Source organism: Rhizobium sp. R339 (assembly GCF_002211395.1).
Taxonomy (GTDB): Bacteria; Pseudomonadota; Alphaproteobacteria; order Rhizobiales; family Rhizobiaceae; genus Rhizobium.
In genome coordinates, this window is sequence record NZ_LOKV01000027.1 from 170,982 (window position 1) to 227,680 (window position 56,699).

The 56,699-nt window shown below is 59.6% G+C and carries 54 protein-coding genes and 3 pseudogenes (2 of these 57 cut by a window edge); 37 read left to right on the forward strand and 20 right to left on the reverse strand.

Annotation, left to right across the window (positions count from 1 at the left end):
• The 5 genes from ATY76_RS29565 to ATY76_RS29585 all read left to right on the forward strand — a co-directional run.
• Positions 1-728, forward strand: partial view of an alcohol dehydrogenase catalytic domain-containing protein gene (locus tag ATY76_RS29565; protein ID WP_088678192.1) — the 3' portion only. The gene continues 379 nt to the left of window position 1, outside the view; 728 of the gene's 1,107 nt are visible here — the last part of the coding sequence; its start codon lies off the left edge, out of view; its stop codon occupies positions 726-728.
• Positions 729-738: 10 nt separating this feature from the next.
• Complete coding sequence (locus ATY76_RS29570) at positions 739-1,014, forward strand: DUF3861 domain-containing protein (protein ID WP_088678193.1); 276 nt, start codon at positions 739-741, stop codon at positions 1,012-1,014.
• A 52-nt stretch (positions 1,015-1,066) separates the two neighbouring features.
• A complete protein-coding gene (gene fghA, locus ATY76_RS29575) occupies positions 1,067-1,903 on the forward strand; it encodes an S-formylglutathione hydrolase (RefSeq protein ID WP_088678194.1) in 837 nt (278 codons plus the stop codon).
• A gap of 60 nt (positions 1,904-1,963) precedes the next feature.
• The gene (gene gfa, locus ATY76_RS29580; RefSeq protein ID WP_088678195.1) at positions 1,964-2,536 is read left to right on the forward strand and encodes an S-(hydroxymethyl)glutathione synthase; all 573 of its coding nucleotides are present in this window, start codon (positions 1,964-1,966) and stop codon (positions 2,534-2,536) included.
• A 279-nt stretch (positions 2,537-2,815) separates the two neighbouring features.
• Positions 2,816-3,262: an antibiotic biosynthesis monooxygenase gene (locus tag ATY76_RS29585; protein ID WP_141105058.1), complete on the forward strand. Its 447-nt coding sequence runs from the start codon at positions 2,816-2,818 to the stop codon at positions 3,260-3,262.
• Positions 3,263-3,989: 727 nt separating this feature from the next.
• Here the strand turns inward: ATY76_RS29585 and ATY76_RS29595 are convergent.
• From ATY76_RS29595 to ATY76_RS29610, 4 genes are all read right to left on the reverse strand, one after another.
• Positions 3,990-4,439: a DUF302 domain-containing protein gene (locus tag ATY76_RS29595; protein WP_190233767.1), complete on the reverse strand. Its 450-nt coding sequence runs from the start codon at positions 4,437-4,439 to the stop codon at positions 3,990-3,992.
• A gap of 120 nt (positions 4,440-4,559) precedes the next feature.
• The gene (locus ATY76_RS29600) at positions 4,560-5,762 is read right to left on the reverse strand and encodes an MFS transporter (RefSeq protein WP_088678199.1); all 1,203 of its coding nucleotides are present in this window, start codon (positions 5,760-5,762) and stop codon (positions 4,560-4,562) included.
• A gap of 90 nt (positions 5,763-5,852) precedes the next feature.
• Positions 5,853-6,314, reverse strand: a complete 462-nt coding sequence (locus ATY76_RS29605) for a cupin (protein WP_245310176.1) — start codon at positions 6,312-6,314, stop codon at positions 5,853-5,855.
• Positions 6,315-6,545: 231 nt separating this feature from the next.
• Positions 6,546-7,442, reverse strand: coding sequence for a LysR family transcriptional regulator (locus ATY76_RS29610; RefSeq protein WP_088678343.1), 897 nt, complete (start codon positions 7,440-7,442; stop codon positions 6,546-6,548).
• Positions 7,443-7,623: 181 nt separating this feature from the next.
• Between ATY76_RS29610 and ATY76_RS29615 the strand changes: the two genes are divergently transcribed.
• From ATY76_RS29615 to ATY76_RS29655, 9 genes are all read left to right on the forward strand, one after another.
• The gene (locus ATY76_RS29615) at positions 7,624-8,454 is read left to right on the forward strand and encodes a 3-hydroxybutyrate dehydrogenase (protein ID WP_088678201.1); all 831 of its coding nucleotides are present in this window, start codon (positions 7,624-7,626) and stop codon (positions 8,452-8,454) included.
• Between the two features lie 59 nt (positions 8,455-8,513).
• Complete coding sequence (locus ATY76_RS29620; protein WP_190233768.1) at positions 8,514-9,557, forward strand: patatin-like phospholipase family protein; 1,044 nt, start codon at positions 8,514-8,516, stop codon at positions 9,555-9,557.
• A gap of 216 nt (positions 9,558-9,773) precedes the next feature.
• Entirely contained in the window at positions 9,774-10,043 is a 270-nt protein-coding gene (locus ATY76_RS29625) for a DUF2282 domain-containing protein (RefSeq protein WP_088678203.1), read from the forward strand.
• Positions 10,044-10,085: 42 nt separating this feature from the next.
• Positions 10,086-11,111, forward strand: coding sequence for a DUF692 domain-containing protein (locus ATY76_RS29630; protein ID WP_088678204.1), 1,026 nt, complete (start codon positions 10,086-10,088; stop codon positions 11,109-11,111).
• Positions 11,101-11,883 carry a putative DNA-binding domain-containing protein gene (locus ATY76_RS29635; protein WP_088678205.1) on the forward strand — a complete coding sequence of 261 codons (783 nt, stop codon included), beginning with the start codon at positions 11,101-11,103 and terminating at the stop codon, positions 11,881-11,883. The genes ATY76_RS29630 and ATY76_RS29635 overlap by 11 nt, the downstream gene beginning before the upstream one ends.
• Positions 11,884-11,895: 12 nt before the next feature.
• Positions 11,896-12,369, forward strand: coding sequence for a DoxX family protein (locus ATY76_RS29640; protein WP_088678344.1), 474 nt, complete (start codon positions 11,896-11,898; stop codon positions 12,367-12,369).
• Between the two features lie 3 nt (positions 12,370-12,372).
• On the forward strand, positions 12,373-13,689 hold the full coding sequence (locus ATY76_RS29645) for an NAD(P)/FAD-dependent oxidoreductase (protein ID WP_088678206.1): 1,317 nt from the start codon (positions 12,373-12,375) through the stop codon (positions 13,687-13,689).
• Positions 13,679-15,562 carry an adenylate/guanylate cyclase domain-containing protein gene (locus ATY76_RS29650; protein WP_088678207.1) on the forward strand — a complete coding sequence of 628 codons (1,884 nt, stop codon included), beginning with the start codon at positions 13,679-13,681 and terminating at the stop codon, positions 15,560-15,562. The genes ATY76_RS29645 and ATY76_RS29650 overlap by 11 nt, the downstream gene beginning before the upstream one ends.
• Positions 15,552-15,947, forward strand: coding sequence for a DUF3307 domain-containing protein (locus ATY76_RS29655; protein ID WP_088678208.1), 396 nt, complete (start codon positions 15,552-15,554; stop codon positions 15,945-15,947). Before ATY76_RS29650 ends, ATY76_RS29655 begins: the two co-directional genes overlap by 11 nt.
• 232 nt (positions 15,948-16,179) lie before the next feature.
• Here ATY76_RS29655 and ATY76_RS29660 read toward each other — a convergent pair.
• From ATY76_RS29660 to ATY76_RS34340, 3 genes and pseudogenes are all read right to left on the reverse strand, one after another.
• Positions 16,180-17,920 (reverse strand): annotated as a pseudogene (locus tag ATY76_RS29660) (hypothetical protein); the annotation flags it as partial.
• 14 nt (positions 17,921-17,934) lie between these two features.
• Positions 17,935-19,005, reverse strand: a complete 1,071-nt coding sequence (locus tag ATY76_RS29665) for an IS3 family transposase (RefSeq protein ID WP_348627532.1) — start codon at positions 19,003-19,005, stop codon at positions 17,935-17,937.
• Positions 18,972-19,124 (reverse strand): annotated as a pseudogene (locus ATY76_RS34340) (transposase); the annotation flags it as partial. The pseudogene ATY76_RS34340 and the gene ATY76_RS29665, both read right to left, overlap by 34 nt.
• A gap of 460 nt (positions 19,125-19,584) precedes the next feature.
• On the opposite strand from ATY76_RS34340, the gene ATY76_RS29675 reads away from it, so the two are divergent.
• The 3 genes from ATY76_RS29675 (at position 19,585) to ATY76_RS29685 (ending at position 22,435) form a co-directional block, all read left to right on the forward strand.
• Positions 19,585-20,766 carry a Fic family protein gene (locus ATY76_RS29675; protein ID WP_088678209.1) on the forward strand — a complete coding sequence of 394 codons (1,182 nt, stop codon included), beginning with the start codon at positions 19,585-19,587 and terminating at the stop codon, positions 20,764-20,766.
• 68 nt (positions 20,767-20,834) lie between these two features.
• Complete coding sequence (locus ATY76_RS29680) at positions 20,835-21,743, forward strand: fumarylacetoacetate hydrolase family protein (protein WP_245310138.1); 909 nt, start codon at positions 20,835-20,837, stop codon at positions 21,741-21,743.
• 158 nt (positions 21,744-21,901) lie between these two features.
• Positions 21,902-22,435: a carboxymuconolactone decarboxylase family protein gene (locus tag ATY76_RS29685; protein WP_088678211.1), complete on the forward strand. Its 534-nt coding sequence runs from the start codon at positions 21,902-21,904 to the stop codon at positions 22,433-22,435.
• A 199-nt stretch (positions 22,436-22,634) separates the two neighbouring features.
• Here ATY76_RS29685 and ATY76_RS29690 read toward each other — a convergent pair whose 3' ends face one another.
• On the reverse strand, positions 22,635-23,768 hold the full coding sequence (locus ATY76_RS29690; protein ID WP_245310147.1) for a LacI family DNA-binding transcriptional regulator: 1,134 nt from the start codon (positions 23,766-23,768) through the stop codon (positions 22,635-22,637).
• A gap of 236 nt (positions 23,769-24,004) precedes the next feature.
• Between ATY76_RS29690 and ATY76_RS29695 the strand changes: the two genes are divergently transcribed.
• The 9 genes from ATY76_RS29695 (at position 24,005) to ATY76_RS29735 (ending at position 33,468) form a co-directional block, all read left to right on the forward strand.
• The gene (locus ATY76_RS29695) at positions 24,005-24,850 is read left to right on the forward strand and encodes a branched-chain amino acid ABC transporter permease (protein WP_190233758.1); all 846 of its coding nucleotides are present in this window, start codon (positions 24,005-24,007) and stop codon (positions 24,848-24,850) included.
• Positions 24,787-26,595 (forward strand): branched-chain amino acid ABC transporter ATP-binding protein/permease, encoded by a 1,809-nt coding sequence (locus ATY76_RS29700; RefSeq protein WP_245310149.1) that lies wholly within the window; start codon positions 24,787-24,789, stop codon positions 26,593-26,595. The genes ATY76_RS29695 and ATY76_RS29700 overlap by 64 nt, the downstream gene beginning before the upstream one ends.
• Positions 26,585-27,292 carry an ABC transporter ATP-binding protein gene (locus ATY76_RS29705; RefSeq protein ID WP_088678214.1) on the forward strand — a complete coding sequence of 236 codons (708 nt, stop codon included), beginning with the start codon at positions 26,585-26,587 and terminating at the stop codon, positions 27,290-27,292. The genes ATY76_RS29700 and ATY76_RS29705 overlap by 11 nt, the downstream gene beginning before the upstream one ends.
• Before the next feature lie 22 nt (positions 27,293-27,314).
• Positions 27,315-27,860, forward strand: a complete 546-nt coding sequence (locus ATY76_RS29710) for a cupin domain-containing protein (protein WP_245310151.1) — start codon at positions 27,315-27,317, stop codon at positions 27,858-27,860.
• A 61-nt stretch (positions 27,861-27,921) separates the two neighbouring features.
• Complete coding sequence (gene eno / locus ATY76_RS29715; protein ID WP_088678345.1) at positions 27,922-29,238, forward strand: phosphopyruvate hydratase; 1,317 nt, start codon at positions 27,922-27,924, stop codon at positions 29,236-29,238.
• Positions 29,239-29,336: 98 nt separating this feature from the next.
• Positions 29,337-30,338, forward strand: a complete 1,002-nt coding sequence (locus ATY76_RS29720; protein WP_088678216.1) for a VOC family protein — start codon at positions 29,337-29,339, stop codon at positions 30,336-30,338.
• Between the two features lie 83 nt (positions 30,339-30,421).
• Positions 30,422-31,639, forward strand: a complete 1,218-nt coding sequence (locus tag ATY76_RS29725; RefSeq protein WP_190233760.1) for an amino acid ABC transporter substrate-binding protein — start codon at positions 30,422-30,424, stop codon at positions 31,637-31,639.
• 105 nt (positions 31,640-31,744) lie between these two features.
• Positions 31,745-32,863, forward strand: coding sequence for an alcohol dehydrogenase catalytic domain-containing protein (locus tag ATY76_RS29730; RefSeq protein ID WP_190233761.1), 1,119 nt, complete (start codon positions 31,745-31,747; stop codon positions 32,861-32,863).
• A 53-nt stretch (positions 32,864-32,916) separates the two neighbouring features.
• Positions 32,917-33,468: an NAD(P)H-dependent oxidoreductase gene (locus tag ATY76_RS29735; protein WP_010029870.1), complete on the forward strand. Its 552-nt coding sequence runs from the start codon at positions 32,917-32,919 to the stop codon at positions 33,466-33,468.
• A gap of 106 nt (positions 33,469-33,574) precedes the next feature.
• Here ATY76_RS29735 and ATY76_RS29740 read toward each other — a convergent pair whose 3' ends face one another.
• The 4 genes from ATY76_RS29740 to ATY76_RS29755 form a co-directional block, all read right to left on the reverse strand.
• Complete coding sequence (locus ATY76_RS29740) at positions 33,575-34,570, reverse strand: aminoglycoside phosphotransferase family protein (RefSeq protein ID WP_088678218.1); 996 nt, start codon at positions 34,568-34,570, stop codon at positions 33,575-33,577.
• Positions 34,571-34,591: 21 nt separating this feature from the next.
• The gene (locus ATY76_RS29745; protein WP_088678219.1) at positions 34,592-35,554 is read right to left on the reverse strand and encodes a C-terminal binding protein; all 963 of its coding nucleotides are present in this window, start codon (positions 35,552-35,554) and stop codon (positions 34,592-34,594) included.
• Positions 35,555-35,640: 86 nt separating this feature from the next.
• Complete coding sequence (ppc, locus tag ATY76_RS29750; protein WP_088678220.1) at positions 35,641-38,394, reverse strand: phosphoenolpyruvate carboxylase; 2,754 nt, start codon at positions 38,392-38,394, stop codon at positions 35,641-35,643.
• Between the two features lie 131 nt (positions 38,395-38,525).
• Positions 38,526-39,440 (reverse strand): LysR family transcriptional regulator, encoded by a 915-nt coding sequence (locus ATY76_RS29755; protein ID WP_088678221.1) that lies wholly within the window; start codon positions 39,438-39,440, stop codon positions 38,526-38,528.
• A gap of 107 nt (positions 39,441-39,547) precedes the next feature.
• Here ATY76_RS29755 and ATY76_RS29760 point away from each other — a divergent pair, with 107 nt between their 5' ends.
• The 6 genes from ATY76_RS29760 (at position 39,548) to ATY76_RS29785 (ending at position 46,389) form a co-directional block, all read left to right on the forward strand.
• Positions 39,548-40,732 (forward strand): acyl-CoA dehydrogenase, encoded by a 1,185-nt coding sequence (locus tag ATY76_RS29760; RefSeq protein ID WP_088678222.1) that lies wholly within the window; start codon positions 39,548-39,550, stop codon positions 40,730-40,732.
• Between the two features lie 59 nt (positions 40,733-40,791).
• Complete coding sequence (locus tag ATY76_RS29765) at positions 40,792-41,679, forward strand: 3-hydroxybutyryl-CoA dehydrogenase (RefSeq protein WP_088678223.1); 888 nt, start codon at positions 40,792-40,794, stop codon at positions 41,677-41,679.
• 40 nt (positions 41,680-41,719) lie between these two features.
• On the forward strand, positions 41,720-43,384 hold the full coding sequence (locus ATY76_RS29770; RefSeq protein ID WP_088678224.1) for an electron transfer flavoprotein-ubiquinone oxidoreductase: 1,665 nt from the start codon (positions 41,720-41,722) through the stop codon (positions 43,382-43,384).
• 39 nt (positions 43,385-43,423) lie between these two features.
• Positions 43,424-44,569 carry a CaiB/BaiF CoA-transferase family protein gene (locus ATY76_RS29775; RefSeq protein WP_088678225.1) on the forward strand — a complete coding sequence of 382 codons (1,146 nt, stop codon included), beginning with the start codon at positions 43,424-43,426 and terminating at the stop codon, positions 44,567-44,569.
• Between the two features lie 115 nt (positions 44,570-44,684).
• On the forward strand, positions 44,685-45,434 hold the full coding sequence (locus ATY76_RS29780; RefSeq protein ID WP_088678226.1) for an electron transfer flavoprotein subunit beta/FixA family protein: 750 nt from the start codon (positions 44,685-44,687) through the stop codon (positions 45,432-45,434).
• 25 nt (positions 45,435-45,459) lie between these two features.
• Entirely contained in the window at positions 45,460-46,389 is a 930-nt protein-coding gene (locus ATY76_RS29785) for an electron transfer flavoprotein subunit alpha/FixB family protein (protein ID WP_088678227.1), read from the forward strand.
• 308 nt (positions 46,390-46,697) lie between these two features.
• On the opposite strand, the gene ATY76_RS29790 is transcribed toward ATY76_RS29785, so the two are convergent.
• Positions 46,698-46,964: a DUF982 domain-containing protein gene (locus tag ATY76_RS29790; RefSeq protein WP_088678228.1), complete on the reverse strand. Its 267-nt coding sequence runs from the start codon at positions 46,962-46,964 to the stop codon at positions 46,698-46,700.
• Between the two features lie 641 nt (positions 46,965-47,605).
• Positions 47,606-48,079: a helix-turn-helix transcriptional regulator gene (locus tag ATY76_RS29795; protein WP_088678229.1), complete on the reverse strand. Its 474-nt coding sequence runs from the start codon at positions 48,077-48,079 to the stop codon at positions 47,606-47,608.
• 890 nt (positions 48,080-48,969) lie between these two features.
• On the opposite strand from ATY76_RS29795, the pseudogene ATY76_RS29800 reads away from it, so the two are divergent.
• Positions 48,970-49,239 (forward strand): annotated as a pseudogene (locus tag ATY76_RS29800) (amidohydrolase family protein); the annotation flags it as partial.
• 156 nt (positions 49,240-49,395) lie between these two features.
• Here ATY76_RS29800 and ATY76_RS29805 read toward each other — a convergent pair.
• Together ATY76_RS29805 and ATY76_RS29810 are read right to left on the reverse strand one after the other, a co-directional pair.
• The gene (locus tag ATY76_RS29805) at positions 49,396-49,668 is read right to left on the reverse strand and encodes a transport-associated protein (RefSeq protein ID WP_088678347.1); all 273 of its coding nucleotides are present in this window, start codon (positions 49,666-49,668) and stop codon (positions 49,396-49,398) included.
• Between the two features lie 139 nt (positions 49,669-49,807).
• Positions 49,808-50,035, reverse strand: coding sequence for a hypothetical protein (locus tag ATY76_RS29810; RefSeq protein WP_088678348.1), 228 nt, complete (start codon positions 50,033-50,035; stop codon positions 49,808-49,810).
• A gap of 254 nt (positions 50,036-50,289) precedes the next feature.
• On the opposite strand from ATY76_RS29810, the gene ATY76_RS29815 reads away from it, so the two are divergent.
• Positions 50,290-51,564, forward strand: coding sequence for a divalent metal cation transporter (locus ATY76_RS29815; protein ID WP_088678349.1), 1,275 nt, complete (start codon positions 50,290-50,292; stop codon positions 51,562-51,564).
• A 203-nt stretch (positions 51,565-51,767) separates the two neighbouring features.
• On the opposite strand, the gene ATY76_RS29820 is transcribed toward ATY76_RS29815, so the two are convergent.
• The 4 genes from ATY76_RS29820 to ATY76_RS29835 all read right to left on the reverse strand — a co-directional run bounded on the left by ATY76_RS29820 (position 51,768) and on the right by ATY76_RS29835 (position 54,215).
• A complete protein-coding gene (locus ATY76_RS29820) occupies positions 51,768-52,775 on the reverse strand; it encodes a DUF3618 domain-containing protein (RefSeq protein WP_088678231.1) in 1,008 nt (335 codons plus the stop codon).
• Entirely contained in the window at positions 52,775-53,191 is a 417-nt protein-coding gene (locus ATY76_RS29825; protein WP_088678350.1) for a phage holin family protein, read from the reverse strand. The genes ATY76_RS29820 and ATY76_RS29825 overlap by 1 nt, the downstream gene beginning before the upstream one ends.
• A complete protein-coding gene (locus ATY76_RS29830; protein ID WP_088678351.1) occupies positions 53,184-53,705 on the reverse strand; it encodes a nutrient deprivation-induced protein in 522 nt (173 codons plus the stop codon). Before ATY76_RS29830 ends, ATY76_RS29825 begins: the two co-directional genes overlap by 8 nt.
• Before the next feature lie 225 nt (positions 53,706-53,930).
• Positions 53,931-54,215 (reverse strand): hypothetical protein, encoded by a 285-nt coding sequence (locus ATY76_RS29835; protein WP_245310155.1) that lies wholly within the window; start codon positions 54,213-54,215, stop codon positions 53,931-53,933.
• 215 nt (positions 54,216-54,430) lie between these two features.
• Between ATY76_RS29835 and ATY76_RS29840 the strand changes: the two genes are divergently transcribed.
• The 3 genes in view from ATY76_RS29840 to ATY76_RS29850 are tightly spaced (at most 10 nt apart) and all read left to right on the forward strand, a layout consistent with a single transcriptional unit that may run on beyond the window.
• Positions 54,431-55,972: a UbiA family prenyltransferase gene (locus tag ATY76_RS29840; protein WP_088678233.1), complete on the forward strand. Its 1,542-nt coding sequence runs from the start codon at positions 54,431-54,433 to the stop codon at positions 55,970-55,972.
• A gap of 10 nt (positions 55,973-55,982) precedes the next feature.
• Entirely contained in the window at positions 55,983-56,414 is a 432-nt protein-coding gene (locus tag ATY76_RS29845) for a GtrA family protein (protein WP_088678234.1), read from the forward strand.
• Positions 56,415-56,421: 7 nt separating this feature from the next.
• Positions 56,422-56,699 carry the beginning of an FAD-binding oxidoreductase gene (locus ATY76_RS29850; protein WP_088678235.1) on the forward strand. 1,045 nt of this gene lie beyond the right edge of the window, so 278 of the gene's 1,323 nt are visible here — the first part of the coding sequence; the start codon lies at positions 56,422-56,424; its stop codon lies beyond the right edge, outside the window.

The following is a 56,699-nucleotide window of genomic DNA, read 5'->3' on the forward strand; positions in this document are numbered from 1 at the left end:
AGAGCTTGGAGATGTTCGCGCGCTATCCTTACGGTGGCTTCGGCGAATTCATGCTCGCCCCACAGGCGCAGGTCATCAAGATCCCCGACAACATGAGTTTCGTCCAAGGCTCTCGCCTTGGTTATCTTGGCACCGCCTACGCCGCCCTCAAGAAATGCGGGCCGCTGATGGGCAGGACCCTGATCATCAACGGTGCGACCGGCACTCTGGGGCTGGGGGCCACGCTGTTCGCGCTGGCCATGGGCGTCGCAAAAATCTATGCCGTCGCCAGGGGCGAGACGCTGCTTAAGCGGCTGAAGGCGATCGCTCCCGACCGGATCGTCACTTTTTCGAATGTCAATGGATCGTCGGGAAGCTTCGTCAAAGAGCAGACCAACGGAAGCGGCGCCGACCTCATGCTCGATACGCTCGGCGCAAAGGCCCCTTTGGATTCCTTGCTGGACGCGATGGGCGGCGTCAGACGGGGCGGTCGCATCGTCAACATCGGCGGCACCTCCGGAGCTTTGCCTGTCGACGTCAAATGGTGGATGGACGAGCAGATGGAATTGATCGGCTCGGTCTGGTTCACCGCCGCTGAAGGCATGGAAATCGCTGCGATGGTCGAGGCTGGCATCATCGACATGTCGGTCATGTCGCCAATGGTGTGGCCGTTGGAGAAGATCAATGATGCGATCTCGGGCGTCGGCAAGGACGAGGGCGGGTTCACCTACTACGCCATCGAACTGTAAGGAAGCGCCAATGGCTCATAACTACCGGGTCACGGTGGAGCGGCTGGAGGGCGACGTCCCTTCTGCTGCCGACGAAGCTCTCGTTTTCCAAACCACCAACCACGACGATCTGTTCAAAATCCTCTCGGCAGTGCGCCAAAAGCAGCTGCTGCCTGACGATGAGACGGCAGAGTTCACCGTTGGACTGAAGCTCTTCACAGAGGTTCTCATGAGACACCGAGCGGATACGCCTTTTAAGGAACTGTTCCCGCATATCGGCAGCTTCATGAAGTCCCTGAAACGCTGACGCCGCAGCCGTACCGACTGCGGCGCAATCGGAGGCAATCGAGGATCATGACATGAAGACGATTTCGCTCGAGCGGTCGTATGGCGGCACCCAAGGGGTCTACGCCCATCGCTCCGACACCTGCAGCTGCGACATGACTTTCGCCGTCTATCTGCCGCCGCAAGCGCAGGAGCGTCCATGCCCAGTGGTCTGGTATCTGTCGGGACTGACCTGCTCCCATGCCAATGCCATGGAGAAGGGTGAGTATCGGCGGGTCGCCGCACTCCTGGGGTTGATCGTCATTTGCCCAGACACAAGCCCAAGAGGCGACGGCGTGCCGGACGATCCCGGCAATTGGCAGTTTGGCAGTGGTGCCGGCTTTTATCTCGACGCGACATGCCCGCCGTTCGATGTGAACTACCGTATGTATTCCTATGTCTCGGAGGAGCTTCCCCGTCTTATTGCTTCGGAGTTTCCCGCGGACATGGCCCGCCAGGGCGTGTTCGGACATTCGATGGGTGGCCATGGGGCGATCACGCTTGCCCTGAAGCACCCAGACCGCTTCCGCAGCTGCTCTGCATTCGCGCCGATTGCGCGGCCCACAGTGGCTGGGTGGTCCCGCCCCGCCTTCGAGCGCTATCTCGGCACTGACGAAGGCGCCTGGCGGCAATATGACAGTTGTGCGCTCATAGAAGATGGCTTCCAATTCCCCGAGCTCCTTGTCGACCAGGGAACGGCCGACGGGTTTCTCGAGGACGGACTACGTCCATCTGAACTGCAGAGAGCCTGCGAAAAAGCCGGCATCCGGCTGAACCTGCGAATGCAGGAGGGCTATGGCCACTCCTATTATTTCATTTCGACTTTCATGGAAGACCATTTGAAGTGGCACGCTGAGCGGCTCAACCGCTGATCTGCCGCAATGCCGTCAGAAGGCCGGGGATGGTGCCCGGCAAAATCGAAGGAAGAAGCAATGGCTCATATCGGCATACATCCTTATCTCGATGGAGGATTGAAGAAGGGTGCGGCATCCTTTGCGGGTGGGACACTCGTCTGTGAATGCATCAAGAATCCGGTGAAAGTGAAGATCAAGGGCGATATCGCCCACAATCACGCCTGCGGCTGCACAAAGTGCTGGAAGCCGGAAGGCGCAGCCTTTTCGATCGTTGCGGTCGCTCCGTCTGAAAACGTCGAGGTGATCGAGAATGGCGACAAGCTTGCCGTCGTCGACGCCAATGCGCTGATCCAGCGGCATGCCTGCAAGGAATGCGGCGTCCACATGCATGGACCCGTCGAGCGCGATCACCCGTTCAAGGGGCTCTCGTTTCTGCATCCGGAGCGCTTCGAGGAAGGCGGTTGGGCAGAACCCGGTTTTGCTGCATTCGTCTCTTCGATCATCGAGAGCGGTTGCGATCCGGCGCAAATGGAGAGCGTCCGCGCGCGCCTTAGCGAGCTGGACCTTGAACCTTACGACTGCCTGTCACCCGGCCTGATGGATTACATCGCCACCTGGACGGCGAAGAAGAACGGCGTTCTGCCGGCTTAGCTTGCATAGAGCCGGGCACGGCCCGGCTCTACCACACCGATTCGGATGTATTCCGCTGACGACTGACATCGATTGGACCCTCGCAGCACCACGACCACCTAAAGCACATTATCCAGAAGCCGAGCGAAACGAAGTGGCTCCGAACCACAATTTTGCGGCCTCAAGCTTCACCAGGATCCCCCACGCATCGGGGCGATCCGAAGTTCGCGGACATCGTTGCACATATCGGTACCTTCATCCGAAACATACATACGGCCAGCAAACTTGAGAGGGAGAAATATGGGACAGGTAACCCGCATCGTACATCGTCGTGCCGATCCTGGCCGAGAAAAGGATTACGAAGAACTCGCCAGAGGAATGCTCGAAGCCTGCGCGCGCGCGAAGGGTTACCTCTTCTCGACTCTCATCCCCCCGCGTGTCCAGGGCGAGGAGTTTCATGTCGTTCTGAGCTTTGTCTCGCAATGCGATCTCGATGCCTGGCGTCGGTCTCAAGTTGCGCACGAGTGGCACGAACGGATCAAGGAAGTCTCCAGCCACGCTCCCGAATACCGGACGTTTAAAACGACCGAACTGTGGTTTTCCGCCTCGGGACTGACCGGCAACAAACAGCCTCCGCGCTGGCGCATGGCCATCGTAATCTGGATGGGCATCTTTCCCATCGCTTCCTTTTACGTCTGGTTCCTGTTCCCCATTCTTCAATCTGTCCATTCGTTCCACGCATGGTGATCTTCACGGTCCTGATCGTGATCACAATGGTCTTCGGCGCGTTGCCGTACTTGCTTCGATGGATGGGGTGGTTTCTGCACAGATAGCACAGGGGGAGCTCAACGCCTTGGTAAGGCGACACCCGCTACTTACTTGACGAAAGAGGGGTTTCGAGAGCCTAGCGAGCTCTCCATCAATTTGGCACTCGCCGGTCTTATTGCTTGAGATCTTAAATCGACAAACGTCGCCGAACTGTTCTTTTAGTCGCGATCGTTCTTGGGAGCGCCGAAAATCCGGCAATTACCGACTGCTAGTCGGCTTCATGAGCGTTCCCGATTCCACCAACACGCCACCGCGTCTCACGAAACAATGCTGGTTCGGCGCTGAACCAGCGGCGAGATGCCGCGGTCAAAGGAAGTGTCACCAAAGGGTTCAGCCGGACGTGCCACGCAAGGAACGGGCGGACCATCGTTTGCGTGAACGTGGTCTGCGATCCGAAGCGCCGTGGTGGCTCAAGCCATGGAGAAGATGCGCCGGGCCGAAAATTTCCCCGGAGCTGGTGCAAATCTCGTCGGAGTCTTGCCTGATCTCATCGCCGCGTTCTTTGTTCAAACTATCTGCGCAGGTGGTTTGTGGTTCAGATCCCTTCAAGGCGAGGGCTCACAGTTCAGGTCGTTCGATAAGATAACAGAAGGCCCGACCCAAATGGTATGGTCGGGCACGCTCAATCAGCCGTCAGCCGGCGGGTTTATTGGCTAACCGGTTCCGTCACCGCTTTGATGACCTCAGACGCCATCTTGAACTGCTTGTCGCGGCTGGTGATGCCGTGGCGTCGCGCGATCCAGGCAAAATCAGTGTACGCGACGCGAACCGCCCCGTCCTTCGTTTCGTAGACGAGAACGCGGACCGGCCAATCAAGCCCTGCTTTGGGATTGGCGGTGATGAATGTCGTTCCGAGTGCCGGATTGCCGAACAGGATCAGCCGGGAAGCGAGGACCTTGTTGCCGGCAGCCGTGCCGAGCGCCGCTTGATCAATATCATCGAACAGCATGATGCCCTTCTCAGCGACATTGGCCTTGATCTTACTGACGGTCTCGTCAACCGAGTAACGGCTTTTCAAAACAACGACGCCGTCGCGGGCACCTGCCTGGGCGACTGGGACGGGCGTTGCCACGTTCGCGGCAGCCAATGAAAGCATGGCGATGAAGAACAGGTTGATCACTCTTTGCATGTCATTCACTCCTTTGGTTGGGTAAATCTTCGGCGTAGTTGTCAGGTCGGGGCGGAACAGCGTTCCGGCTGCTTCGATCGGCTGGACTTATGGTGGCGGCGCGCTTAGCGAACTTCCGAACAGCATTGCTGCACCGAGTGCGGTGATCAGGACGAACACGCAGGCGTTCCAGCCGAGATGGTCATAGACCTGTCCGAGAGCCAGACTGCCGATCATGCCGCCGGTATAGTAGGATGCCAGATAGATGCCGCTGGCACCGGCCTTGTCGCTCATCGCACGCCGGCCGATGATGCCGGTGGCAATCGCTTGCGCCAGGAACGTGCCGATTGCCACCAGTGTCAATCCGCCGAGAATGATTGGCAAATTTGTGCTGAGAAGCGCCACGAGGCCGAGGACGGCCATTGCCAGGGTCAACACGATTGCCGCTTTCGACCCGACATGGCTTGCAAGCTTCCCGGCAAACGGCGTGGTCACGATCGAAGGGAGAAAGACAAGGTAGACAAGGCCGAGCGCCATCGGCGCCACGCCCAGCGCGACGATCTGGAAGTTCACATAGGTATAGGTGCCGATGAACACGAACAGGATCAGGAAACCCATCACGAAGACGCGGCGCAGGTCCGGATCGGCAAGGTGAACGCTCCAGATGCGCCTGGCAACGCTGCCTCGATTGTTCGTGCGCATCATGCTCGCGGTTTTCTTGAGCGTGAACCAGACCAACGCGGCGCCGAGGAGATTGAGTCCTGCGAATATCAGAAAATTCAGCGAAAGGCCGCCGATGCCGGCGATAGCGGCAGACAACATACGGCCGAAAAGATTGCTCGCGACATTGCCGGTGACATAGGCTGCGAGCGCTCCGGCGGTCTTCCCGGCGGAAAAATGTTCAGACAGGTAGGCCGCCGTGAGCGTAAAGGCGGTCGACATGCATAGTCCCTGAAGCACCCGTAACGCTGCAAAGACAATAATGTTGTCGGTAAATGCCAGCAGCGTCGTCGGAATGGACAGAAGGGCGAGACTGATCCAGATGCCGTTGCGCCGGTCGACATCACCGCCAAAAAAAGCCACGAGCAGACCGGCGATTGCCATGCCGAATGTGCTGGCATTGACGGCAAAGCCCATCGTGGCCCGGCTCACCTGGAATCTCTCCACCAGCGAAGGCAACACCGCCTGTGCCGCGAAGAGGTCGACAAGGGTCAGGAACGCAATAAGGGCGATCAGTCCAAATCGCCAACTGTCCGCACGAAGGGTTTTATCCGCATGAAGGGATGCGAGCGGCTGTTCGATATCGGTCATTGCTAGGTCCCCCGAAATGCGGCGATTTCGGCAATGGCCGAAAACGCCGGAGCGTGGCTCAAAGGGCTGGATCAACGGACAAGGCAGCGATCACATCGCTGCCTTGTCGTCGTGCATCTCCGGGCTCAAAATGTCGGAGGAATAAAGCACGGCCGGAACCTTGCCGTTGTTCTTCCACCAATGGGAGAGGTGGCCGAACTCGGCGGTGACCTCACCCGCCTTGTGCAGGATCGGCACCTTGCAGGTGCTGCGATATTCGGTGATCGAGCCGGAGGCGATCAGGATATTTGCCGGGCGCATATCATGCGAATGCCAGGGAACAACGCCGCCCGGCTCTACGACGAGCTTTCGCATGCGCAGCATGCTGCCCTTCCAGGCATCACCCTTGGAGGAAAGATCGATTGTCTTGAGGACGCTGTCGGTGACGCCCTTCGGCATCGTCGCACCAGGCTTCATGCCATCTTCGGCAACTTGACCGGCTGGGCAGTCACCGGCAAAGGCGAATGAGGCGTGCAGGCCGGCGGCGAACGTCAGTGCGTTAAAGGCAAGCATAGCCAAAGAGACTCGGCGGGTTTTGAATGAAGGCAACATCGGTGGTTCTCCTTGTTGGGGCTCGGCAAGATCGGTGTCGAGCATGTGAGGAGAGTGGCGGAGCGCCGATCGAAAGAGAAATGCCAGATGCTTTTGAATTCGATAGCCGTGGGCTATTGCCGATTGCCGAACAAGCACCAAAAGCCCGGCGAATGCCAGGCCATGTTCAAGAGGGGCAGTACGATACATCAATCAATGCGGTCGGGTTGGCGGGGAAGCCCAGCCATAGGATTTCACGGCGCCGACAAAGACGGAAACCGCCGGCGAAAAGCGACGGCCTGCGACAGTCACAAGACAGACTTCCCGGCTGACCTCCGGTTCCGCGACTGGTCGCACCTGCAGTCCGGGAATGACGGCGCTATATTCAGGGATGAAGCAAATGCCCAAGCCGCCGGCGACAAGGTTCTGAATCCAGTCTTCGCGTTCGCTGGAATAGGAAACGAGCGTCTTGACACCTTGCGCATCGCAAAGATCCGAGAGGTAGTCCCAATATTCGCAGTTGACGCGACGCAGGTACACTTCGCCGTCGATCGCGGCAATGGGAATGGCGTCGTATTGACTGAGCCTGTGGCCGGCAGGAAAGGCGAGCATGAACCTCTCGCGGAAGAGCGAGGTCACGTCGAACCGTTCCGGAAAATCCGTTGCCGTTGACATCAGCGCCACATCGATTTCGCCGGTCTCCAACAGATCGGACAGTCTCGTCGGCACGCCTTCGATCAGTTGCAGCTGGATACCCTTGTGACGCATGTTGAAGTCGGTCAGGAGACCGGTGAACCGCCGCGGCCCGATCGTACACATGATACCGACCTTGAGGTTGGCTTCGCTGAGACATAGAAACCGTGAGGCCTCCGTCCGAACGCCCATGAGCTCATCCTGAATCTGCTGGAACCGTGGCCGGAGCAGATTGCCGAGATCGGTGATATGAGTGAGATTGCGCTCTCGGCGGAACAGCAGGCCACCGACCTCGTCCTCAAGCTGCTGTATGGCGCGGCTAAGGGCCGGTTGAGTAACATTACATCTTTCGGCTGCGCGCGTGAAATTGCGTGTTTCGCAGACGGCCAAGAAATAACGTATATGATGAATATCCATCGTCGCCCCCGGGATGAACGCGATTTTTACTATGCTGCAATTCTCTGCAGCGGCGGCATTCTCATCCAATGCCATGGATTTATCAATTCCATACCAGACCGGCATTTCTAAAGTGAGCGCCGATACTCCACTGTGACTGCATGACGCCAGAAAGTGTCGTCGATCGCAGTGGAGAGCGCATATGCTGAACGCCTTTGATCCCGAAATTGATACTCTCGTCGGCCGCAAGCCCCTGGAAGGGCGCAGCGCCATCGTCACCGGCTCCACCAGCGGGATCGGTCTTGGCATTGCGCACGCGCTTGCTCGCTCAGGTGCGGCCGTGATGTTGAACGGCTTTGGCGACCCTGCCGAGATCGAGGCGCTGCGTTCCGGCATCGCAGGCGACAACGACGTCGACGTCGCCTATGACGCCGCTGACATGGCAAAACCGGAAGCCATTCGAATGATGGTCGAGAGGGCGGCCGCACGGTTTGGCCAGGTCGACATCGTCATCAACAATGCCGGCATCCAGCACGTTTCGCCGATCGGCAAGTTCCCGCCGGAAAAGTGGGACGCCATCTTGGCCATCAATCTCTCCGCCGCCTTTCATCTGGTGCAGTCGACATTCGACGGGATGTGCGCCAGAGGCTACGGCCGGATCATCAATGTCGCCTCGGCTCATGGACTGGTCGCATCGCCGTTCAAGTCCGCCTATGTTGCGGCCAAACATGGCATCGTCGGCTTCACAAAGACGATCGCCCTCGAAGGCGCGGAATTCGGCGTCACATCCAATGCGATCTGCCCCGGCTATGTCTGGACGCCGCTCGTCGAACATCAGATCGAAGATCAGGCGAAGTCGCATAAGATCGCCCGAGATGCGGTGATCCGCGATGTTTTCCTGAAGAACCAACCAACCAAGCGTTTTGCAACCATCGAAGAAATGGGTGCGCTCGCCGTGTTTCTCTGCGGCGATCTTGCCGGATCGATCACCGGGACCGCTATTCCGGTCGACGGCGGCTGGACCGCGCACTGACCAATCATTCGAACCAAGGGGAGGCAATCGTGAACGAACACATAGGAACACAGCCCAGAATGCAGCCCGAATTTTCCGTTGCCGGGCGTGAACCACGGATGATCAATCTTGCATTGCAGGGCGGCGGTGCGCATGGCGCCTTCACCTGGGGCGTGCTCGATCGGCTGCTTGATGAGCCCAGCCTTTCTTTTGAAGGCATCGTGGCGACGAGCGCCGGTGCGATGAATGCCGCCGTCATGGCGTACGGCCTTGCAGCCGGCGGACGAAGCGGGGCGCAGAGCGCGCTCGCCAATTTTTGGCGCCGCGTCAGCCATGCGGCCGCATCGGGACCGTTGCAGCCGACTTTGCTCGACCGTCTTACTGGTTCGAAATCGTTGGAGTTCTCCCCGGCATTTGTCATGTTCGACCTGGTCACCCGGCTGATGTCGCCCTACCAGTTCAACCCATTCAATTTCAATCCCCTGCGCCAGGTGCTGGAACAATCGATCGATCTCGACGCCATCCGAATGGCGCGCTGCCCCGTCAAACTCAGCATTTGTGCCACCAATGTGAGGACCGGCAAGGTGAAGGTCTTCGGCAATGACGAACTCTCCGTCGATGCCGTTATGGCGTCCGCCTGCCTGCCTTTCCTGTTCCAGGCGGTGGAAATCGATGGGGAAGCCTATTGGGACGGTGGCTATATGGGAAATCCCGCAATATTCCCGCTGATCTATGGCTGCGATACGCCCGATGTCCTCGTGGTCCATATCAACCCGATCGAAAGAGCCGACCTGCCGCGTACCGCAGGCGAAATTCTCAATCGCATCAACGAGATCAGCTTCAACTCGTCGCTGCTCAGGGAGATGCGCGCTGTGGCTTTCGTGACGCAGCTTATCGACGCCCAGATGACGCCGCCCCCCAATCTCAAGCGTGTTTTCGTGCACGGTATCTCCGACGACGACACGATGACGAACCTCAGCGTGTCGAGCAAGCTGAACGCGGACTGGGGAGCGCTCGTGGACCTGAGGGATCGCGGCCGTGAATGCGCCGATCTCTGGCTGCTTGCCAACTACGACGACATCGGCAAACGATCGACGGTGGACATCCGCGAACGCTATCTTTGATCCTCGACAACCTTACTCCCGGCATTTGCAGAATGCTGCCTCTTGAGCCCTCGTCTTTTCCGACGGGGGCTCTTTTTTGGATGGGATCGACCGCCGAAGCATAGAGACGGCGTATCGAAACCATGCGGAGACAGCATTTCAGACGGAAGCGGACTTCTGGGAAAGTTAGTCAGTCAAGCCGATGGCGGTTTGACCCCACGAACCAGGAGACTTCTCATGAATGCTTCACGTTTTCTTATCAGCTCGGCTATTGCCGCTGCCGCCTCCATGAGCACAGCCAGCGCCTTTGCCGGCCCTGCCGCCAAGCCGGATTTCTCATTCGAAAAATGCTTTGGCGTCGTCAAGGCTGGCCTGAACGACTGCCAGACCGCCAGCCATTCCTGCGCCGGCACGGCGACGGCCGATAATGCCAAGGATTCCTGGATTTACATTCCGGCCGGCACCTGCAGCAAAATTGCCGGCGGCAGCACCGAACCCAAGGCCTGACCTCTCTCAAACTCTCAACTGCACATCCGAAAGGAGCAACCGATGTCCAAGATATTTCCGAGCAATCCGGTGCCGAACGCCGCGGGCATCGGTCTTCGCTCCCAGCATATCGGCGAAATGCTGTCCCGCCGCCCATCGGCGGGGTGGCTCGAAGTCCATGCAGAAAATTATATGGGCGGCTCGGCGGCCGTCGATGCGCTTGAGCGGCTGCGGGAAAGCTATCCCCTGTCAATCCACGGTGTCGGCCTGTCGCTCGGCAGCAGCTCCGGTCTTGATCGCGACCACTTGGAACGTATGCGCAAGCTCTGCCTGCGTTTCCAGCCAAGCCTTGTTTCCGAACACCTTGCTTGGAGCGTTGCCGATGGCGCCTATCTGAATGACCTTCTGCCGTTGCGCTATGACGCGCAGGCACTGACCGTCGTCGCCACCAATGTCTTGAGGCTTCAGGATGCGCTTCAGCGGCGCGTCTTTATCGAAAACCTCTCGGCCTATATCGCCTTCGAGGGTTCGACTATGACCGAGGCGGAATTTCTCGGCGAACTCGTCCGGCTCACCGGTTGCGGTCTGCTCCTCGACGTCAACAACGTCTATGTATCGGCATGCAATCTTGGCTTCGACGCCAAAGCCTTCATTGATCAGCTCCCGGCGCATGCTGTCGGCGAAATTCACCTCGCCGGCCACGCGGTTAACGAGGTTGAGGGCGATATCGTGCTGATCGACGACCATGGCTCCCGCGTTCCGCCGGCCGTCTGGTCACTCTATGCCTATTCGATCCGGAAAATCGGACATCGTCCCACGCTCATCGAATGGGATACCGATGTCCCCGCTCTGGACGTGCTGCTCGGCGAAGCCATGTGGGCCGATCTGCTCGCCCAATCGATCGCCTTCGAAGATCGAATGCTGGCCGCAAGGCCAGCGCCTCAGACGAGTCGGTTCGACGGCATGATCCTGCCGTTGCAGCCCGCCAGCACGAAAGGACCAATGCCGGCACTTGCCGCGCTGGCGACGATCAAACCGTCCGTCTTCGCCATTCATTCAGGGGCAAGGAGGAGCGGCCATGCTTTCTAATTGCGTCCTACAGTCAAGGATCGCCCAGGCCATTCTGCATGGCGATCGCAGTGACGTTGCTCCGGTGTTGGCCAAAGCTGCTTTTGACCCGCTGCGCCGGTTCAACATCTACCGCAACAACACGTTCGCCTCGCTGACGGCGACCTTGATCGCGGTTTTCCCGGTCACGGTGCAGCTTTTGAGCGAAAACTACTTTCGTTACGTTGCCGGCGTCTTCATACGCAACAATCCTCCACAGGAGGCACGGCTCGTTCGCTATGGGGGCAATTTCCCCGGCTTTCTGGCCGAGTTCGAAGACATTCGTTCGATGCCCTTCATCGCCGAAACTGCCCGGTTGGAATGGATGATTGCGGAAGCGCTTGACGCGCCGGCATTACCGGGCTGCATCTTTGAGCAGCTTGCAGACGGCGAAGCCGACACAGTTCCACAAATTTTTCTTCAGCCGTCGCTGCGTCTGCTCGTCTGTCGTTGGCCGGCACTGGAAATCTGGTCGGCGCATCAGCCGGGCGGAGAGATCGGGACGCTGACGGCACTGCGCCGCCGATCTGAGCGCATCGCTTTATGGCGGACCAGCGAGAGCGTGCGTTTTCTGCGCCTCGAAGCTCGGCATTTCGCATTCCTGCATGCACTGAAGAAGCGTGCAAGTCTGGAGGCGACGGTCGACCGTATCCTTTTCCGAACGCCTGATTTCGATCTCGCGACTGCCTTGAGCGGCTTGTTCGCCGAAGGCCTCGTAGCCCGCATTCGCCACATCGAGCTCGCAACCAATTGAAGGATGGAAATCATGACCATGATGAACCCTGTCGCAACGGGCCGCAAAGTCGGGATTGCCGGACTCTACGTCTCCGCGTTGGAGCATTTGAACATCCTGCCGCTCTCGCTTGCCCAACTCGTCTCCCGCCTGGCCGTCGCTCACGTCTTCTGGCAGTCGTCGCAGAGCAAGCTTGCCTCCTGGCCGACAACGGTGCAGTTGTTCACGCTTGAATACAGGCTGCCCGTCATTGACCCCGGCGTAGCCGCCGGGCTCGCGACGACAGCTGAGCTGAGCGGCTCCATATTGATTTTTCTCGGCCTGTTCTCGCGACTTGCCACCCTGATGTTGCTTGGCGTAATTTCGGCGATCCAGTTCCTCGTCTATCCCCAGAACTGGCCCGATCATTTGCTCTGGACCGCGCCGCTGTTGTTGATCCTGACGCGCGGAGCCGGTGTTGTTTCACTCGACTATGTCTCCAGCCGCCTGTTTCTGAGGGAGCGCTGAGCCATGCGTAACACGGTAGAGGAGGTCGATAGCGGTTCGTCTGCGATCAATCGGAATGCTTTAAGGGCTACTCGCCGTCGGAAGGTGGTCATCCTCGGGGCCGGATTTGGCGGTCTTGCCGCGGCCATGGGACTGCGGCATGCGGATGTCGATGTGACGGTCATTGACCGGCGCAACTACCATCTGTTCCAGCCTTTGCTCTACCAGGTGGCGACAGCCGGGCTTTCTCCGGCGCAAATTGCCGTGCCGATCCGCCGCATCCTCTCGCGACAAGCCAATGTCACCGTTCTGATGGAGCGCGCCGAGGGGATCGACAAGGAGGCCCGGATCGTCCAGACGGCCAACCGCCGCATTCCTTACGACTATCTGATCATCGCGACAGGCGCCAGGCACGCATATTTCGGCAATGATGAATGGGCGGAGACGGCACCCGGATTGAAGACGATCGCCGATGCGACCGAAATCCGCGCCCGTATCCTGTCGGCCTTCGAACGCGCCGAGGCTGCCGAGGATCAGGGCGACCGCGAGCGCTTTCTGACATTCGTCGTCGTCGGCGGGGGCCCGACCGGCGTTGAGCTGGCAGGCGCCATTGCCGAACTGGCGAAAAAAGTCATCGTTCGCGATTTTCGACGCATCGACTCGTCCTCCGCGCGCGTTGTCCTGGTCGAAGCCGGTGGTGTCGTCCTGCCCGCCATGCCGCCGGAACTGTCTGAGAAAGCCCGGCGGCACCTGGAGATGCTTGGCGTCGAGGTACTTCTTAAGGCGGCGGTGACGCGCTGCGATGTTCAAGGTGTTACACTTGCCGACGGGCGGGAAATTCAATCATCCTGTGTACTGTGGGCGGCCGGCGTCATGGCTTCCAAAGCAGCGAAATGGCTAGGCGTGCCTGCCGATCGCGCCGGCCGCGTCCATGTCGACCGAAACCTTAACCCGCCAGGCAACAATGACATCTTCGTGATTGGCGACACCGCGGCGGTGACGGATGAAAACGGCGGGGCAGTTCCGGGCGTCGCGCCAGCCGCCAAGCAGATGGGCGAGCACACGGCACGCGCTATTCTCGCCAATCTTGACGGTCTGGCCATCGGGCCGTTCCGCTACCGTGATTTTGGCCGTCTGGCGACGATCGGGCGCAAGGCGGCGGTTGCCGACTTCGGGCGAATCCGGCTGTCGGGTTTTGGTGCTTGGCTGGTGTGGAATATTGCCCATCTTTGGTTTCTTGTCGGTTTCCGCAATCGCGCCGCGGTGTTCATCGATTGGGCTCTGGCCTACATTCGCTATGATCGCAGCGCCCGTCTGATTACCGATCGCCATGAACGCTAGGGCTTTCCCACGGATTAAAATGGGACGCGCAGTCACGGCGTTGCTGTTGCTTGCAGTGTTGTCCACGGCAGCGCTTGTCCATCTGGTCTGGTATCGCACGGCCACCCAGAATGTCGAAACGGTTGTCGCCAGCCTCGACGCCCAAAGCACCGCCGCCGTCCGCAATGCGCTGACCTCAAATCTGGCACTGGTTTCCAGCAGCGCGGAGATCATCAGATCAGTTTTTTTTCAGGGCGCGGTCCGGCCAGACGACGAGGTCAAGCGTGAGTTCCTGTTCCTGTCGCTGCTGCGCGAGCAGCCGGCGATCGCCTGGATCGGTTTCGGCTTCCCGGATGGCCGTTTTTTCGGCTCGCACGCGATGCCGGACGGTGACATCGAAATGGTGGAGATTGGCGTAGCAGCTCCGGGAAAGCCACGCCCGTTGCGCCGCGATCTTTATAAGCCGATACCTGGTGATATTTTCTTCGAGAACCGCCTGAAGTCCGAAAGCGTCTACGTCTCGGAGGGTTCGCCGTGGTACCGGCGCGGCAGCGTGAGCACGGAAGCGGCTTGGACTGTCGTCAGCATTTTGCCCAATGGCTTCGAGCCGGCGATCGTGGTCTCCAAAAGGGTTGAAGTCTTCAAACATTTCGAGGGCGTGGTGATGGTGGCGGTCAGCCTGAATCGGCTGTCGGCCACGCTTTCCGCACTCAAGGTTCCGAAGGGCAGCAAGGCCTTCCTCCTCGCCAGAGACGATATGGTATTGGCGACATCAGAACCATCCGATGGTGTCGTGGCGGCTCATCTCAAGGATTTCCCTCCATCCGATGCTTTGGCCGCGGCGGTCGCCACCGCGGCGACCCGCGACGAGGGCGACAGCTTCCGGACGCTGGTCGACAACAAAAGCCTCGGGCCGGTCTTCGTCTCGTCGGGCAAATTGCCGTTCGAAGATTGGCGACTGGTGACCGCGATACCGCGGGCGACCTTTGCCGGCGATATCGATGCCAATACCGAGCGCGTGATTTTCATCATTGGCGCCATCGCATTGCTCGCAGCGGTGACCGCGATCCTGTTTGCCAGAACGCTCTTCACTCGACCACTGTCCCGCCTTGCCGGGCAACTGCGCCTGATCGAGAGGTTCGAGCTCGAGGCCGTTGAGCACAGGCCGGCGCTGCTGGCCGAACTCGACGATTTCTCGTTCGCGCTGAAACGGATGTCGAGTGGCCTTTCCGCCTTCGCACGCTTTATGCCGATCGAGGTCGTTCGCCCGCTTGTCGATGGCGGCATCGAGCCTCGTCCAGGCGGTGAACTGAGGGAAATAACAGTCCTATTTGCTGATTTACCTGGCTTCACAGAACTGACTGAAGAGCTCGGCAGCGGCGTCGAGCCGAGCCTGACACGCTTTCTAACCTCGTCGATCGCCGCCATTCATACCGAGGGCGGTACGGTCGACAAATTCATCGGCGATGCGGTGATGGCAATCTGGAATGCGCCAAATGACGAACCCGATCACGCATTGCGTGCGTGTCGCGCCGCGGCGGCAATCCGTGACGCCATGCACGCCATGCCTCCTATCGCGCCGAAGCACGATGCCATTCGCGTGCGTATCGGCATCAATAGCGGCGTGGCGCTTGTCGGCAATATTGGCTCAGCAGAAAGGCTGAGCTACACGGCGATCGGCGACGCCGTCAATCTCGCGAGCCGGCTCGTCGGCGCCGCGAAGGAGAAGGGTGTGGAGATCGCGCTGAGCGACGAAACGTTCCGCAGGACGCGAGGCCATCTCCGTGCAAGATTGCTGGGAGCAGTAAACATCCGAGGAAAGACTGCGCCGGTTTGCGTGCATACGATCGATCCAAGCATTGAGCGGGAGCAGGTAGCGCGATATGGCGATTGACTGCCTCCTCCTGACAACGCTCGTTTGGCTGCAGATCAAGCATTTCGTGGCCGATTACGTGCTGCAGCCGGCCTGGATGATAGGTGGGAAAGGGGATTTTAAGAAACTAGGAGGATACATCCACGCAGGCATCCACGCCGCCGCCACAATGCCAGGCCTATGGTTATCAATGCCAAACCTGACATGGGCTGTTGCTGTTGTTACTGGCGAGTTTCTCATTCATTTTCTAATAGATCATCTCAAAGCCGTACACGGTCGCCGTCATCCCTGCCCGATGAATGCGCGCTCATTCTGGATGCTGCACGGTGGCGATCAACTCGCTCATCATCTGACCTATTCGATGATCTTGACCGTGATAGCTTGGCAAAATTATTTCAACGTTTGAAAAGGCGCCCAAAAACATTCTCCGCTATCAAAAGCGGTAGCATGAACTAATTTCGAGCTGTTGCCAGGGCGTATCGACCCACACGTAGTAGCCTCCCTCTCGTACCCCGTCGCAGCTCTTTTCTGGATAAATGCGTAGTGGGCCGCCGGTTCAGATCCCTTCAAGGCGGAGACCACGATATCAGCTCGGATGCAAGCTGGGGTCACATCCGAGCCGAATGTTTCCTTCGATGTTACGCAGCTTCCCAGACTTGGTTGAGAATCTTTGCGGCGAGAGCGGCCTTGTCCTGCGGCAGGAAGCGACCGTAATGCTGCTGCACCACGTCCGGCGTATCCTGGATGGCGTAGCTTGCCTGTTCATAGGAACCAGTCTGCTTCAGGATATGTGTCGCTAGAACGTCCCGTAGGTTATGGGGCCCATGCGGCAAGAGGCCCTTAATCGCGCCGCGCCCTGTATAGGGATTGTAGATTCCGTACCTCTGGATGACGTTTCTCCATGCCTCGTAGAAGGTGGTGGAGTTGTAGGCTGCATCAATGCTGGTCGCCTTCACCGTTTTGACGAAGAGCGTCCCTGGATCCTTTGCGCCGTTAAGCAAGACACCTCGATGCCGGTCGATATACGCATCGAGATGTTTGTAGAGGTCGAGCAGGTCCGGGAGGATCAGCCTGAACGGCTTCCGGCCGAAGAAAGAAGAGCCAGAGTTCTTGAACGCGACTGATGGGATAAGGACTTCCCACCCATGGTCGCGATCATTCCAGCGCAGCTCGCCGCATTTCAAGTCTTCAAGTCGGCGTTCCGACGTCGGATAATGCCCTCGCGGGCACACACGCAATTGGCGGAGGTTCTTCTGCCGTAGTCTAAGGTGCAGGCCAAGCCGAAGCAGTAGGAATGACCTGACGGCTTCTGCCGCTGGCCTCGGATATCTGCTTTCGTCCGGCATGCGTTTCAGGATCTCGTCTGTGATTTTACGATACTCCGCCAGAGGGCTCTCCGCTTCCAGCACGCACATGATCGGCTCAAACGGGTCACGATGGACACGCATGACGCGCTGGATCTCCTTGGATCGGCTGGCAGCATGCCGATGAAATGCATCACAGGCGCCGTGCCAGTCGCGGGCTGCGAACTCAATCTCTTCCTGCGCAATTAAGCCCTCGATAGGCCTGACGTTCTGAAGCAGCTCAGGATGCTGTCGGAGCCAGCCTACATCGGTGGGTGAGGGATTGCGCGACCATGAGCATGTCCTCTTCCCACTTGGTGTAGAAGCCACGGCGCTGTTCGCGCCACTGCAGATACCAGTCCCAAACGCCGGGGAAGATGAGAAGGCCGAAGCTCAGTTGGCTGACTGGCACGCCGCAGCCCCTTACTGCTCCATTCGGTGAGGCCGCTAGCGCGCCGAACATCAGGCCGAGGTGTTCGATCTTCTGAGAGGCCGTTTCCTCACCCCAGACGCCATTTCGTTGAAACCCAATCGCCGTCAGTGTCGAGGTCTTGAAGCGGATTAGATCAGCCATTTCCATAGCAAGCCTCGGCGGTGCATCTATAACACCAGACAGCAGATCGGGATCCTCTAACTCCTGGGCGATGTTCTGATGGGCGCCGGCCGACGCGAAGGATCGAGGTGAAAGAGCGCCGCCACCATAAGTCACGCCAGGAAAGCGGATGGCGTAACGTTGTTTGATAGCCGCCGCCTGGTACCGACGATACTCTGTCGAGCCGGAGATGATCACCCGCCGCACCCAATCGAGGATCTCTTCACGCTTGGCAAAGGACAGGCTGCTGAAGTCATCCGGCAGATGTAAGGAGATCCTGCGCCGCTCAGCGGGGCTGATATCGCCGAGATCATGACCGTAAAGCGAGCGCGCCTGATGCGGCAGCTTGTCTTTGAAATAGCCATCTGGCAATCGGTAGCGCTGCTCGATGCGGCGGAGGATTTGGAAGCTGGCGACAGATTGGGGCACACGCTTGCCCTTGACCTGCCACTGAACTTTCATCCGGCGACGATTAGAGCCTCGGCAGTTTTGGATACGCCAAATGGCGCGGTGTGAGCAACCGGCGGAAACGCGAAGCTTTCATCTTGCGCAGCGTTGGAGCCGGTTGCGGCGATGGTCCCGGCAAAGTCTGCCGGGGTTTTGTATCCGAGCGATGAGTGCGGACGGAAATGGTTGTAATCGTCCGCCCATTCAGCAATGGCGCTTCGGGCATGATCGAGGCCGAAGAACAGGCTTTCGTTGAGCAGCTCGTCGCGCATGCGCCCGTTGAAACTCTCGACATAGCCATTCTGCATCGGCTTTCCCGGCGCGATGTAGTGCCATTCGACCTTGTGATCTTTCGACCAGGCGAGGATGGCATTCGACGTGAGTTCGGTGCCGTTGTCGGAGACAATCATTCCTGGCTTGCCGCGTCGTTCGATGAGTGTCGTCAGTTCCCGCGCCACGCGACGCCCGGAGATCGAGGTGTCGGGGATGGCGGCTAGGCACTCGCGCGTCACATCGTCGACGACATTGAGAATGCGGAAGCGCCTGCCGCAGGCGAACTGGTCATGCACGAAATCTAGCGACCAGCGAGCATTGGCCTTCGCTTCGACCAGGATCGGTGCACGCGTGCCGACGGCACGCCGCCGGGCCTTGCGCTTGCGAACGGAAAGTCCTTCCTCGCGATAGAGCCGGTAGATGCGATTAACCCCGGACGGCTCTCCGTCCCGTCGAAGCAGGATGAACAGTCGCCGATAGCCGAAACGCCGCCGCTCATTGGCAAGGTCACGCAGCTTCGCCCGCAATTCTACCTCGGGCGGTCGAGAGGATCGATAACGGATCGTCTTGCGGTCGGCGGATATGATCTGGTAGGCCCGCCGCTCCGAAAGACCCATGACGGCCTTCAGATGCGTGACGGCTTCACGCTGGGCGACAGGCCCTACCATTTTTTTGCAAGAAGCTCGCGGAGCGCGGCTGCATCCAGCATCTGTTCGGCCAGCAGCTTCTTCAGCCTCGCGTTCTCGTCCTCGAGCGCCTTCAGCCGCTTCGCCTCGGAGACTTCCATGCCGCCATATTTGGCTTTCCAGTTATAAAACGTCGCTTCTGAAATCCCGTGCTTGCGGCACAGGTCGGCCACCTTCGCGCCTGCCTCCTGCTCCTTCAGCACCGCAATAATCTGCTCTTCCGTAAATCTCTGCTTCTTCATTCGTCCGTCCTTTAATGGGCCGGACTCTAATCCATCCTGGAGGAAATTCGCAGTGGCAGGTCAGCGGCTTTCGGTAGATGATCAAGCTTATTAGAAAGGGCCGAACATTCTCCAGCACGCGTTTGGATGCAATCGGTGCGATGCGCAGCTCGCAAAAATCAGAGATCTTTCGCTGAAAATGACGTGATGAAATGTCTTGTTTGGTCATGCTCATTCCGCTTCTCTCGGCGCCAGTGCCGAGGGCGAGCGGGAATAGGAGTGCAGTTTCAAGAGAGGATGTATCGGATGCGGCACATTGACCGCCGCTGAGTCATTTGCAATGAGTCCATATAGTTTGCTGGGGACCTGCGCTCGGAAGATCGATGATCGTACCCGTTGATTAAGCGCGCTTATCTAAGTCAGATGCTTAATTAAATGATACGCCTCTTGTTTAAATAAGAGGCGAGACCGATACTGGGATATGTTTGATTCCCAATCCAGTCCTCGCCTCGGTCGCTTCGTAGAGACGGTCGCTGCCAGTGAAACGGTGCCAGCGTTCGTGCCTCCGCCACTGCCACCCGAGCCACCTATCGATGTGCTCTCCCTTTTAGAGCGTCTCAGCCTGGCAGAGCGCGCGCTGGGGCGCCTGGATGGGATCACAATGTTGCTGCCGCGGCAGGAGCTGTTCCTGTATATGTATGTGAGAAAAGAAGCTGTTCTTTCCTCACAGATTGAGGGCACGCAGTCGACGCTTTCCGATCTCTTGCGGTTTGAGACTGAGGCGCAAGCGGGGCAGCCGGTTGATGATATTCGTGAAGTCTCCAACTACGTCGACGCGATGATGTACGGCTTGGAGCGGCTGGAAACGCTGCCCATGTCGTTGCGCCTGATCCGCGAGATGCACGCCAGGCTTCTACAGAGTGGGCGAGGGGGCACTAAGGATCCAGGAGAGTTTCGCCGCTCGCAAAATTGGATTGGCGGCACGCGCCCCGGTAACGCGCTCTTCGTGCCTCCACCCGTCACGGAAATGGCCGCTTGTCTGGATGCGTTCGAGCGTTTCATGCATGATGACCAATCGCGGTTGCCGGCGCTAATCAAAGCCGGTCTGCTGCACGTTCAATTCGAAACGATCCATCCATTTCTCGATGGCAATGGCCGTATAGGTCGCTTGCTAGTGACCCTATACCTCTGCATGAACGGCGTTCTACGCAAGCCATTGCTCTACCTCAGTCTTTACCTGAAATCCCATCGGAGGGAATATTATCGGCTACTGCAAGAGGTTCGCGAACATGGAAACTGGGAGGCTTGGTTGGACTTTTTCCTGACTGGTGTGGCTGATACCGCCAATCAGGCATTTGAGGCTGCGACCCAGATTGTGGATCTCTTCAAGGAAGATCGGGAGCGTATCACCACGGAGAGTGATAGAGCAGGATCAGCACTTCGTATTCACGGGCTTTTCCAGCAGAATCCTTTTCTCACGGCGAACCGGGTCGTCCAAATTACAGGTCTGTCCGCACCGACGGTCAATGCAGCACTCGCGGATCTGCAGCGGTTGGACATCGTCGACGAGGTGACGGGCCGCAAACGTGGCCGCGTGTTCAGCTACCGGAGATATCTTGCAATTCTCAGCGAAGGCACCGATCCTCTTCCTCTCAGTTCATGACAGACAGGTGGGTCGAAGGTTCGATCTTCATCGAGGCGCCCGGCACTTTGAAAAGCCCAGGATCGTCCTTGATCAACATCTTCTTTGATGCTCCGTTTGCGCCCTCGACAATAGTCGTCGCGCAACGGTGGTCCGACCGGGGACCGTCATCTGTTGACGACGCCGGCTTCATTGCGCTAACGTTAGCAAAAATGGAGATCGAAATGAAGATTGTGCGCTACCGGGCCGTCGACGGAATTCACTATGGGATCGAAACTGAGGATAGGATTGAGCGGATCGCCGGCGATCCGTTCGAGGCTGTCGAGCGGACGGGAAAGGTGGATCGCCTTGCCGACATCAGTCTGCTGTGCCCGGTGGAACGGCCCCGGATATTCGGCGTCGCTTACAATTACCGGCAGCACACCGATGAGGCCGGAAAAGAGCAGCCAACGCTTCCGGTGCTGTTCATGAAGCCGAGCACGGCAGCGAGCGGCGATGGAGATGCCATTGAATATCCGAGCGATGGCGAAATTGTTCATTACGAGGCCGAGCTGGTGGCCATCATCGGCAAAGGCGGGCGCCATATCGGCAAGGAGCAGGCCCTGCAGCACGTCTTCGGTTATACATGCGGCAACGATATCAGCGACCGCATCATCCAGAGGCAGGAAAGCAAGTTCGGCTGCCTGCTGGCCGGCAAGGGTTACGATACGTTTGCGCCGATGGGGCCGGCCATCGTCACGGATCTCGACCCTACGAATCTCGACGTCATCCTTCGCCAGAACGGCATCGTGAAACAGTCGGGCAATACGCGAGACCTCGTCTATTCGGTTGCCGACATCGTTGCCTACTTGAGCCGCTTCATGACGCTGCTGCCCGGCGATGTGATCATGACCGGTACGCCCGCGGGCGTTGGACCGATCGTCCCCGGCGACGAACTCAAGGTAGAGATTCCCGGTATCGGCATCTTGACGAATCCAGTGGTTGCGGCACCGCACTAACCGGGATTCTTGCAGGGGTTCGGCTGCGGCCGAAAATTCCGATTGACCTTGGGATCTCCAGCGTTATTAATGCTAACGTTAGCACCTGTTGAGCGGCCGGTTCCGCACCGGGCCACCTTGAACAGGGAGATTGCGAAGACAAAGCTGAGGGTGAAGAAATGGCACGCGTAAAATATGTCTCGAATACGGAACTGGCCGAGACGCAGCCAGCGCTCAATGAGCGCTTGCTGAAGGAGAGGAAAGTTCCGACCGGAAATATCTTCCTGGCGCTCGCCAACGCTCCCGCGATCCTCGATGATTTCCTCACTTACGCCAATGCGGTGCGGGCCGCCGACCTCAGCCCGAAGCTGCGGGAGATGGCAATCCTGACGGTCGGGTACTGCACAAACTCCGAATACGAGGTGAAGCATCACCACTCTCATGGGCTCAAGGCCGGCCTAACGGAGGAGCAGTTCCATGCAATTCCGCATTTCGAGACTTCGGATCTCTTTGACGAGCAGGAGAAGGCTGTGATGGCTTTTGCCAAGGAGTCCACGCTGAATGTCGATGTTTCCGACGAGGTGTGGAACGGGGTCGCGAAGTTCCTGTCGGAGAAGCAGCTTGTCGAGCTCTCGATCAATGTCGCCTGGTACAATTCTGGCGTTCGCCTCATGGGCGCGCTGAAGATCGACCTTGAAGACGGATACCGCTGAATAGGAAGGCGGCGCGCGAGCTGCGCCGCCTCGGCTTGCCGCATGGTCTTGGCGGCGCTCATCAAGATATTCCAGAGCTTTCAGCGTCCGGCCCTGGATACGGGATGAGTCGCAGCCGATCGAAGAGAGGTGCGTGTCGCCGGACGGGCGCCTCTCTCCGATCCCGCTTGCAGCGGGAGATCTCTGGCCTGCCGGCGTTTCACGGAGTGCCCGTGCTGCCGCGGATGACCAGGTGGGGCGGGGAGATGAAGCTGTAGGGCTTGCTGAGGTCGCCCTTGTTCTGAAGGTGGTGCAGGAACCAAAGTCCGCAGGCGGTCGCCAACTCCGAAACGGGCAATTGGACTGTCGTCAGTCCCGGACCCCACCACCGATACCCAAGCTCATCGCCAAATCCGACGACCGAAATATCTCGAGGGACGCTCAAGGCCTGGTCCTGGATTTCGTCAATGACGCCGGAGGTATTTTGCACCGCGCCGATCACAAGCGCCGTCGGTCGATCCTTTAGGGAAAGGAGGCGGCGCACGGCCTCCCGTCCAAATTCGGGCAAGGAGGGCGCGCCAAGCTCCTCGTGAACGGTTATGGCTCGGCCGGCGCTTTTGACGGCGTCCCGGAAACCCTGCACGCGCGCCGCGCCGGTGGGCAGTTCTTCCGTGCCGCCGATATAGGCGATGCGTTTGTGACCTGCGTTGATGATGTGTTCGGTGCTCTCGTAAAGCGCCCGTCTGTCATCGATCCCAAACCATTGGTCGCCGAGCAGCGGCGCCTTTCGCAGCAATTGGATATGCGGCGTCATCTTCAGGATTCGCGCGGAATCGGGATGAGGTTTTGCACTCGGGACCAGAATGATCCCGGCGACGTTGACGCTCGTGAGTTCCCTGATGTGGCGAAGCTCGTGCATTCTGTCGTCATCGGTTTCGCACAAGGTCAGCTGGTAATTCGCCGACAGAAGGCACTGCGAGAGGGCGTGGGCAATCGTCGAATAAAAGCTGTTCCGGATATCTGGAACGATCAGCCCGACGAGATTGCTCTGCACCCCACGCATCATGCGTGCAGCACGATTGGCAACGTAGCCCGCTTGAGCGGCGGCTTCGTTCACCTTTCGCTTCATCTCCGCGCTGATGCGGCGATCGTCGGCCAGGGCGCGGCCCACGGTCGAGGGGGAAACTTGAAGTATCGCGGCGATGTCTTTAATTGTTACCATCGTGTCCGGCTCGGAATTGTCGCTTTGGCCAACGATAGCATTGGCGTCGCGGTTGTCAAACCTTCCGTACCGTTTAAGTAGCGTCATTTGATTTTTCGCGTCCAGCACTTGGGTGCGGTCGCCGACTGCCATAAGAATCAAAAAATTTTCAGACACTTAAATCTATGAATTGACGTTGCTGCGCCGATGGTGTGCGTTCGCCCAGGCGCTTGTGGACCAATTAACTTCTTCAAAGCCGTTGACAGAAGGGTCGCCTTGTGGGACGAATGTTTGTGCAAACGTTAGCGCAAACGGGAGGAGGCATAACGTATGGATATCCTGGTGTTCCTGGCATCGATCATCACGTCCGCAGAGGGACGTAGATTCTGATGACCGTCGCTCTTTTCCTGCAATCCGCTGTCGGCGGCGTCCTGTTGGGCGGGATCTATGGCCTGCTGGCGATGGGTCTCAGTCTGAGCTGGGGCCTGTTGAAGCTTGTGAACCTCAGCCACTTCGCGCTGGCGTTCCTTGGCGCCTACCTGACCTACCAGCTCGGCACCGTCTATGGCGTTCCGGCATATTTGAGCGCTCTCCTGATCGCTCCGCTGTTCTTCGCGCTCGGCATTGCTCTGCACAGCGTATTCGTACGCTTCAAGGTGAAGGAATTCGCTTCTCTCCTGGTGACGTTCGGCGTTACGATCCTGATCGAGTCGCTGATCCAATGGATCTGGTCGGCCGACTTTCTTCGCTACGAAACGCCATATGCGCAGACCACCATCCGGCTCGGTCCGATCTTCGTGCCGGTATTGGATCTTTCAGCCTTTGCTTGTGCCGGCGTGCTTGCAGGAGCGGCCTGGTCCGCGTTGAACAAGACCATGCTCGGCAAGGCACTGCGTGCCGCTGCCCATGACGCTCCCGTGGCGTCGGCTTTCGGAATCAATTCCACCCGCGTATCATACATTCTGGCTGGCCTTTGCTCGGCAACAGCAGGCATCGCGGGTGTCTTCATCGCCCTGATCGGAACTTTGGCTCCATCTCAAATCGAGGCCTGGATCGGGGTCGTGTTTGCCGTCGCCATCATTGGAGGATTGGGCAGCCCCATCGGCGCGCTGGGTGCCGGAATGCTGATCGGCGTGGCCGAGAGCCTTACCATGTCCGTCGTGAACCCCGCTTGGGCGCCGCTCGTGGCATTCAGCGTGCTCATCGTCATCCTCCTGCGCAAACCGGTGATTTGACCATGAAAAAGCTCCTGATTGCAGCGCCTGTCGTGGCCGTCCTAGCCACCCTGCCTTACCTGGGAATGGCGGATTATTACCTCTCTTACCTGTACATCATCTTCTTCTGGGTCGTGCTGGCGACGAGCTGGGGCATCCTGAGCGGTTACACCGGCTACTGGAGTTTCGGTCACGCCGCATTTTTCGGGATTGGCGTCTACACGACGGCCACGCTGGCAACGCAGCTGTCATGGCCTTTCGTCGCGACGATACCTGCGGCGGCGCTGCTTGCGGCGGCGGTCGCCGTTCTGATCGGCTTGGTCGTCTTTCGCTCGGGAGCCTTGCGCGGCGAATTCTTCGCGCTGCTGACGCTGTCGGTGACGTTCGTCATCGCGGCCATCGTGTCGAACACGGCGCTGGACTCGGGCACCGGCGTATTCCTCTCGGGGATCGAAATCCCGATGATCGGTGTAACGGCGTCCGGCTCCCTCTACATGTTCGGGCTTATCGCGGCTCTTGCTGCGCTGGCGACGTCCTATTTCATCTTTCACAGCAAATTCGGTCAGGGCCTGCTCGCAATCCACGACGATGAAGACGTTGCGGAAGTGAAAGGCGTTCCGACGTTCCGCTATAAGCTGATCTCGTTTGCGGTCTCATCGGCGCTAGCCGGCGCAATGGGTGCGATCCACGCCGTATATGTCGGTTACGTCACGGTTGGCGAGACATTTGCGGTGACCGTGCCTCTCTATGTCGTGCTCATGAGCATTCTTGGCGGAGCCCGCCATTGGGCTGGGCCTGCGATCGGCGCGGTCATCATCACCGTGCTGCAGAGCGCTATCGTCAGCGGCGCGCATGCGGAATTCGGCCGCGCGGGCGTAGCTCTTGCGCTGATCGTCGTCATCCTGGTGCTGCCGTCCGGCATCGTTCCCAGCCTTGTTCGCAGGTTTGCCGGCAGGCGCAACGGAACTGGCGCGCCGGCAGAGACCGCTGAGGCTGTTGCGCAGTTTGCGCCTTCGGCGGCGGCAGGTTCCGGTCCCGTGCTTCTCAAATGCGAGGATGTCACCAAATCCTTTGGCGGTATCCGTGCCTTGACCGGCGTGACCCTGGATGTCTGGCGGGGTGAAATCCTGGCCCTGGTCGGGCCAAACGGCTCCGGCAAGTCCACGCTGATCAATATGATCAGCGGCCACTACGCCATGACCTCCGGCAAGATCACCCTGGAAGGCGAGGAGATTTCCGGTCGATCACCGCATCTGATCGCGCAGCAGGGCGTGGCGCGCACCTATCAGATCCCGCGCCTGTTCGATAACCTGACCGTCCTCGAAAACGTGCAGCTCTGCGCGAAGTTCGGCAGCGCGGATGGCATGGCCGCAGCTGCTGTCGAGGCGGTCACCAGGGAAGCGCTCGCCTTCACCGGCCTTGTCGGCAAGGCCAACGTGCTTCCCGAAACATTGAACCTGCATGACCGAAAGTTTGTTGAATTCGCCAGAGCACTGGCCGCAAAACCGCGGCTGCTCCTGCTCGATGAGGTGCTTTGCGGCTTGAATCCGGCCGAGGTCGACCACGCGGTCGAAATGATCAAGCGGATCAAGGCCGGTGGCACGACGATCATCTTCGTCGAACACCTCATGCGTGCGGTTGTCGCACTGGCGGACCGTGTCGCAGTGCTGGATCAAGGAAAGGTTCTGGCGCTTGGGCATCCGGGCGAAACGATGCGGGATCCGGCAGTGGTCAGCGTATATCTGGGAGGCAGTCATGCTGCTTGAGGTCGATAAGATCGAGGTCGGCTACGGAGACGCGATCGCTCTGTGGGACCTGTCCATCAGTGTAGGGCCAGGGGAGATCGTTTCGGTCGTTGGCCCGAACGGCGCGGGCAAGAGCACGCTGGTAAACGCCATCGCCGGCATTCTTCGCCCGCACAAAGGAAAGATCGTTATCGAGGGTAACGACGTTTCCAAAGTGCCGAGCCACCGGGTCTGCGACTACGGCATAGCGGTGGTCCCGGAAGGGCGGCGTCTCTTCACGGCGATGACGGTCCTGGACAACCTGTTGCTCGGTGCGTACCGCTCGCTCGCTCGTGCGGAGCGCGATGCCACACTCGCCGAGGTGTTTCAGCTTTTCCCTGTCTTGAAAGAGCGCCAGGATTCGTTGGCGGGCTCCTTGTCGGGTGGGCAGCAGCAAATGGTTGCGATCGGCCGTGGCTTGATGGCCAAGCCGCGCGTGCTGCTGATGGATGAGCCGTCGCTCGGGCTGTCGCCGTTGATCGTCGGGGAGATGTTCAAAATCATCCAGATGATCAATGAGCGGGGCGTCGCCGTTCTGCTCGTCGAGCAGAACGTGAACAAGGCGCTTGAAATTGCCCATCAGGCCTACGTGATCGAGCAGGGCCGGGTGACGGCCTCCGGAGCGCCCGAGGTTCTCATCAATGATCCAAGCATCAGGGAGGCGTATCTTGGTATCTGAAAATTGGAGCGGGAGAGTTCCCGTGCATGTCAGACGTGTCGTCACCAAGCACGGCAGTCAGGGTGCCGCCGGGTTCGCTGAGGACGGCGCCGTTCCGCGCACTGATATATTCAGAACGGTCCCCGGACTGGTCTCGCGGATGGTCTGGTCGACCTCGGCTTCCACGACGGTTCCATTCGACGGGACCGATCCAACGCCGCTGGTGACGAGCTTCGTTCCCAAGCCGGGCGAAACGCGCTTTCTAGTGCTAACGTTCCCACCGGATTCGGTTTTCATGTCTCCGGATTTCGATGGTCCGGCGGCGATGGCGGAGAACCTGGCGGTCAGCCCGGGTTTGGCCGAACGCTTCGAGCCGGATGGCAAGCATCAGACTCCCACCGTCGATTACGGCATCGTTCTCGACGGCGAGATCTGGATGGAGCTCGACGATGGCAATGAGGCCCGCCTCGGCCAGTTCGACACCTTCGTACAGAACGCAACGCGTCACGCCTGGCGAAACAAAAGCGACAGACCGGCAACCATCGCCGTGGTGCTGGTTGGCGCAAGGACCGCCGATACGACGGATTAAGATGACGGCCCGCGAGCCTCGATGATCCAAAATCTCAATCTGACTTATGGACCAATTGAACATGACCAACACCGAAATCCGAAAAGTTCAGGGCCGTCGCGTCTGGGATTCCCGTGGCCGGCCCACCGTTGAGGTAGAGATCGAGCTGGCGTCCGGTGCTGTCGGCCGCGCCATTGCGCCTGCCGGCGCATCGACCGGCACCGGCGAAGCTCTCGATCTGCGCGACGGCGGCAGCGCCCTTGCTGGCTTGGGCATCAACAAGGCCCTGGCGGCCGTTAACGGCGAAATCGCCAGGTTGCTGGTTGGCCGGGACGCGAGGCTTCAAGCCGAGCTGGACCACGCCATCATCGAGCTGGATGGCACCCAGAACCGGAGCAGGCTGGGCGGGAATGCATCGGTCGCAACGTCGATGGCCCTGCTTCACGCCGCCGCGGCAGCGGCCGATCAACCGATCTGGCGGTATCTCGCGGGCTCCGACAAGGGAATTACCATGCCGCTGCCTGAAATTCAGATTTTCGGGGGCGGGGCGCACGCGGCGCGCCGGGTCGACGTCCAGGATTTCATGATCATGTGCCCTGCCGCCTCGAGCTTCTCGGAGGCTTTGGAGTGGACCGCCGAGGTCTACCGCGCCGCGGGCGACATCATGAAGCGGGCCGGCAAGCTCCAGGGCGTGGCGGATGAGGGAGGCTACTGGCCGGCCTTCACCAGCAATGAGGAAGCTCTGGATGCCTTGGTGCGTTCGATCGAAGCTGCCGGTCTGAAGCCAGGCGGCGAAGTGGCGATATCGCTCGACATTGCGGCTTCCGAATTCGGCCGTAAGGGCAAGTATTCGCTGGCGCTTGAAGACCGCCAGCTCGATACGGCCAAGATGATCGATATGCTTGGCGGCTGGCTGAAGGCCTATCCGATCGTCTCGATCGAGGATCCGCTCGCCGAGGACGATCCTGACGGCTTCAAGGAATTTACCGCCCGCTACGGCTCCAGATGCCAGATCATCGGCGACGACTTCTTCGTGACGAACGCGGCGCGGGTAACCGAAGCGATCAGGGATAAAAGCGCCAATGCCGTTCTGATCAAGCCGAACCAGGCGGGTACGATCACCGAGACCTTCGAGGCGCTCTCCGTCGCCAAGAAGGCGGGTTTTCGGACAATTGTTTCGGCGAGATCCGGCGAGACGGAGGACGTGACGATCGCCCATCTGTCGGTCGGCTGGAATGCCAGGCAGCTCAAGGTCGGATCGTTCTCACGCTCCGAGCGGATGGCCAAGTGGAACGAGGTTCTTCGGATCGAGGAGGCGCTTGGAAAAGAGGCTTCGTTCGCCGGATGGTCGGCGCTGGACCTGGCTGAAAAGCCGGCTGCGGTTGCCGCTGTAGGCTAGAATTTGGATGGGCCGGCTGCTGGTCTCGCGTAAAAACAAGCGTTGACAAAATACCCGGCCGTTTTATGCTAACGTTAGCAAAACTCAACGAGGATGACATGCTTCCGGCTGTTAATTTGAAACCTCCCTTCAACATCACGCGCTTCAGCCACGTCGTGCTTGAGGTCAATGACGTGGGGCGCAGCCGGGATTTCTATGTCAATGTCGGCGGCCTCATCGAAACGGAATTTGCGGATGGTGTCTCCTATCTCCGCGGACTGTCCGAGGCCTGCCACCACAGCCTGGTGCTCGCACCTGACGGCGGCAAGCCGGCGTGCCGGCGGATCGGCTACCGGGTGTTTCTGGAGGAGGATCTCGACAAGGCCAAGGTCTTCTTCGAGGAGAAGGGGCTTCCGGCCGAATGGATCGACGTTCGAAACCAGGGGCGGACCCTGCTTGTCAGCGATCCCTCGGGCGCTCGCATCGAGCTTTGCTCCAGCATGAGCGTCCATCCCCGCAAGTTTCTCGAGGTGCACGAACATCGCGGCGCCCGAGCCCAGGGCCTCGACCATTGCCAGGTCATCGTCGCCGATCCGCTGGGGCTAAGCGCGTTCTACGGTGAACTCGGTTTCCGGACTTCGGAATATATCGCGGCGGGCGACGATCTCATTGCGAACTTCATGTATCGCAAAGGCGTCTGCCTCGACCTGGCTTTGGTGCCCGGCATCGGCCCGCGGCTGCACCATTTTGCCTATACGGTTGCGGAAAGCAGCGACATCTTCGCCGTCTGCGACTTTGCCAGCCGTTACGGCTATGGAGAAAGCGTCGAGCGCGGGCCTGGCCGCCATGGCCCTTCGGGAGTCCTGTTCGTCTATCTGCGCGATCCGGATGGACACCGGGTGGAGTTCTTCAACAATCACTACACCACGATAGACGCTGAATTGGAGCCCATTCGCTGGGACGCGGCATCCCTGAGCACCAATGTCCATTGGGGCATGCCGGCCGCCTCGAAATGGTTCTTCGAGGCCAGCGAGTTTACGGGAGTACCGCTGGAGCGCCCGGAGAAGATGCCGAACCCGATGACGCTGGAACGCTATGCAGAGGGGCTCGCGAAGAGCTGAGGCCTGCCGCCGGCGGGCAGGAGACTGACGCGCCGCGAGACCCGTGAGCGCGATGACATGCCGGAAGCACTTGGGAGGATGAGATGAGTGCGAATTCCATGAAGTTGAACAGACGTGCATTTCTCGGCTCTGCCGCCGCCGCGGCGGCTTTCGGCGCGATGCCGAAGGTTTTCGCGCAAGGTGGGCCGATCCGCGTCGGCGGAACGTTGCCGTTGACGGGCCCGCTTGCCGGCGTCGGCGCAATCCACAAGCTCGCGGCAGAGGTGTTCGTCGAACAGATCAATGCCAAAGGCGGTATTCTCGGACGGAAGGTGGAGTTCGTCCTTCTCGACGACCAATCGCTTCCCGCCAATGCGCGAACCCTTTACGAGCGCCTGGTGACGGCCGATAAGGTCGATCTCCTGATGGGGCCCTACGGCACCTCCTCGATTATCGCGGCAATGGGTGTTGCCGCTCGATTCAAGAAGCTGCTTGTTCAGAGCAGCCTCGGCGACCCGAGCCTCGCGCCCTATCCGCTACAGTTCCCCTCTCTTCCGATCGGGCCCGAGCCGCAATTGACCGACACCGAGGTCGTTCTCGATGCCTATGCGAGCCTGCCGGTTCCTCCCAAGACGATCGCCTTCGTCACCAGCAAATTCCCGTCGGCACTGACAATCGCCAAGGGTGGCCAGCAAGTCGCCGAGAAACGCGGCATCAAGAACGTGCTGGAGCTTGAATACGAATTCGGCACCAAGGACTTCGGCGCCATCGCCAACCGCATCAAGGCGGCGGATCCGGATCTGTTGTGGTCCGGTGCGATCGGCATGGAGGCCGTGCAGCTTCTCGATGCGATGAGCCGGATCGAATACCAGCCACGGAATCAATTCTACCTGTTCCCGGCACCCGGCCCGACTGCGGCGCACCCGAAAGCGAATGGCCTGACCTCGCTGACCTGGTTCGAAGAGCACGAACCCTTCCTCAAGTATCATGGCGCCCAGGAGTTCGTCAGCGCCTATGACGGCAAGGCAAAGGCGGCAGGCTTCCCCTATCCGCGCGCCGAATATCAGGCCGCCGTCGAATATGCGGCGTGGCAGATCCTTGCCGCGGCAGCTGAAGGGGCGGGGAAGCTGGATGATGTTGCGATGGCTGCGTGGCTGCGCGCAAATCCCGTCGAGACGGTCGTCGGGACAAGGACTTTCGACGGGAAGTTCAATGCCGGAAAGCCATCGACAAAGCTCAAGCAAGTTCAAGGAAAGGATTGGGTCACTGTCTGGCCTGCGGACTTTCGACCGGCCGGCAAGGAGTTCCTGACCGCCCTCTGACGAAACCGCTCGGCACTGCCGCGCACCCTGTCTGAAACTTAAAAAATGCAATCGGTCGGGCAGCGTTCGACCGATGTCCCTATGGAGGAGTAAATGGTTAAAACTATGATCGCCGCCCGGCTGCATGCTCTGCATCAGCCGATGTCGCTGGATGAGATTCCGGTTCCCGCGCCCCGGCCCAACGACGTCCTGGTGCAGGTCAGGGCCTGCGGCATCGTGCCCAACATGGCCAACGTGATCAATAACTGGCCAACTTGGTTTCCCCACCAGCCGCTGCCGAAGTTTCCGGCAGTGTTCGGCCTGGATCCAGCCGGGGTCGTCGCCGAAGTAGGCGAGGCGGTCACCAATGTCAAAATTGGCGATCGCGTCTATGTCAGCCCTCTCAGATCTTGTGGCTCCTGCAAGGCGTGCCGTTCGGGCAACCGCAGCCAATGCCGCTACTACACCTTGAACGGCTACTTCAGCACCAGCCGCGATGGTCAAAGAATCTTCGATCTTTATCCCTATGGCGGTTTCAGCCAGTACATGACCGCTCCGGAATATTCACTCGTATGCCTGCCGGACAATCTCAGCTTCGAACAGGCCGGCCGCTTCGGCTACCTCGGCACATCCTACGGCGCCTTGAAGAATGCGCAGGCCGGACCCGGCCAGGTTTGCCTCATCGACGGGATTACCGGCACGCTCGGCGTCGCGGCCACCAAGCTTGCTCTCGCCATGGGTCTCTCCAAAATCCTGGGCACCGGCAGAAACAAGGAATTGATGGACCGCATCAAGGCCATCGCTCCCGACCGCATCGACACGATCATGCTCGGCGAGGGCTCGACGGGAGAATGGGCAAAGGCCAAAACCGGCGGCGAGGGCGTGGATTTCGTCATCAGCGCGCTCGGCGCGAGAGCCCCCGCCGCGACCGTGGTCGATTCCATGCGCGGCGTTCGTCGCGGTGGCCGTGTGGTTGTCGTTGGCGGCGTCGCGGAAGATGTTCCGGTCGACGTGAAGTGGCTGATGGACGAGCAGGTTCAGCTCATCGGCTCCAACTGGTTCAGCGCTGCCCAGGGGCAGGAAATGGCCGATATGGTCCGCACCGGTGCGCTCGACCTCTCCTATCTCGAGCACAAGATCTATCCGCTCGAGCGAGTGAACGAAGCCATCTCCGGCATCGGTGAACGCGATGGCGGCTTCAGCAACTACGTGGTCGTTCCGCCGGTTCCTGCCGCCTGGCAATAACAATCACCGGCGCCGGCTGCGGCCGGCGCCGCCCTCACGCGAGAAGAGAGAACATGTCCAAGAAAGATATCGCGGTCCTGGTCGGGAGCCTTCGTCAGGCTTCGATCAACCTGAAATTAGCCCGTGCCATGCAGAAAGTGGCGCCCGACGGCCTGAACCTGGAAATCGTGCCGATCGGCGATCTTCCGCTCTATAATCAGGACCTGGAAACCGAGACGCCGCCGGCGGAATGGACGTCCTTCCGCGAGCGCATCAAGGCCTGCGACGGCGCAATCTTCGTGACTCCCGAATACAATAGATCCGTGCCGGCGGCATTGAAGAATGCGATCGAAGTCGGTTCTCGGCCGTTCGGGAAAAGCGTGTGGGATCACAAGCCCGGCGCGGTGACCGGCGCTTCTCCCGGTCTCATCGGCGGCGCAGCAGCAGCGCTTCAGCTCCGGGTTATCCTGACCAACATCAACGTGCCGACCATGCCCCAGCCTGAGGTATACCTCAGCACCGCCGACAAATTGGTGGGCGACCATGGGGTATTTCTAAACGAAGGAACCCAGAAGTTCATCGAGAGCTTCCTGGTTGCGTTCGAAAGCTGGGTCGCCCGGTTCTGAGCCGAAGCCACTGCAAAACTTTATCCGCCGTCGCGAACAACAGCGCGACGGCTTCTTCATTTGCATTGAAGTGAAAAGCGTACTGCTCCGGAAAAGCCTAGGTTCCTTACGGAAACCAGGCCTGCGCCACGTCAGCGAGTTTTTGCGGCGGTGACGCGATCAATGGAATAGCCGCCTTGCGGACCGCCTCGCGCTGACATTCGTCGGTTATGTATTCGACGGGCGATTTGCCATCGACCCGGGCGAGGAAGAGGGCAGGCAGCAGGCTCGCGGCCCGGGCCTCGAGAGCGTCACGATCTTCCCAATCGACCTGATCCATGTAGGCTGCCGTCAAGGCCGCGAATGACGATGCGAGCTCGGATGTCGCCTTTGCGGCAACGATCTTCTTCAGTAGCAGATGGTTCAAGCAGAAGGCCAGGTCGAAAGCCGGATCGCCGAACCAGGCGCATTCGGCATCCAGGAACACAGGGCCGTTCCTGCCCAACAGGATGTTCTTCGGGCTGACGTCGCCGTGGACGAGCGCCAGCTTTGTTTCCGCCGTGCGCTGAACGAGCTCGGCGAGGCGATCGCTGACGAAGGCATGTTTGGCGGCAGTCGCCATCAGGTAGGGCTCAAGCCGGAGCGCATAGAAATTCGGTCCAGAGTCAAATTTGTCCGATACCCCCGATGTGCGGGCGCTGACGGAGTGGATCTGTCCGATCCGCCGGCCAGTGACCTCTGCTGCCATACGGTCGACGCTTCCTTGAAGCAGGCTGGTCTTCCACAGCGGGTACTCGTGGCTCGGCAGAAACTCCATTGCGAAAATACCGCACGACTCGTCGTGCGCGAGAGGCTTCGGAACGGCAGAAGGGAAATGCTCCGCCACGAAGGAAATCCAGTTCCATTCGTATAGATTTCTCGACACCGGCGCCTGCCAATCGGCGGATACTTTCAGCTTGGCAAGTGCGCGTTTCACGCAGATAAGCCGGCCGGGAAGCTCCACGCGGTAGATATCTGAAGAAACGCCACCCGTCAGGGGCTTGTAGATCGCTTCCTCGGAAGCGCTCTTCAGGCCGCTCCTCAGAAGGAAATCGTCGAAAATCGTGGTCTCGGCTACAGACATGAATTCAGTGTCCTTGCGGCATTAGCGGCGGGGGCTGTTGCGGGCTTGTTCAGGCATCTCTCCAGAGAGAACCCTGACGACCTCTTCCGCGGCCCGGCGGCGCAACTCGATCAGCGAAGCATCCGAGGAGAAGGCGACATGCGGCGTGATCATTGCGCCCGGGTGAGCAATCAGCTCCGGAGGAACGCGTGGTTCATCCTCGAGCACATCAAGGCCGACACCGCTCAGAATGCCCGACGCCAGACCCTCGATGACGGCGGCAGTATCCACGACGCCGCCTCGGCTAACGTTGATCAGCAAGCTTCCACGACGCATCTTCGAGATAGCGTCCTCGTTGATCAGATGCCGCGTCGCCGGCGAAAGCGGCGCATGGACGATGACGATATCGCTCTTGGCCAGCAGCGTATCGAAGTCGGTAAGCTCCACGCTGGCAGGGGCATTCGAGGCATAGGGGTCGTGGGCCGACACGCGGCATCCCAGCGCCTGCATCTTTGCTGCCGTCGCGCGACCGATGCGACCGAAGCCAACGATGCCGCAGGTCAGTTCCGAAAGCCTGCGCAGATTTGCAGAGGCGGGGTCCCAGCGCCCATCGCGAACTTCACGATCGAAGTGGACAAGGCCGCGCGCCCAGGCAATTGCGAAACCGACGGCGTGGTCGGACACTTCTGCAACGCAATAGTCGGGAACATTCGTGACCCAGATCCCCCGCTCCGTCGCCGCATCGACTGCAATATTGTCCAGGCCAACTCCAAGGCGCGCGACGATCTTGAGATTAGGCGACGCGGCGATCGCCGTCGCGCTGACCTGAGCCCAGCAGGTCAGGATAGCGTCCGGACGATGCTCTGCAGCCAAAGCGTCGATCTCAGCAGGGGGCGACGGCTCGGCGGGGCCGCTGACGAGGGTAAACCCGGCCCGCTCGATCACCTCCCGCTCCACCTTGTCATCCGGCCAGGCGTAGTCCGTCAACAGCACCGTCCGTGTCATGATTTCCTCCCAGTTTGTGCAAACGTTAGCGCAATATTTTTGCCGAGGTCAAGAAAAAAGGCGAATCCCATCCGCATTGCGGTCGGCTACCCGCTGTTTCGCAGCCCCGCGGCAATTCCGTTGATTGTCAGGTGCAGCGCCTCTTCGGTGTCCTGATCTCGTTCTCCGGCACGGTGGCGGCGAAGAAGGTCGATCTGCATGTGATTAAGCGGATCGAGGCATGGAAAGCGATGATGGATCGACTGCTTCAGCGCCGGATTGTTCTCCAGCAGCGAGGCCTGATCGGTTATGCCGAGCAGGGCAGCGGTTGTCGCTTCCCATTCGTCTTTTATGCGTGCGAAGATCTTCTCATGCGCGGGTGCGTCAGGGGCCAGGTCCACGTAGCGCGCGGCGAGCGCCATGTTGGTTTTGGCCAGCACCATCTCCATGTTGGCGATCAGCGTCTGGAAGAACGGCCAGTCCCGATGCATCCTTTGAAGAGTTTGCAATCCGTCGGGGTGTCCAGTCAGCCACTGTCCGACGGCCGAGCCAAATCCAAACCAACCGGGCAGCATGATGCGACTCTGCGACCAGCCGAACACCCAGGGTATCGCACGAAGATCCTCGATGCGGCGTGAGGAGCTGCGTGAGGCTGGACGGCTGCCAATGTTCAGTTTGGCGATTTCGCCAATGATTGTGGCTTCCCAGAAGAACCGTTCAAATCCCTCTGTCTCGTAAACCAAAGAGCGATAGGCGCCGAAAGCCAGTTCGGACAGCTCCTCCATGGCGTGGAGAAACTCGGGATCCGGTTCTTGTGCGTCGGAAGGCAGCAAGGAGGCTTCCAAAGTCGCGGCGATCAGCAGTTCCAGGTTCCGGCGGCCGAGTGCCGGATTGGAATATTTCGCTGCAATGACTTCGCCTTGTTCCGTCAGCCGGATCGATCCGGCAACCGCGCCGGGCGGCAGGGCGGTGATGGCCTCGTAGCTCGGACCGCCGCCGCGGCCTACGGAGCCGCCGCGGCCGTGAAACAGGCTGAGGCGAATACCCTCACGCTCGAAAAGCCGAATGAAGGCCATCTCTGCCTTATAAAGTTCCCATCCCGACGTCAGATAACCGCCGTCCTTGTTGCTGTCGGAATAGCCGAGCATGATTTCCTGTTTGCCGCCGAGCGCCTTCAAATATGTGCGATAAGCTTCTGTGGCCAAAACCGTCTGTATCACGTTATGCGAGTTTCGAAGATCCGAGATCGTCTCGAAAAGCGGTATGATGTTGACTGACGCCGCTTCAGGCTCATCGGGCCGGAACAGTCCCACCTCGCGGAACAGGATCATGACCTCCAGAAGGTCGGAAGGGGTTGCCGCCTTCGAGATGATGTAATTCGGGATGCTGGCGCTGCCATAATGCTTATGGGCCTCGGCGGCTTCACGGAGGACGGAAAGCTCCGACATCGTCTCGGCCGAATAGGTCTTGAGCGGTGTAACCAGCAGCTGGAAGGAGCGGAGTTCCTCGGTGAGCAAGCGGATCCTGTCGCTCTCGGCGAGCGCTTCATAGCTTGTGCCAGGGCGCACGCTCTCGAAAAGCTCATGAATAACCCGCTGATGAACCTCGGAATTCTGTCTCAGATCGAGGCTCACAAGGTGAAAGCCGAAAACGTCTACGGCGCGTTGGAGGCTGCGCAATTTTCCAACGGCGATCTTTTCTGCGCCATTGGCTATCAGGGATTTGCTGATCGTCGCCAGGTCTGCGGCGAATTCTGTAGGGTTCTGGTAGCGAGGGGCGGCGGCTACAGGTTCGCGAACCAGCTCCGTGCTGCCGAATTTACGGGCCGTGGCCGCCAGGCGAGCATAGATACCCGAGATCGCCAGGCGATATGGCTCGTGCCGGCGCTGCTCCGATCTATCGGGAGAGACGGTCGCGAGGCGCTGAAGGTCGCGCGAGACCTTCACATACCGATCATCCAGGGAAAGCTCGGCGCCAAGGCTGTGCAGTTCGCGGAGATAGAACGAGAAAACTCTCTCACTCTGCAGCCGGAGCGCCTCCCTCAGGGTCTCGCCGTTCACATAAGGGTTGCCATCCCGGTCGCCGCCGATCCACGAACCCATGCGCAGGAATGGCGGCAGCGCGTCTGGACCGAAGCTCCAAGGTGAGGCTCGGAGTTGATTTTCGAGAGCTCCATAAACTTCCGGGATAACCCGGAAAATGGTGCTGTCGTAATAGGATAAGCCATTGAGGATTTCATCCATGACCTGCAGCCGCCGCCCTCGCAGGCTGTTCGTTTGCCAAAGCGTCGTCGTCGCTCTTTCCAAATCCTCCCGATATCGATCCGCGTCCTGCGCCGTCAGGCCGGGCTGGTCGAGACGGCTCAAGCATCGGGCAAGCTCCTGCTCGATGTCGATAACGCTCTTTCGCCGGACCTCGGTCGGATGCGCCGTGAAAACGGGCGAGACCACCGCTTCCGAAAGCAGCTTGCGGATATCCTCCACCTCTACGCCGGCGGCAGCGAGAACCGAAAGCGATCTGGCAATCGTTCCCGGCATGGCAGGTTCGCCATCGGCGATGCCAAAGCGCTGCACTCTGGCCTGATGAGCGTCTTCGGCGATGTTCACGAGCTGAGAGAACTGGCTGAACGCGCGGACCACGCGCTTTAGCGTGCGGGGAGGTATGTCTGCGCAGAAGGGCGCGAGCTTGTCGTTCAGGCGCGGACTGGTTTTTCTGCGGCCGGTCACGGAGAGGGCGCGGACCCGTTCCACGATCTCGCGGGTCTCCCTGCCGTCGCTGGCTTCAATGGCTTCGCACAGCAGGCGGCCGAGCAGCCAAACATCCTTCACCAAGGCCCTGGCCGTAAGGCGCCTTCTCGGCATGCCTGCGTTTCTCAACTGAAGATCCACATGCGCACTCCTTATGCTAACGTTAGCATAAAACTGGCAGGATTTGGCTGAAGAGTCAAGAATGCTTGCAATCGAGCCGGAGCGAACGGTCGAATAGCCCCGGATTAGCCGGCAGCGCCTTGCTGGTAACGCGCGACCTCTTCCAAGAGCCATGCTCGGAATGCGACGACAGGGCGGAAGTCCTTCCTGCTGAGTGGTGCGACCGCATAATAGGCGCTTGGGCTTTTGACCTGATGCGGAAAGGCTTGAACGAGCTGGCCATTCGCAAGCTCGGAGTCGATGAGGAAAAGCGGCATCAAAGCGAGCCCGAGTCCGGCAATGCAGGCCTGGGCCACGCTGCTGAACTGTTCGAACCGCATCGCCTGCGACGGGGCGCCGCTGACCTGGAGGCTTTCGAAAAAATGGCTCCAGGCCCCCGGCCGCGACGCCATCTGCAGCAGCGGAAGGCGAAGCAGATCTTCAGGCTTCAAGATGGGATGCGAACTCAGAAAAGACGGGGAGGCGACCGGCGCCACCATCTCCTCCATGAGAAATATGCTTTCCGCACCCGGCCAGTCGGGCTGGCCGATATGGATCGCCATATCGATGTCGTCGCGGTCGAAATCGAACAGCCCTATGCGCGTCGCGAAGTTCAGCGTGATCTCCGGATGTCTGGCGACAAATTCGGGAATGCGCGGCATCAGCCAGCGGGTGCCGAATGTTGGCAAGATGGCAAGATTGAGCTGGTCGTTATGCTGTTTTGTCATGGCATGCAGCGAAGCGGAACGGATTTCCGCCAGAGCGCTGGCAATAGCCCGCGCATAGTCGGTGCCGGCCTCCGTGAGAATGACGCCGCGGCTGGTGCGCTCGAACAGCAAAACGCCCAGCTGTTCTTCCAGCGCGGCAATTTGCCGGCTGATGGCGCCCTGCGTCAAGGAAAGCTCCTCGGCCGCCGCGGAGAAGGTGCTCAGCCGCGCGACGGAATCGAAAGCCGCCAGAGCCGAGGTCGAGGGAAGCAGTCGTCGCGAAAGGTTTGCCATATGCTATTACTATAGCTCATAGGCTGATGAGTAAACCTCGCTTTCGCTATGCCGGAAAAACGGCTTTCATTCCCTCCAATCGAATTGCCGAAAACCTCAACGGGAGGATGACGATCTTGGCCTTTTCATGGAATGACCCCTTTCTGCTCGATGACCAGCTGACCGAAGATGAGCGGATGATCCGCGAATCCGCCGCGGCTTTCGCAGAATCCGAACTCTTGCCGCGCATCCACGACGCCTATCTCGAAGAAGCAACCGACCCGGAGCTGTTCAGGTTGATGGGGCAGACCGGCCTTCTCGGTGTGACGCTGCCGGAGGAGTACGGGGCCGCGAACGCATCCTACGTCGCTTATGGCCTGATCGCTCGCGAGGTCGAGCGTATCGACTCCGGATATCGCTCGATGATGAGCGTGCAGTCCTCGCTGGTCATTTACCCGATCTTCGCCTACGGCTCAGACGAGCAGAAGAAGAAATTTCTGCCGGGCCTCGTGTCGGGTGAACTGATCGGCTGTTTCGGCCTGACCGAGCCCGACGCCGGCTCCGATCCCGGGGGTATGAAGACCCGCGCCGAAAAGATCGAGGGCGGATACCGATTGCGCGGCTCGAAGATGTGGATCTCGAACTCACCGATTGCCGATGTCTTCGTCGTCTGGGCAAAGTCGGAGGCCCACAACAACGAAATACGCGGCTTCGTTCTCGAAAAGGGCATGAAGGGACTTTCGGCCCCGAAGATCGGCGGCAAGCTTTCGCTGCGTGCCTCGATCACGGGCGAAATCGTGATGGACGGCGTCGAAGTCACCGAGGACGCGCTTCTGCCCGGCGTCTCCGGCCTCAAGGGGCCGTTCGGCTGTCTCAACCGCGCCCGTTACGGCATTTCGTGGGGCGTCATGGGAGCGGCCGAGGACTGCTGGTTCCGCGCCCGTCAATATGGTCTCGACCGCAAGCAATTCGGCAAGCCGCTGGCGGGGATGCAGCTTTATCAAAAGAAGCTCGCCGATATGATGACCGAGATCACGCTCGGACTGCAGGGCTCGCTTCGCGTCGGCCGTCTGATGGATGAGCACAAGATGGCTCCGGAAATGGTTTCGCTCGTCAAGCGCAACAACTGCGGCAAGGCGCTTGATATAGCGCGGCAGGCCCGGGACATGCATGGCGGCAACGGCATTCAGATCAAATACCATGTCATGCGCCACGCGCAGAACCTGGAAACGGTCAACACATATGAGGGCACCCACGACGTCCACGCCCTGATCCTCGGTCGGGCCCAGACAGGCCTCCAGGCGTTCTTCTAAAGCCCCGTCATCTGTTCGGCAGAGATCGTCCTTCAACTTCCGTATCAACGAGAGGCAGCATGCCTATAGCGAATAAGATTTCTACCGTCGCCGTCATTGGCGCCGGCCAGATGGGGACTGGGATTGCGGAAGTCGTGGCGAAACATGGGTACGCGGCCTTGGTTTACGATCTCGATAAAAGCCGGATCCGCGCGAGCATCGAAGCGAGCGCCGGATATTTTCGACGCCAGGTCGAGACCGGCAAAATGCCGGGCGAGGCGGCTGAAGAGGCGATCTCCCGAATAAAGGGAGCGTTCTCTCTCCAGGATCTGGCGAGCGCCGATTTGGTCGTCGAAGCGGTAAGCGAGAATGAAGGCATCAAAAGGAAAGTCTTTACGGACGTGTGCACCGTTTTGAAGCCCAACGCGATCCTGGCGACGAACACCTCGTCGCTCTCCATAACGCGGCTTGCCGCGTCAACCGACAGACCCAATCGTTTTATAGGGATACACTTCATGAACCCCGTACCGGTTATGAAGCTGGTCGAGCTGGTCCGCGGCATCGGAACGGATCCGGAGACCTTCGCCACCGCCAAGGAATTCGCCGAATCCATTGGCAAGACGGTGACCGTTTCCGAGGATTTTCCGGCTTTCATCGTAAACCGCGTTCTCATCCCCATGATCAACGAAGCGATCTACACCCTGTATGAAGGCGTCGGAAACGTCGAAGCCATAGACACCGGCATGAAGCTCGGCGCCAATCATCCGATGGGGCCGCTCGAGCTGGCCGATTTCATCGGTTTGGACACATGCCTTTCCATCATGCAGGTCCTTCATGAGGGGCTGGCTGACAGCAAATACCGGCCGTGCCCGCTGCTGGTCAAATATGTCGAAGCCGGCTGGCTCGGCCGCAAGGCGCAGCGCGGGTTCTACGATTATCGCTACGTTCCGGCTCGGCCGACCCGCTGATCCCATCGCATTCCAACATCGAGATTGCCAGGCATTTATCATGACCGAAGAACACGCAGGCGAGAGTCGCGAGAGCATGGAATTCGACGTGGTGATCGTCGGCGCCGGTCCGGCCGGTCTTGCCGCGGCGATCCGGCTGAAGCAGGTCAATCCGGAGCTTTCGGTCGTCGTCCTGGAGAAGGGCGCCGAGGTCGGCGCCCATATCCTCTCCGGCGCCGTGGTCGATCCGATCGGCATCGACAGGCTGCTGCCCGGCTGGCGCGAGGATGCCGATCATCCGTTCAAGACCGAGGTGACCGACGACCAGTTTCTGTTGCTCGGTCCCGCCGGCTCGATCCGTCTGCCGAATGTCATGATGCCGCCACTGATGAACAACCACGGCAACTACATCGTCTCGCTTGGCAATGTCTGTCGCTGGCTGGCGGGCAAGGCGGAGGAACTCGGCGTCGAGATCTATCCGGGCTTTGCCGCCGCCGAAGTGCTCTATGACGACAAGGGGGCGGTGATCGGTGTCGCCCCCGGCGACATGGGCATCGAGAAGAACGGCGAGCCGGGACCGAACTATACCCGCGGCATGGAGCTGCGCGGCAAATATACGCTGATCGGCGAAGGCGTGCGCGGCTCGCTCGCCAAGCAGCTGATCGCCAAGTTCGATCTGCAGAAGGATCGCGAGCCGCAGAAATTCGGCATCGGCATCAAGGAGCTCTGGCAGGTCAAGCCCGAGAACCACAGGCAAGGCCTGGTGCAGCATTCCTTCGGCTGGCCGCTCGGCATGAAGACTGGCGGCGGCTCCTTCCTCTATCATCTCGAAGACAATCTGGTGGCGGTCGGCTTCGTCGTCCACCTCAATTATAAGAACCCCTATCTCTACCCCTTCGAGGAATTCCAGCGCTTCAAGACGCATCCTGCCATTCGAGGCACCTTCGAGGGCGGCAAACGGCTCTCCTATGGGGCGCGGGCCATCACCGAGGGCGGCTACCAGTCGGTGCCGAAGCTTACCTTCCCCGGCGGCGCGCTGATCGGCTGTTCGGCCGGTCTCGTCAACGTGCCGCGCATCAAGGGCAGCCACAATGCGGTGCTGTCGGGAATGCTGGCGGCCGAGAAGCTGGCGGCGGCGATTGCATCGGGCCGCAGCCATGACGAGGTTGTCGAGATCGAGAACGAATGGCGGGCGACCGACATCGGCAAGGATCTGAAGCGTGTCCGGAACGTCAAGCCGCTGTGGTCGAGGTTCGGCACGGCGATCGGCGTGGCGCTCGGCGGTCTCGACATGTGGACGAACCAGCTCTTCGGCCTTTCGCTCTTCGGCACGCTTGGTCACGGCAAGACCGATGCTGAAAGCCTGGAGCCGGCCTCCCAGCACAAGCCGATCGCCTATCCGAAGCCGGATGGCGTCCTGACCTTCGACCGTCTGTCCTCGGTGTTCCTGTCGAACACCAATCACGAGGAGGACCAGCCGGTGCATCTGCAGGTCACGGACATGAGCCTGCAGAAGGCCTCCGAACTCGGCATCTATGCCGGCCCGTCGACGCGCTACTGTCCGGCCGGCGTCTATGAATGGGTGGAGAAGGACGGCGACAAGATCTTCGTCATCAACGCCCAGAACTGCGTGCACTGCAAGACCTGCGACATCAAAGACCCCAACCAGAACATCAACTGGGTGCCGCCGCAGGGCGGCGAGGGGCCGGTCTATCCGAATATGTGAGGCGGATCGGCGAGCTAGGCAATGAACGGGGAGTTACCCATGCAATTTCCGCTTGAAGGCGTTCGAGTCGTGGAACTGGCGCGTATCCTGGCCGGTCCGTGGGCCGGACAGACACTTGCCGATCTCGGAGCAACTGTCATCAAGGTGGAAAGCCCGGAGGGAGACGATACGCGCCGCTGGGGGCCTCCCTTCATCACCGATGGCGATGATGTCGCAGCAGCCTACTTCCATAGCTGCAATCGCGGAAAACTGAGCATCACGGCAGATTTCAACGCGGCGGAAGACGTCGAGAAACTTCGCGCGCTGATCGCGAACGCGGACGTCGTCATCGAGAACTTCAAGGTCGGCGGGCTGAAGAAGTTCGGCCTCGACTACGAGAGCCTGAAAGCGATCAATCCGAAGCTAATCTACTGCTCGATTACCGGCTTTGGCCAAACCGGCCCATATGCCGGACGTGCAGGATATGATTTCATCGTCCAGGGAATGGCGGGCATCATGGATTTGACCGGTGAGCCTGATCGGGAGCCCCAGAAAATCGGCGTGGCGTTCGCCGATATTTTCACGGGACTCTATTCAGTCATCGCAATCCAGGCCGCGCTGATCCTCAGAAATACGACAGGTGAGGGACAGCATATCGATATGGCCCTGCTGGACAGCGCGGTGGGCGTGCTGGCTAATCAGGCGATGAATTTCCTAGCCTCCGGAAAGACGCCGACGAGGCTTGGCAATGCGCATCCCAACATCGCGCCATATCAAGTATTTCCGGTATCTGACGGCAACATCATTATCGCATGCGGCAACGACGCACAGTTTGCACGGCTATGCGAAATCCTCCGGCTATCCACTGTGGCAGACGACGTCCGTTTCAAGACGAACGCTGACAGAGTGCGCTATCGAGAGGAACTGACGGCGTTGATGGAAGTGCAGACGATGCTTTTCAAGCGGTCGGATCTGCTAGCCGACCTGGCGCGCGTGGGCGTTCCCGCGGGACCGATCAACACTGTGGAAGACGTTTTCGCGGATCCGCAAGTCGCGCATCGAGGAATGTCGATCGTAAATGACGGAATTGCAGGCATCCGGACACCAATCATCTTCTCCGGAACTGCGCTTACCTCCCACAGGAGATCGCCCAAGTTGGGTGAGCACAATGGCACGCTTCCGTTTGATCGGTCATCGAAGACCTAGCTCGGCGAATGCGTGTTGAATATCGACTTGAGATGTCTAGCGCAATACCTCCGCCGCAGGGCAGCAGATAACTCAGTCGAGGCAGCTAACACATTGGCATGAATGGAGATAACCCATGAAGATTCTCGTCCCAGTCAAACGGGTTGTCGATTACAACGTGAAGATCCGGGTGAAGCCGGATGGCACGGGTGTCGAGCTTGCCAATGTGAAGATGTCGATGAACCCGTTCGACGAGATCTCGGTGGAAGAGGCGCTGCGGCTGAAGGAGGCCGGCAAGGCCGAGGAAGTGGTGGTCGTGTCGATCGGCCCGGCCAAGGCCGAGGAGACGTTGAGGACCGCGCTCGCCATGGGCGCCGACCGGGCGATCCTGGTCGAGACCGACGATCAGGTCGAGCCGCTCGCCGTCGCCAAGATCCTCAAGGCGGTCGCCGACGCTGAAAAGCCAGGCCTGATCATCACCGGCAAGCAGGCGATCGACGACGATTCCAACCAGACCGGCCAGATGCTGGCGGCCCTGCTCGGTTCGGCCCAAGCGACCTTCGCCTCGAAGATCGAGATCGGTGACGGCAAGGCGACGGTGACCCGCGAGGTCGATGGCGGCCTGCAGACGATCGAGATCAAGCTGCCGGCGGTCGTCACTACCGACCTGCGGCTGAACGAGCCGCGTTACGCCTCGCTGCCGAACATCATGAAGGCGAAGAAGAAGCCGCTCGACAAGAAGAGCCCGGCTGATTTCGGCGTCTCCACGACGCCGCGGCTGAAGGTGCTGAAGACCGAGGAGCCGAGTGGCCGCAAGGCGGGCGTCAAGGTCAAGAGCGTCGCCGAGCTGGTCGACAGGCTGAAGAACGAAGCCGGCGTGCTGTAATCGGGCGGGAACAGGAGCAACTATCATGACCATTCTTCTTCTGGCCGACCATGACGGCAATCATCTCTCCGACCAGACCGCCAAGGCGCTGACGGCAGCCTCCCAGATCGGCGGCGACGTGCATGTGCTGGTCGCCGGCAAGGCCGCCAGGGCTGCCGCCGATCAGGCCGCCAAGCTTTCCGGCGTGGCCAAGGTGCTGCTGGCCGAAAGCGATGCGCTGGCCAACAATCTGGCCGAGCCGCTGGCCGACCTGATCGTCTCGCTCGCCGGCTCCTATGACACGATCCTGTCTGCCGCCACCTCGGTCGGCAAGACGGTGCTGCCGCGCGTCGCCGCCCTGCTCGACGTCGCCCAGATCTCCGAGATCATCGAGGTCGTCTCCCCTGATACCTTCAAGCGGCCGATCTATGCCGGCAACGCCATCCAGACGGTGCAGGCAAGCGATGCGAAGCAGGTGATCACCGTGCGCACCGCCTCGTTTGCTTCGGTGGCGGAAGGCGGCTCCGCCGCCGTCGAGGCGATCCCGGCCATCTCCGATCCGGGTCTGTCGCGGTTCGTCTCCGATGCGCTGTCGGCCTCGGAACGTCCGGAACTGACGTCCGCGAAGATCATCATCTCAGGCGGCCGGGCGCTCGGCTCGGCGGAGAAGTTCAAGGAAGTCATCCTGCCGGTTGCCGACAAGCTCGGTGCCGCCGTCGGCGCCAGCCGTGCGGCCGTCGATGCCGGTTATGCCCCGAACGACTGGCAGGTCGGCCAGACCGGCAAGGTGGTCGCCCCTGATCTCTATATCGCCGCCGGCATCTCGGGCGCCATCCAGCATCTGGCCGGCATGAAGGATTCGAAAGTGATCGTCGCCATCAACAAGGACGAGGAGGCGCCGATCTTCCAGGTCGCCGACTACGGCCTCGTCGCCGATCTCTTCGAGCTACTGCCGGAATTGCAAAAGGCGCTCTAACTGGAGAGACCAATGTGGCGCGCATGCAGGGACGTCCAATCAGGCCCGGTGCCCACCTTCTCCTGAACCAGATGGAGAATCTAACCCGATTTGTCGGCGGCTCGTAGTCGTTCAAGGCGAGCAAGCCAGCACAGCCTTAGCTAATGTCAGCACGAGCCGCCAAGCCGACGCCGGGGAGCGCGCGAGCTTATGGCGCCGCGATTGTCGGACCACTGATTCTCAAGCCAGCGGCAAACGGGCATAAGAACAGCCCGCCGATGTTCGAAGGCAGAGTTGAGTATGATGGCTCAGCAGTTCCACAGGAGTTGTCATGGGTGAACGACGGTTAGCGCGGCGATACCTGCCTCATTGGCCGCACGCAAAAAAATTTGGCGAAATTGCTCCGGAGCAATCTGGCCGCTGATAGCATCGACGCAGGCCTTCACTGCGCTGACGTATTCCTCGCCGTCATCGGAAGGCCAGTTCTTAATCAGGATATGCGCTGCGTCGCCGAGCGTGCACACCACCTTGTGGGCTGGTCGGCCGCGCAGGGCAAGCCCGACGGGCGTGAAGGTCGACGAGGTGTTCCAGTCCATTACTCTTGACCCCTCACGGATGCGGCAATCCCAAGGGGACTATGCCCGTGCGAAAAGCCTATTGCGGCAGCTCCGATGATCAGCCAAAGGGGGCGCGAACAGCGTCGACCTCTGACTCCTCTCCGGACTTCACAAGAAAGATATAACGCCTGTACGGTGCGCGAAAATCGACCCAATAGAATTAGGCGCTCCCGCGCATCACGCGTCTCCTCGGCGATCGACATCGTGAGCTGGATGAGCCGAGATCGGTCTAGCTGTCTCACCACAGCCGTTTCGGCCGATTGGACAGTCCCTGTGTCGCTGGCACAGCGTGAACTTTCGAGCTCAGCGCCCGCTTGTTGCTATGGTGTTCACGTTCCGGGCCAAAGATCGCATAGTGGATCGAAGGGAACTGGCCCCGGCAGGCGAGCAAAGAAGATAGTGGGCATGCTACGCCATCGGGGCACGCCCGCACCGCACGTGCTACGACAGGCGCGCCGCTGGTCACGCAGGTAGTTTCGGTCGATACGTTCAAGGATCAACATTCCCGTCAGAGAACCGATGGCATTGCATGGGAGTGCCAAAAGATCATTAGCGCACCCGCCGAATTTCGGCGAGATCAGAACGCTCAAGCCGCCTGAGCTGCGGTCTCCAACGGATGCTTACTTCTGTTCTTCCATCTCTTCGTCGACAAGCGAGCTGACGAGGGCAACGACGCGACTGCGCACTCGCGGGGAGAGGAGCAAAACGTCTTCTATCAGACGCCGTCCCTGCGCGGTGGAAATGTAGGCAATCTTCTCATCGATCTCTGTTGTGAATTGCTGCTCCTCAGTGGTTTCGGGATCTGGAAGACCCTCGAAAAACCTCGAAACAGGGATCTTGAGGCAATTGGCAAGCTCGTAGAGCATCGAAGCGCTGACGCGGTTCTTGCCGCTTTCATATTTTTGCACCTGCTGCAAGCTGACCCCAATGCCGGCGCCGAGATCCCCTAGCGACACATTCGACTGCATTCGGCGCATACGGATCTGCTGTCCGACATGTCGATCGACTGGATGCACCGACTCGACTGCAACATTCGGCTGTTCGGTTCGCGAAGGCCTCGAAGATCGGACCTGGGCTGCTGAATAGCGCTTCATGGTGAATACCCCGTGTGGAGAGTTTCACGCGGTGCGCCCCCGCTGAAAACTCGCTCAACCCACTGATCGGGGAGTTCGTAACCGTACAAGACGGCCCTGTGGCCTTTAGTTCCGAGGAACCTGGACATACGCCACAGGCTCCTCGACCGAAGGTCAAGGAGTGTGGTGCCGAATCGGCCGGCACCAACCGCTTGTAGGGGTTACGAAGCCCCGGGGCAGCGCGTACTGCCTCGCCGCCAACTTAGTTCAAATCCGTCTGCCGCGCAACCGATTTGTTCACAAGATTCAATGGCTTCGCTGTTCCAGCGTTGCGCGAGATTAACGCTTCGCGTTTCCCCCGGTCCTCACACCGCGCCGCTTGGACTATTAAACCCGCCGAGGCCGCTGCGGGATGAAAGTTTTCGAGCCGACCACGTCACATCGCGTCAAGTTTAACTGCTTTGCGAAATTGGAGCCGTGAAATTCCGTGTGATTTTGATCCCGGTTCGTTTTTGTAAGCAAGAGCCCTGTTCTCGAGGGGCAAAATTCCAGCGAGCTTCAGAACACCGCAGTCGAATTTAGCTCGAAGTGGAGGTTGTAGATGAATTTGCATTGGATGCAGGTTAAGGGGGAAAACCATGGCACGCCGTCGTCAGCGATACCAGCTCGACGCGGGTAGCCTCGGTTCAAATCGGACATCCTGACCGATTGATGTAGACTAGGCCTGGAGCTTCAGCCCGCAGCGATCGGTCCTCAAGATGAGGTAACAAACAGGTCCCTCTGTCATCTTGGACGCGTTGTTGATGATGCAGGCGGTTTCAATACCCAGCTTTGCAGGGAGAACGAAGCTATTGCCAAAGAGCTTGCGACATCAGCCAATCGGCGAAGATCTTCGATAGCCGCCGCTGGCTGCGCAAGCGCCCAATGTCGCCTGCAAAATCTAAGGTCTCGGAATGGGCGACTGGACCTGGACGGTCGAAAGCATCAGGCCCTATGTCGAGGAGACGATTGCGGCATTCGGCATCGAGAGGTGCATGTTCGCCTCGAACTTCCCGGTCGACAAGCTGTTCGGAAGCTACGACAAGATCATGGACGCTTTCAAGGTGATCACGGCGAACTATACCGGCGACGAGCAGCTTGCCCTTTTTCATCATAACGCCGCTCGCGTATATCGGATTTGATGCTGAGCGATTGCTGGCCCTTCAACCTGCTAAGCCATGGGCCGAGCATCGGAGGGGGGCGAGGGTCTCGCTGCCATGCCACTGCCCTACAGCGAAAGTGAAATTCCATTTAGGCCCCGTTGCAGAGAGCAACCCAAAAGACCTTGATCTTAAAGACTACTGCGTCGGGAAGCGGCTCAGCATCCGGTCCTGGACGTTTTCCTGGCCAACGATCATCGCCGCAATCGAAATAGTTCTTCCGCGGTCGGCGGCGCTTGTAATATAGCCTTCAAGCAGAACCACAGGGCCCAGCATCCTGATTTGGATGGCGCTGCTGTCGATGTCGTGATCAGCGGAGAGGGCCGCTTCGATCGTCGCGATGGTCGAGGCTGAACTGTGGCCTTGGGCGCAACGCTCTTCATGGCCGGCGTTGTCGGAACCGAACTTCATATCGTCCTCCTCATCGTTGTTTATGCCGGGGCCGGCGAGGATGTGATCAAGGCCTGCCGGGTTGCGGCATCCGAGATAGTCGTCCGATGCGAGCGGCTGGGTGAGCGCAGTCTGAGCGCGACCGACCAAGCGCTGGGCATTATTCGGCTCCGTTTTGGAGGACGTAGTCTTCCGGCATTTCCGCAGGAGCGATGATTTCGAAATCGCGAGGCATGGCGTGCTGATCCGTGCCGAGGAGTGCCAGTGTCCAGTAGTCAGGTTCTGCGCCGAAAACGGTGGAGACCCGAACCACGGTGATCTTCCCGTCGAAAAACCTCGGCGATTTTGCCCAGTAGAAGCAGCCCGGCAATAAACTCGCTGCACCCATAACGCCCACTCCCGACGATAGCAGATCGCTATAGATGATCATGATTCGCTTTTCGACGGATCCCCTTCGCGTGTGTTCGTACGGTTGCGAACTCAATCCCTGATGCGCGGAAAGGTGGACGTTTTGCAACTTCGGTGCGTATGCGAGCGTGACGCAAAGCAGTGCCATCGACCGAAAGGCCCGATGTCGGAAGCGCCGCTTTGGAACAAGCGCGAGTTCCCGGCATTCATTGCCAGATGTTCGCAGGTTCTGTCATGGTATCGTCCGTCGAAAATAGGTCCCCTAAGCAAAACGCCAGCCTTCTGAGGGCACTGGGTCCAGGACTGGTCACAGGTGCCGCTGACGACGATCCGAGCGGCATTGCCACTTACAGTCAGGTGGGCGCCCAGTTCGGATTTACTCTCGGCTGGACCATGCTGTTCAGCTATCCGCTGATGACGGCGGTCCAGGGATTGAGCGCAGGCATCGGGGCTGTGTCAGGAAAGGGGCTCGCAAAGAACCTCAAGCTCCATTACCACCGCTCGTTCGCCTACGGCGCGATGGTCTTATTGTTCATCGCGAACTTCATCAACATCGGCGCCGACCTTGCAGCAATGGGGGCAGCGCTCCAACTCCTGATCGGGGGGCCGGAGGTTGTCTACGCCATGCTGTTTGGCATCCTTTGCACCACGATCCAGGTTTTCGTACCTTATCCCGCTTACGTTAATGTCCTGAAGTGGTTGACGCTTTCCCTATTTGCCTACGTTGCCGTGGTTCTCGTTGCGGGGGTGCCGTGGGGCGAGGCGCTCGGCGGACTCGTGATGCCCAAATTTGAGTTGAATGGCGACCAGTTCACCGCGATCGTCGCGATCCTCGGCACTACGATTAGCCCATACCTTTTCTTCTGGCAGGCCGGCGAGGAGGTCGAGGAATTGAGGAACAGGAAGCTTGCCCGGCTGCGACGGAACCCGGAAGCGGCAGGACCCGAGCTCGGTCGAATCCGAATGGACACTATGGTGGGGATGGGCTTCTCGAATATCGTCGCTCTCTGCATCATCATTGCGGCCGGCGCGACGTTGCACGTCAATGGCGACACCAACATCGAGACCTCCGCACAGGCAGCCGAGGCACTCAAACCGGTCGCAGGGGATTTCGCCTTCGCGATTTTTGCGGCTGGGATCATCGGCACGGGGCTGCTCGCGGTCCCGGTTCTGGCGGGTTCAGCGGCTTACGCCGTTGCAGAATGCTTCGGATGGCCCGAAGGCCTCGACAAGAAGCTCAAGGACGCGAAGGCTTTCTATGCCACGATTGTGATCGCAACGCTTGGAAGTGTTGCAGTCACGATGCTGGGACTTGATCCGATCCGCGCCTTGTTCTGGAGTGCGGTGATTAACGGCGTCCTGGCAACGCCGATCATCATCCTTATGGTCTTGATGGCGAGGAACCCCGCCATTATGGGAGATCTCAAAGCTCCCCGCTGGATGGTGTACATCAGCGCCTTCACGGCGATGACCATGGGTTTAAGCACCCTTGGTATGCTTGTGTTTTGACAATCGAAGAGGCCTCGCCTCGTGCAAACCGGCGATCGCCGCTCTTCTGGTAAAGACGGTTGTTGGGATCCACCATTAGGGACGGCCTGAGTGTTGCACCTATGTCCCTTTCATCCGGGATCGGAAGCGTTTCCTTGGCGAACAGCTCGATTAGCCCGGCTGCCAATGCCCCGATCGAACTCCAGCCAAGGTCCGGTTCCCGGTCAGCCCGGCATCGTGGGATCCTGGGTTCCTGGCTTCCGTAAGGCCTCGACCTCTTCAGAAAGGCGATCTTTGATCTCGTCGTGCGCGTCCGATGCAACCGCGACCACGTGCTGGTAGGCGTTTGAAGCGATAGCGGTGCCTTGGTCGACAAGTTCAGAGGTCTCTGCGCTTATCGCCTCCTTTGTCGCATCCGACGCTTCGCCAGCCAGTTCATCTTCAATTTCGGTGCTCGGAAGCGCTGCGCCGATCGCGGCTCCGACTGCAAAGGCTAACGCGCCGCCGACCAGCGGTTGATCGCGGAACTGGTGGAGGATCATTGCATTGAGCTTGTTTGTCTGCTCATGCAGGTTCGTTACAGCCGAAGAGGTCTGGTCGGCGAGTACATTGGCCGTCCCCGTTGCGCGGTCGGACGCGCCTTGCACAGCGCTCTTTGCTTGCTCCCACTTTTCCGCGGCCCAACCGGACGCAGCGTCCAGCAATGCTCCCGTCTCATCGACAATCTGGTCGACCCGCTTGCCGCTGGCATCGACGAAACCGCGATAGGTCTTGCCGCTTTCATCGACAAAATGACCCGCCCGGCGGCCGGTTTCGTCGGTCAGGGCCTTCAGCGTTCTGCCGGTGCTATCGGAAAAATGACTGTAGCGGACGCCGTCGACGGAGGTGGGCGGCCCAAGGCGGCGCACAGGCCCCTGAACGGGATAGAGGTCATATTCGGGCTCGACGGTCGTCGTTGATCCCATCGCTGATGCAGGGTTGCCTTTGGCCATCAGCCAGGCGAGACTAACGCCCATTAGCGCCACGGGAAGCGGATTTTCCTTTAGCGCTCGGCCGAGGTTCCCGACGAACTCGCTGCCGCCGCTATTTTTGGCGTAAGCAATAACCTCGTCCACCAGTTGGCCAGGCGACATTCGCTCCTGGATCTCGTTGATCCGTTCCCCAAGGCGCTGGCGATCTTGATCGATTTCTCGCTGAAGCTCTAGCGACGTTTTGTCTGAAGACGTTTCCATCAGAGTTTGTCCTTCACGATTTGCACGTCTCGACGAAGCGACGTGGTGGTGCGCGCAAGCGTCAGATTGCTGCGACGGAAGCTGGCAAGGCCTCGCCTGATCATGATCCAAGCAATGAGACCGATCACCACGCTGACGATAATTGAAGCGAGCGCACTGGCCGTAGGCTCAGCGAACCCTTGCGCCACGAACAGCGCCGCGACGCCACTGACGACCGCGCTCAACAGCACGCCAATCGCTCCGATCGCCAGGATCGTTCCTATGAGCAGGATTTCGACGCCGCTCAAAGCAGCCGACAGCTTCTCCGATGCTTCGGTTTTGGCGAGGTCGATCTCCTTGCGCAGAAGACCAGCAACGTCATTCAAAAGACCGCCGATCAATTCGGCCAATGGTGTGTTTTCTGATGTCTTAGCCATTTTGATCATCCTTGCTTCCCGAAGCGAATACTTGAGCTGGTGGAGCAAGCGTCCGAACTCTGTCGGCGCGTTTGGCGGAGGCGGTCAGAAAGCGGCTTGCGGTCAACCCGGCAAGGGCCGCGATTCCCAGAAATGCAATCGGTTGCCTGCGGCCGAAATCCTCAGCCAGCACAGCCATCTCGTCGAGGTTCTTGCCCTCTACCCGCCTTGCCGCACTGGCAACGCTGCGGCCGAGCTGCCGAGCGTAGCGGCCAACGTGCCGTTGGTCCGAGCGCTCCAGTTCCGCCCCGACCTTCTCGAGTGCCATTGCAACGCCGCTCATCTGGCGAGCGGCAAAGTGCGCCTGCTCGGAAACTGCTTCCTTTGCCTTTTCCAGGCCGGTTGCGGATGTCTCCTTCACCAGCTGCTGGGTTGAACGGATATCGTCGCTGATCTTGTCTTTCAGCTCAGTGGTCGGAGAGGCGCTCGCAGGCCGGCTGCGTTCTCCTTCCGGTGCGGAAAATTCGTCAGCCATTGAGGCCTCCCTGACTTGGAATGTTCGTGAGCGCCGAACCGCGATCTTCGGGCATTGTTCCAGCAGAGTGAGAAGTTCCTCAGCTTGCTTCCTCAGTGGGCGAGGAGCACCCAGCCTTCCAATGCGGCGGTTGTGACACACGAGCATGGGGGCGTCACGGCAACGGATCCGAGCTTCTCCTAAAGCCGATGCTGGCGTCGAGAGCGCTAACCGCAGCCAAACAGATTATGCCGCTAAGACAACGGCCGCCATCGCGATCGCGCATGCGAGCCCGAGGAGGTTGAGACCCAGCGAAATGAATTCCGTCATCTCTTGCCGGTGATGACGGCAATGCTCGGCAGTGCCCAGCACCGCAACAGCTCCTCCCAGCATCCAGCACGTCAGCGTCATCGCGCCCAGAAGCAAAGCTAAATTCATCACATTTCTTGTCCCTTTACCTGATTCTTTGAACCATCGAACCGTCACGTCTTCGGTTTTGTTCCGGCCGTTCGCGCTTCGTTCGACAAACACGTCCTGTGGTCATGTCTGATAGACGGGGCGGTCGGGCCGTTATCTCGCCGTGCCGCGATACCAGTTTTCCGGGAGACGCCGACATCATCTCCGACAAAAGCAATCCTTAGGGGCATCAATAACGAAAGCCGGAGCGCTCGCGTGTTGATGATGGAACTAACCGCTTTGGCGATGGTTCGGCGAGCTCCTGAGGTCTCCAGCACAGGGGAATTCCTTTGAACGAGCTGCATCATGAGTTCCTGCTGCGAAGCGATTTTTCGCCGGTGCCCCAGCAGGACGAGCGGCTTAAGCCAACGCCTGCGTCGCTGTCGGCGGTCGGTTGCGAAAATCTTGAGACGGCTCGGCCGCCTTGCCCATTGGTGGTCGATCTGGACGGCACCCTGGTGCGGTCGGATCTTCTGATCGAAACCGCCTTTTCCGAGCTCAGCCACCGGCCTTACTCGGCTGTGGATCTCGTCAGCGCCCTGTGCGGCGGGAAAGCCCGTCTGAAGCACCGCCTTTCCCAGCCCGTGGACTTCGATCCAGCTATCCTTCCTTATGACGAGGAAGTGTTGAAGGTGATCCGCACAGCAAGGGAGGAGGGACGGCCAATCTATCTTGCGTCGGCGAGCCATGAGCGTCTTGTTTCCGCGGTCGCCGAACATCTCGGCCTCTTCACCGGTTGGTTTGCGACCAGCGAAACATCGAACTGCGCTGCCGATGTCAAAGCGGAAAAACTTGTTGCGGCGTTCGGCGAAGGCGGGTTCGACTATATCGGCAATGATGCGGCGGACCTTCCTGTTTGGCGTCATGCCGCCAAATCCTACGCCATACGAACATCCCACGCAGTCGCGCAAAAGCTCACACGACAGTGCGCCAACGTCCAATATCTCTCGCACGACAAAGCGACCTGGCGGACCTGGGCGCGGCTGCTGCGTGTGCATCAGTACGTCAAGAACGGCCTGGTCTTTGTCCCGCTTCTGATAAACCAGCTGTTCGACGTCCACAGCATAGTCAGCGCCGGCCTGGCGTTCCTCGCATTCTCACTCTGTGCTTCCGGCGTCTATGTCCTCAATGATCTGGTGGATCTCCAGGACGACCGCGGCCATCGCACAAAATGCCGCAGGCCTCTCGCTTGCGGGGAGATTCCGCTCTCGGACGCTATTGTCGTAATCCCAATCCTCCTTCTCCTGTCGCTTGCCGTCGCCGTCATGGTGACGCCAGGATTCGTGCTTGTGTTGGCGGGGTATTTCGCCTTGACCACCGCCTATTCATTCTTTTTCAAGCGCAAGATGATCCTCGACGTTGTGGCACTCGCGTCTCTTTACACGACGCGAGTGATCGGAGGGGCCGCCGCGCTCTCGGTCTGGCCATCGCCTTGGCTGCTGGCCTTCATGATGAGCTGGTTCCTCTCGCTTGCGCTGGTCAAGCGATACACAGAGCTTATCGGACGTCGCACCGCGCGCCTGCCGGACTCGAAGGGCCGGGACTACCGGAAGGCCGACATCGGCATGGTGGGTGCCTTGGCCGCGGGAGCGGGGATGAACGCGCTGACGCTGTTTGCCCTCTACGCCGCAAGCGATAACGCGCAGGACATCTATGCCCGGCCGGGAATGCTATGGCTCGCGGGGCCGATACTCGCGTGCTGGATCGCGCGCATTCTCATGCTCGCCCATCGCGGGCAAATGCACGATGATCCGGTTGTCTTTGCCATCAAGGACAAAGTCAGTCTCGCCACGTTGGGTGCAGCCAGCATATTCGTCATGGCCGCGATGTGAGGTGGCCCACATGGTTCGGCAGTTCCGGCAGCAAAGCAGTTCTAGCAGCGTCACGGCCCGCTATGTCGCCTTCGCGGTGCTCTCTACCATCGCCAATTTCGCAGTGCAGGCAATCGTTCTGCAAATAGCGCCCTGGTCGAGCCTGATGCCATCGATCCTCGCCGGCACCGCCGCGGGCTTCGCCTTGAAATATGTTCTCGACAAGAAATGGATCTTTTTCGACCGCTACACCTCGCATGGTGAGGAACTGTCGAAGGTGGTGCTGTACGGCCTGTTCAGCGTGCTGACGACGCTCATATTCTGGGGGTTCGAAATTGCCTTCTGGACAATCTGGAAGACGGAACTTGCCAAATACACCGGTGGAGCGATCGGATTGGCGATCGGCTATATCTCCAAATACACTCTCGACCGGAAATTCGTCTTCAAACCAGGGGAGGCGTGACGGACCGATGGAGGGGTGGGGACGCTATCCGCGCCATGAGAGCGAGGTAATGGACTGCCGATCGCCGGAGGCGCTTGGCGGGATTGTGGCATCGCGCGCGGGGCTGATCGCTCGCGGCAACGGCCGCTCCTACGGTGATGCTGCGATCGGCGAGCATTCCACCTTGATGTGTGCTGGATTGAACCGGATGAAAAGGTTCGATGCCACCGATCGTGTCCTCACCGTGGAGGGCGGCATCATGCTATCCGACGTCCTGCGCTCGCTGGTGCCGAGGGGCTACTTCCC

Bases quoted from the DNA above. Each gene is read 5' to 3' on its own strand.
- ATY76_RS29845 (WP_088678234.1), top strand. From the start codon at position 55,983: ATGGTTCGGCAGTTCCGGCAGCAAAGCAGTTCTAGCAGCGTCACGGCC.
- ATY76_RS29775 (WP_088678225.1), top strand. From the start codon at position 43,424: ATGCAATTTCCGCTTGAAGGCGTTCGAGTCGTGGAACTGGCGCGTATC.
- ATY76_RS29610 (WP_088678343.1), bottom strand. From the start codon at position 7,442: ATGGATATTCATCATATACGTTATTTCTTGGCCGTCTGCGAAACACGC.
- ATY76_RS29720 (WP_088678216.1), top strand. From the start codon at position 29,337: ATGCTTCCGGCTGTTAATTTGAAACCTCCCTTCAACATCACGCGCTTC.
- ATY76_RS29755 (WP_088678221.1), bottom strand. From the start codon at position 39,440: ATGGCAAACCTTTCGCGACGACTGCTTCCCTCGACCTCGGCTCTGGCG.
- ATY76_RS29630 (WP_088678204.1), top strand. From the start codon at position 10,086: ATGTCCAAGATATTTCCGAGCAATCCGGTGCCGAACGCCGCGGGCATC.
- ATY76_RS29830 (WP_088678351.1), bottom strand. From the start codon at position 53,705: ATGGCTGACGAATTTTCCGCACCGGAAGGAGAACGCAGCCGGCCTGCG.
- ATY76_RS29645 (WP_088678206.1), top strand. From the start codon at position 12,373: ATGCGTAACACGGTAGAGGAGGTCGATAGCGGTTCGTCTGCGATCAAT.
- ATY76_RS29780 (WP_088678226.1), top strand. From the start codon at position 44,685: ATGAAGATTCTCGTCCCAGTCAAACGGGTTGTCGATTACAACGTGAAG.
- ATY76_RS29785 (WP_088678227.1), top strand. From the start codon at position 45,460: ATGACCATTCTTCTTCTGGCCGACCATGACGGCAATCATCTCTCCGAC.
- ATY76_RS29735 (WP_010029870.1), top strand. From the start codon at position 32,917: ATGTCCAAGAAAGATATCGCGGTCCTGGTCGGGAGCCTTCGTCAGGCT.
- ATY76_RS29705 (WP_088678214.1), top strand. From the start codon at position 26,585: ATGCTGCTTGAGGTCGATAAGATCGAGGTCGGCTACGGAGACGCGATC.
- eno (WP_088678345.1), top strand. From the start codon at position 27,922: ATGACCAACACCGAAATCCGAAAAGTTCAGGGCCGTCGCGTCTGGGAT.
- ATY76_RS29595 (WP_190233767.1), bottom strand. From the start codon at position 4,439: ATGCTTTCATTGGCTGCCGCGAACGTGGCAACGCCCGTCCCAGTCGCC.
- ATY76_RS29790 (WP_088678228.1), bottom strand. From the start codon at position 46,964: ATGGACTGGAACACCTCGTCGACCTTCACGCCCGTCGGGCTTGCCCTG.
- ATY76_RS29825 (WP_088678350.1), bottom strand. From the start codon at position 53,191: ATGGCTAAGACATCAGAAAACACACCATTGGCCGAATTGATCGGCGGT.
- ATY76_RS29820 (WP_088678231.1), bottom strand. From the start codon at position 52,775: ATGGAAACGTCTTCAGACAAAACGTCGCTAGAGCTTCAGCGAGAAATC.
- ATY76_RS29685 (WP_088678211.1), top strand. From the start codon at position 21,902: ATGGCACGCGTAAAATATGTCTCGAATACGGAACTGGCCGAGACGCAG.
- ATY76_RS29725 (WP_190233760.1), top strand. From the start codon at position 30,422: ATGAGTGCGAATTCCATGAAGTTGAACAGACGTGCATTTCTCGGCTCT.
- ATY76_RS29600 (WP_088678199.1), bottom strand. From the start codon at position 5,762: ATGACCGATATCGAACAGCCGCTCGCATCCCTTCATGCGGATAAAACC.
- ATY76_RS29675 (WP_088678209.1), top strand. From the start codon at position 19,585: ATGTTTGATTCCCAATCCAGTCCTCGCCTCGGTCGCTTCGTAGAGACG.
- ATY76_RS29760 (WP_088678222.1), top strand. From the start codon at position 39,548: ATGACGATCTTGGCCTTTTCATGGAATGACCCCTTTCTGCTCGATGAC.
- ATY76_RS29795 (WP_088678229.1), bottom strand. From the start codon at position 48,079: ATGAAGCGCTATTCAGCAGCCCAGGTCCGATCTTCGAGGCCTTCGCGA.
- ATY76_RS29740 (WP_088678218.1), bottom strand. From the start codon at position 34,570: ATGTCTGTAGCCGAGACCACGATTTTCGACGATTTCCTTCTGAGGAGC.
- gfa (WP_088678195.1), top strand. From the start codon at position 1,964: ATGGCTCATATCGGCATACATCCTTATCTCGATGGAGGATTGAAGAAG.
- ATY76_RS29810 (WP_088678348.1), bottom strand. From the start codon at position 50,035: ATGGGTGCAGCGAGTTTATTGCCGGGCTGCTTCTACTGGGCAAAATCG.
- ATY76_RS29635 (WP_088678205.1), top strand. From the start codon at position 11,101: ATGCTTTCTAATTGCGTCCTACAGTCAAGGATCGCCCAGGCCATTCTG.
- ATY76_RS29730 (WP_190233761.1), top strand. From the start codon at position 31,745: ATGATCGCCGCCCGGCTGCATGCTCTGCATCAGCCGATGTCGCTGGAT.
- ATY76_RS29615 (WP_088678201.1), top strand. From the start codon at position 7,624: ATGCTGAACGCCTTTGATCCCGAAATTGATACTCTCGTCGGCCGCAAG.
- ATY76_RS29695 (WP_190233758.1), top strand. From the start codon at position 24,005: ATGACCGTCGCTCTTTTCCTGCAATCCGCTGTCGGCGGCGTCCTGTTG.
- ATY76_RS29765 (WP_088678223.1), top strand. From the start codon at position 40,792: ATGCCTATAGCGAATAAGATTTCTACCGTCGCCGTCATTGGCGCCGGC.
- ATY76_RS29745 (WP_088678219.1), bottom strand. From the start codon at position 35,554: ATGACACGGACGGTGCTGTTGACGGACTACGCCTGGCCGGATGACAAG.
- ppc (WP_088678220.1), bottom strand. From the start codon at position 38,394: ATGCCGAGAAGGCGCCTTACGGCCAGGGCCTTGGTGAAGGATGTTTGG.
- ATY76_RS29620 (WP_190233768.1), top strand. From the start codon at position 8,514: ATGCAGCCCGAATTTTCCGTTGCCGGGCGTGAACCACGGATGATCAAT.
- ATY76_RS29640 (WP_088678344.1), top strand. From the start codon at position 11,896: ATGACCATGATGAACCCTGTCGCAACGGGCCGCAAAGTCGGGATTGCC.
- ATY76_RS29815 (WP_088678349.1), top strand. From the start codon at position 50,290: ATGGTATCGTCCGTCGAAAATAGGTCCCCTAAGCAAAACGCCAGCCTT.
- ATY76_RS29770 (WP_088678224.1), top strand. From the start codon at position 41,720: ATGACCGAAGAACACGCAGGCGAGAGTCGCGAGAGCATGGAATTCGAC.
- ATY76_RS29650 (WP_088678207.1), top strand. From the start codon at position 13,679: ATGAACGCTAGGGCTTTCCCACGGATTAAAATGGGACGCGCAGTCACG.
- ATY76_RS29625 (WP_088678203.1), top strand. From the start codon at position 9,774: ATGAATGCTTCACGTTTTCTTATCAGCTCGGCTATTGCCGCTGCCGCC.
- ATY76_RS29605 (WP_245310176.1), bottom strand. From the start codon at position 6,314: ATGCTTGCCTTTAACGCACTGACGTTCGCCGCCGGCCTGCACGCCTCA.
- fghA (WP_088678194.1), top strand. From the start codon at position 1,067: ATGAAGACGATTTCGCTCGAGCGGTCGTATGGCGGCACCCAAGGGGTC.
- ATY76_RS29585 (WP_141105058.1), top strand. From the start codon at position 2,816: ATGGGACAGGTAACCCGCATCGTACATCGTCGTGCCGATCCTGGCCGA.
- ATY76_RS29690 (WP_245310147.1), bottom strand. From the start codon at position 23,768: ATGGCAGTCGGCGACCGCACCCAAGTGCTGGACGCGAAAAATCAAATG.
- ATY76_RS29805 (WP_088678347.1), bottom strand. From the start codon at position 49,668: ATGAAGTTCGGTTCCGACAACGCCGGCCATGAAGAGCGTTGCGCCCAA.
- ATY76_RS29655 (WP_088678208.1), top strand. From the start codon at position 15,552: ATGGCGATTGACTGCCTCCTCCTGACAACGCTCGTTTGGCTGCAGATC.
- ATY76_RS29570 (WP_088678193.1), top strand. From the start codon at position 739: ATGGCTCATAACTACCGGGTCACGGTGGAGCGGCTGGAGGGCGACGTC.